Origin of the sequence: Frankia sp. ACN1ag (assembly GCF_001414035.1) — a bacterium.
Classification (GTDB): domain Bacteria; phylum Actinomycetota; class Actinomycetes; order Frankiales; family Frankiaceae; genus Frankia; species Frankia torreyi.
Map to the genome: position 1 here is coordinate 1 of NZ_LJPA01000041.1, position 57671 is coordinate 57671.

The following is a 57671-nucleotide window of genomic DNA, read 5'->3' on the forward strand; positions in this document are numbered from 1 at the left end:
CTGTTCCCGCTGCCTGCGCCCGACCGTGGCCCAGATGTCGCCGCTGGTCTCGGCGAACCGCTTGGCGACCAGCCGCAGCGTCTCACCCGAGACACCCAGCCGTGCCGCGATCACCTCGACAGGATCAACCTCGCCGGTCGAGGTGTCCAACGCGAGCAGCACCTGCGCCCGCCTGATCATCGAGGCCGGATGCACACCCGTGGTGGTGACCCGAACCAACGCTTCACGATCGGCCGCGGTCAAGGTGACCGGCCGCTTCTTCTGTGACGGCATGACTTGTCCTGACCGGCAGAGGGGACGAGGAAGATCTGCCAACACCAGCCTGCCACACCCCAGAACTAAACAGCGACGGTCTACTAGCATGAGCCCACCGACCCGGCGGCGAAACGGGTCACCCGCCACGCCCCGTCCTGGTGAAGCTTCACCTCGGCTGTGATCCGCCGGCGGCCCCCGGCCGATCCCGCGACCAGCTGCCCGTCATCCGGCTGCCCCGGAGCAGAGTGGTACTTCAGCCAGTTCGAGTCGTCCCCACAGTCCGTGAGCAGCACAGTCGTCGGAGCGGCAGGAGGATCAGCCGAGGTCGCCGCCGGGTGATTCACCGACTGGNCCCGGGAGACGACCTTGTTGAAATGATCGGCATACAGCGTGCCCGTGATCACTCGGAGCGCCGAGCCCGAGGCATAGCGGGGCAGCTCAGGAGCTTGCCAGTCCGAGGTGTGGCTGGCGGCAGCGGTCGCACGCCACATCCCCAGGTACGCATCCACCGCCTCGCCGCGAGCAAGATCCGCAGGCGACGTTGGTGACGGCGTGCTCGCCNTCTGCGTGGGCGAACGGACAGCGCCGCTGGTGGCAGCCGGACCGGGCATCGAACCCTCATCCGAGCTGCAAGAGACGAGTGCCAAGGCGACCGCTACAAGCAGCAGTCCGCTGGCCAGCCCTCCGGGCCGCCCGCTACCGGCTGGTCTGCACCGAGGAGCCACCGCTTCACCTCGCACCACTCAGCGCTCGTCCGTCACGATCCCACTGCGGGCCGTACCTCCAGCCTGCCCCACCAGATCGGCCCAGACCCGTACCAACTTCACAGTCGGAACGGCCGTCCAGTGCGATTTGACTCGCTCCTACCAGGACATTTCTAGTCATTAAGAATTAGATACCTTCTTCATAAGGACTATTTACTGCTGGGCTAGAGCGTGAGTGAGCGTCCGCCCTTCTTCGATAGTTAGCCCTCGAAGCGGCCCGGCGAGAGCTCGCACCGTGATCTCGCCACGGTGGTATCCCGCTCCTGTGGACCCGGCGTCGAACGGTCAGGGGACTTTGATCATGGTGGGCTCAGCGTCGCTGTGGGAGAGCCGCGGCGAGATCAGGGATGCCGGCGACGAGCAGGCGGTGCATCGCCGAGCCGGGAAGACGGTTGAGTGGCTGCATGGGCTCGGCGAAGTATTCGGCGTCGTCGAAGACAGGTTCCCCGCCCGGGCGGCGGGCGAACTGGACGCGGCCGTAGTCGATGCCGTCCTCGGCGTCGTAACTCATCCAGCTGATTGTCTCAGTTTCCCCCAGCTGCAAGGGGGCGGTATGCAGGGGCCGGGCCTGGATGGTGTCCCCGTCGTCGTACCAGACCTGGGCGACCGCGAAGACCCATCGGTGGGTGGCGTTGGCCTGGGCTTGGGCGGCGGCGCGGATCTCGAACTCCAGGCTCGTCGCCCAGCTGATCAGATAGTCGTAGTCGCTAAGGATCAGCGTCCGCTCGCCGTGCAGGCCCACGATGGCCGGATAGTCACCCGCGAGGATGGCCCGCTGCACGCGGGAGGTGATGCCCTCGACCAGGTCCGCGGTTTCGCTGTTCATAGTCCAGCCCTTCCTTCCAGGTTTCCTCGGCGAGCCCGATGGCTGGCCAGCGTGGCCGGAGTTGGCCTTTCACTTCTGGTACGGCGAGGGCGCCGGCCCGACCGTCCGCCGCCGACGCAGCGACCACCCCGGCCCTGGGACGGCGGAGGTGATGCGGTGCCGGTTCTTTGCCTTCGCCCTGATACGGCGCCTGCGGCAGGCGAAGCGTCCGGCTACCGCCCAGAGCGCGGGCCGGACTCGCACCATCGGATGGCAGGGCGCAGAAACGCGACATGCACCCCGTGCCGAGGTCGAGCGGGACGCTGCCATGGCTGCTGTCCGCCCGCTACCTCTCATGCGTCAGGTAGGCCGGCCCGGCGTCCGTGGCTGCGCAGGAACTCTTGCGACTCCGGCTGTGGTAGCCGAGCCAGACGAGGCAGCAGATGTTTCTCTCGCCTTCGTCCCTGATTCGGCGGCTACGACGTCCGGACTGTCCACCGCCGGGCGCGCCGGTTGGGCGGAACTCGTCCGGGTGCGCCCGTCGACGGTCCGGACGCCGCTGCTCGAGCATCGCCGCCCGCAGGGGCGGTAGCCGTCATCCGACCGCGGCCAGCACGTCGGCCCCGGCCGACTCCGCCGGGCCGAGATCGACAATGGCGACGCCGTCCGGTCCGACGGCCTCCGTCGGACCGGATCCCGGGGATCGCCGGCCTGTTCAAGTTGGCCCGCGACGGCCAGTAAGGCGGGCACAGCAAAGACCCCGGCATGGCGACCCATGCCGGGTGTTTTCTGGCGTGACGATCTTGCGATGAAGTCTTCATTCAACTTTCATGGGATCATGCCGCCTCCGCTACGCAAGATCGAGCCGTCACGTCTGGCTGCCCGGCGAGTCGAGCTGGGGCTGACCCGTGCCGCGTTAGCGGACCGGGTCGGGGTGTCAGCCCGGATGATTTTTTTCTATGAGGAGGGCCGGCATAGCCCGACACCGGCGCGCATCGAGCGGTTGGCATCGGCACTGGGGTGCGGTGTGGATGCGCTGACGGGCTCGGAGCGGGGGCGGGAGACGTTGGTGGATCTGCGGTACGCAGCCGGGCTGACCTTGGAGCGCCTGGCTGAGCTCCTCTGTGCTGCTCCGGCCGGCCGCGAGCTGTGCGTGTCCGCTGCCAAGCTCTCAGCGCTGGAGACCGGTCGCCCGGTGCGGGGGCGTCGCTGGCGGGACCCCGATGCAACGGGTCAGCTCCTTGGGCCGTTGGCCAAGGCGTATGGAGTGCCTGTGCGGATGGCGTTGGACGCATGGATGCGAACGCGGGTTGACGAGCCTGCGCCCCTGCTGGGCACTGGCCGGGATCGGGCTCCGTCGCAGGCGGCGCTGGCCGCGTGGGAGTCGCTGAACGAGCGCCAGCAGATCTATCTGGGGGAGATCATGCGGGACGACCGCATGACGGAGGCCGAGATGTGGATGCGGCGGGTCCAGCGGCTGCCTGTGCCGCGCCCCGCCGAGTGGCGCAAGCTGCCGTTGGCGTTGAAGGCCGCGCCGGCGGTGGTCGGCTACACCCGCCTGCAAGAACGTCTTCGCATGCGGGATGTGCACGACCCCGGAGCGGGTCCGACCGTGCATGCACTCCAGCGACGCGGGCTCCTGGTCGTCACAGAAGATCGGATCGAGCATCCGACTGCCGGCGAGGTCGACCGGGTACTCGTCGAAATCACTCGACGAGGCCGCGCGGCGGCGCGCGCGGGTCTCGGCGAGCCGCGCGAGCCCGACCCTGCGGCGCATCTGCTGTCGGAATGGCTGTGGGGGGTTTTGGCTCGGGTGGCCGCCGCTGGGCCGGCCGGCCTGGACGATGACGCGCTGGCGGGCAGGTCGCTGTTCTTCATCGGGGTGGGCTACCAGGGCAGGACCGGGGGTCGGCCGAGCCGCGGCTTCGTGGACTCGGTTCCTGTGATGGCGCCCGGCGGTACGCACGTCGCCGAGTACCGCTGGCGGCTGACCGAGCTGGGACGACGGCACGTGCAGGAGTACCTCGACATCTACCAGCAGATGTACCCGCACGTGCCTGTCTCGGGTCTCGACTGGCTTGCCGGCAACCGGCCTTAAAGGTTCGTGCCGTCGAACGCCGGCATTCTTGTCGGAGGTGCCGTCTATCCTCTGGATCTGTGACGATCACCACGGACGACACCGTCCGGACGTTCGATGACGTTAGGGTACGATCCCTTGTCCTGAGGGCAGCTCTACGTGCAGCGAAGGCGATGACCACGCCGGGGCTGGAGCCCCGGCAGCGCCTGGCGACCTTGATGGAATGCCACGGCATGATGCTGGCCGCCCGCGGCCCGGTCAGCCCGCTCCCATTCGCGGAGTTCCGCGGTGCGCTCAGGGGAGACCTGGCCGGTCTCGTCCCGCCCGGGGTCAACCCACTGGACCTTGCCGGAATGCTGGTCGTCGACGACGACGGCCAAGTCACCGAGGACGCCTTCGACCTCGACCTCGAGCAGCGGATGCTGCTGGACACCGTCCGCAAGCTTGACCGCGCGGCAGGCGTGGTCACGGACCGGCAGCTTCGCGAGGAGATTGACCAGGAGACGGCCTACATGTTGCTGCGCCGTCAGGGCGACCAGGGTGTATATGTCGCCGGCCGGTCAGACTTGATCCGACATCCCGCCGGCCCGGTCGACGACCTGTGCGAGCTTCGGCTCCCACCGTTGATCGTCGACTTCTATCAGGACATCCCCTTCGGTTCCGTCTTTCGCGGCTGGTGGTTCCCCTGTCCGGTCTGTGCCTGGCCGATGCGACTGACCGTCCGGAAGAAAGCCGGCGGCTCCGTAGGTGCGGCCCGCTGCTGGCACGGCGCCCACGCCGACATGGGCGCGTCCTACCTGTTCCGACTGCCGGTGGACGCAAGCCCGCCCGAGCTGTTGCCCGAACCGTCCCCTCCACGTCCCGGCCCGCGGGAGGCCGTCCTCTACCCGGACCTCACGGGCGTCCCGCAGGCCGTCCCAGCCGCAGGTCACAAGGCGCTTGTCCGAGGAATCTGGCGGTACACCACCGTTCCCGGGATTCCTGAACTCGCGCTGCACGACCGGCTGGCAGAGCGCGGGCTGACCGTGGAGCTGTGGCCGGCGCTGGACGCCTACGACCTGCTGGTCGAAGCCGGCCCCAAGCGTGGCCGGAAGGAGCAGCTCAAGGTCGACGTCAAGGACTACACCTCAGCGACGACGCTCGCAGAGCTCATCCACGCGCAGGAAGGCGACCGAGGCGGCGCGGGCTGGCTGGTCGTCCCGGACCACCGGGCCGGCCAGGTGCCGCTGCTGTCCGGAGTGTGCGCGAAGTACGGCATGCAGGTAGCGACCGCGTCCGAGTTCGGGGAGCTGGTCTGTGAGAAGTCCGGGGTGAGCTGGGCATGAGCGAGACTCCGGTGAAGCAGACAGCGATCTTCGCGGCGTTGGCACTGGCCGCCCGGTACTTCCCGAAGACGATCGAGGGCGACACCCGCGGNGCCGCGCCGTTCGCCCAAGCAGCGTTCCTGCTGTCAGGGAAATACCCTGCATGGGACCGGTGGAAGTGCCTGCCTCATGAGGAGAAGCAGCGGATCACCCGCGTCCTCTCGATCGCTCCGGCTGAGCTCGCTGATCCGCGTGCCTTCACCGTCGCGGCCCGCTCCCTTCTCACCTCGACCGACTCCGCAGATGCTGAGAGCGCGGCGCCGTTGCTGCCGTTCGAGCTCGTCGGAGAGAACCCGTTCACCGCCGACGCCGCGTTCCCCCGCGTCGGTGGGGACCTGTTCGGCTACGTCGACCGGCAGATCGCCCGTTACCACCGGCCGACCGCCCGCCCCAAGCCTCCCGAGTTCGCCGGCCCCGGAGTCTGGTCGACCGGGGAGATCTTCGTCAAGGACTTCGGCCAGGTCCACGGTCGACTCACGATCCCGACCTATCCCCAGTTCACCGAACCGCTCGGCCACGATCAGCTCCCGCACGCCACGACCGCCCCGTATCTCGCCGACCTACGGATCCCCACGGCAGAGCTGCTTGAGCTGGCCGAGCGGATCGACGACCGGTCGGACGAGGACCGACGGTTCCTGCATCGCACGCTCTCGCAGCTGTTCGACGCGCTGCAAAGCAGTGACACCGTGTCGCCGGCCGAGGCGTTGAGGCTCACCGCCGGCGGCCTGGAGATCTTCAACGCGCCGACCGGGACAGGCAAAAGCGTCCTGGTTCGCGTCATGGCCTCCTGGTTCGCCGTCCACGGTCTGCGCCTCGCCGTCGTCCTGCCGGACATCAAGGCCTGCCTGGCCATGACCTGGAACGTGCGCGGCGACCTAGCCCATCTGCACGCCATCGGCGTCCTCGACGAGCCAGCGACCTGCGCGCACCTGATGTCACCGCGCGGGATGCACGACCGCGCGCTCAAGCACGCCTCCCTTCTCACCGAGGATCCCGACGCCCCCGGCGATTGGGGCGAGCGCGCCGAACGCGACGTGGACCCGCTGGCCTACGGCTGCGCGCAGCGGACATTCCTGGAGGCGACCGGGGACTACCCGCCGGGCCGGGAGCCGTGCCTGTCGCTGCACCGCCAGGGTGTCGGCTCGGCTGCCTGCCCGTGGATCCCCACGTGCGGGAAGTTCGCGCCGGTGTACGAGGCGTGCGCCGCGAGTGTCGTCGTCATGAACCACTTCGTGTTCACGTCCGGGAACCTGCACATCGGCGTGAACCTCGACGGTCGGCCGGTACGCCGCCTGACCGCGGCCGAGTTCGCGTTGCGTACCTGCCACGCGGTGCTGGTCGACGAGGTCGACCAGTTCCAGTCCCGCGCCCTCGAAGCGTCCGCCAGCGAGGTCGTCCTGCACTCCCGTCGCCACTGGTCAGCGACCCCGCAGGAGATCGACACCGATGCGAAGCGGCTGCGCATCGACGACGAGCACGACCTGCTGTCCCCCGTCAGCCATGTCCGGCTGATGGCCGAGTTCCTGCTGCTGTCGATCTGCCGGAACGCGCTCAGCCTGCACGCCAGCGAGGACGCCCGCGCCCAGCAGCGGATCCCCGACCAGACGAGCACACGCTGGCATCTGGCCCGCAGCCGCGACCGCACACTGATCGGCTTGCTGTGGCCGGACGTGGACGTCACCCCGGGCGCAGACGTCCCGCCGGAGCTGTTCGCGCACCTCAACGCACTCATGCCCACCCGGTTCCAACGCTCTGACCCGCTGCGCGGACAGCTGGTCCCGAAGGGCCCCGACTGGCATGAGATCCGGTCGGCGCTCAGCGCGCTGATCTCGCCCCGCGGCGAGGACCTCCTCGACGAGGTGAAGCTCGAACTTCACACCCTCCTCGAGGACGCCGTGAAGGACACGCACCAGCGCACCCAGGCGATCAACCTCCTGGTCATCCGCACCGCGATGGCCGAGTTGGACGAGGCGCTGTCGCTCCTGCAGGACAAGGCTCAGAACTTCCGATCGGCCGGCCTGCGCTCGGCCCAGAAGATCCTCGACAACCTGCACAGCAGCGCCGTCTCCGCAGCGTTTCCCCGCGGCATGCTGGGACGAGCGATCACCGGCTACCGAGTGACCGGCCTCGACGACAAAGAGAAGAACGCCGCCCTGTCGGCCCAGACCCTCGCCGGCGACCCACACTGCTACGCGGCGGAGCTCGGCGGCATCGTCTCCCTCGTCCTGGCGGGCATGGAACGCCCGGTGATGGGCCTGTCGGCGACCGCCTACTTCCCCCAGGCCGTTCGTGAGCACCTCCATGCCCCGGTTCGCTGGTGGATGACCGACGCACAGGCCAACTCCATCCGGGCCAAGCGGCACCGCATCGAGTACAGCGAGGGCCACCCGCTGTACGGCGAAGCCATCAAGATCTCCGGAACGCATCCCAGCCGGAAGAAGGACGCCGTCATCGAGCTGGGTACCAGCCTCTACGACCAGCACATCCACCCCGAGCTCGAGCGCACCGCTCGCAAGGACCCCGACCGGGCCCATGTGCTGGTCGTCGCCAACTCTTACGAACAGTGCGCCTGGCTCGCCCGGGGGATCTCCCAGGCCGGCAAATACAGCCGCGGGCTGTGCGTCGCGGTCCGGGAGGAAGACCGGCACAGCGCCCACGCCGACCTGCCCCGGGAGAACATCGCGACCCGGCTGACAGCGGAGCAGTTCGAGGACTTCCCGCAGTACGGCAACGTCCTCGTCGTACCTCTGCAGATCGTCGCCCGCGGGTTGAACATCGTGGTCGGCACCCGCTCCGCGGTCCGCTCGGTCTACCTGTGCGTCCGCCCGCTCGCGCTACTCGGCGAGCCCGCCGAAATGTACGGCAGCATCAACGCCGCCGGCCTACGGGCGCTGCCCCCAGGAGGGAGCGCCGACCCCGCCCAAGCGCTCGCGGAGGCCCGCACAGCCGCCTGGGAACGGCTTTCCCTGCTGCTACGGACCGCACCCCAATTCACCGCGATGCACAAGCCGCTCCAGGAAGAAATCGTCGCGGGCGTCATCGTCGACCTCATCCAGCTCGCCGGCCGCGCCCGGCGCGGCGGCGGCGACGCCGTCCTGCACTTCGTCGACTACGCCTTCCACGAGGACACCTGGAGTTCCGACCTGGAGACCATCCTGCGCCGCATCCACTCCCAGTGGACCCCCGAGGTGCGGACACGGATGAACGACCTCTACGGCGAAGCGCTCAACGCCTTCCTCGACTACGCCGGCATCCACCCCAACACGCCGTGACACCCCAGAGAAGAGGAACCGTGACCCCGCCCGCACCCGGCAAATACCTCAACACGCTCGCGTTCCGCTGCACCCCCGCCCTCGTCGCGGACGCCGCCGTCTACATCCGGCACCTCGACGAGGAGACCTGGAAACTCTGGGACGACCTCGACCGCCAGTGCAAGCAGCGATACCGCAACGACTCCGCCCAGGCCCCCTACTCCATCGCTACCCTCGTACTCGGCATCCTCAGCGGCGGCTACGTCCACTTCGCCCCGGACAGGCGGGCGCCCTTCCTCGCGTCACGAGAGCCCCTCGACAGCCGGATCCTGCGCAGGGTCTTCACCCTCACCCACGGACTCGCTCTCGGCGACAAGATCGACGCCATCGATCTCACCACCCCGCCGGAGCTCGCGAAACGAATCGCCGACCTACGCGAGGAGCACTACCTGCTCGCCGACCACCTCACGCCCACGCCCGGCCGCCAACCCAACTCCCCCGGCTGGGTGTACCGGACGGTCACCTGGGACCTCGCGCGACGGCTCGCCGCCAAACCGTGGGCGATCTCCGACAGCAAGGAGATCACGCTTCAGCCCGACACCACCGGCGGACTCATCGCCCTTGATGACCCCTGGGTAAATGACCAAGGCGGTAGATTCGCGCTTTCTCGCACGAGGCTGGCCCTCAAGACCCTTCCGAACATCACCAGCCCCCTCCTCCTGCTCACGTCACGAGTCACCCACATCGCCGACTCGCTGATCTTCTCCAAGACCGCGCTCGCGAAGCAGCCAGGGATCGGGCGCCCCGTGCTGGAACTGGACCTCGACGGCCGCGGCGGGGCCCGCACCGTCAACCGGCTCGCCCTCGACGCGCTTGGCCGTCTGGACATGGACTACTCCATCCTGCGCACCATGGCCGAACGTTCCACCCGCGAACAGCAACTCCTCGCTCAGGCCAGAGCCGAAAACAGACCCGCGCGGTTCCCCCGAGACAGTCCCGGGCAGGTGTGGCCCGTCCGCGCAAAGAGCGCTTCGTTCCCCATAGGTGTCGGCACCGGAATGCACCATCTGCGCCGCCTGCGCGATCACGCGTCTCTGGTTTTCGCCGACGCTGCCGAACCGCTGGAACTGCTTGAGGTGCGCATGCAGTTCCCCCACCGGCCGACAGACCCGGAGCGGATCTCCGCACGGGAGCGGGCCCGCCGGAAGGAGGAACGCGCGAGCAACGGTCGCAGCGGCCCTCTGGCCGAGCCAGGAAACGCCTTCCCATCCCCGGAGGCCATCGTCGCCTCCGTCAAGGCAGCCGGCTTCGACACACTGCGCATCGCCTGCCTCTGGTACCGCGACGAAACCCGTCTACGGATGCTCGACACCCTTCGCAGAGTCTTCGCGCTCGACCACGTGGCCCTCGACCCCCAAGACGACCAGGAACTCGAGCTCCACCCGGGCACGATCAGCGCCGTCTTCCAGCAGGCAGGCGAGTTCCTCCGACCTGGCCGCGCCGCCGGCCGCGAAGAAGCACTACGCAAAGACCGGTTCGCACTGGAGTCTCGGGACGGCGTTCTCATCGGTGCCTGGTGCGAGACCGAAATGCCGACCGCGGAAGACGCCACGGACACCGACGCCGGCGATCTGGACGCGAAGCACCAGACCAGAAGCATCCTCGCCGCCCTCGGCGTACCCACCCAGTACCTACTTGGCTCGGACGACAACGGGGTGATCCACCCCAAGGAAGGCAAAGACCATCCCGCCGAGTGGGCGCTGCTCGACCTCTACCGCTCCCTCGGCATCATCGACGACCGCATCGCGAACGCGCTGAAGCCACCCTCGACCGGCTACCCGGTCGACCGCGTCGCTCACGTCGGTATCCACGTCCGCCAGCAGAACCGCCGCAAGGGCGAGCGAGGCCGACCGAAGGTCGTCATCACCGCGTCGGCCCTCGTCCCGCCCGCCGACCCGGTCGGCACCTGGACTCTCATCGGCTGGAGCTCCACCCGGCCTGAATGGCAGCCCTACCGTGCCGCCCAAACCGCGTTCCACGCCACCTCCTACCCGGAAGGAACAGACACCAGGACCTACCGGCAGCGGTGGGACGAGGCCGCGGACATCGTCGAGCGCGCGCTGCAAGACCTCGCCAACGAACTCGACGGGATCCCCTACGCCGTCACGGTCGACGAAATGGCCTCCCGGCGCATGTGGCACGGCCTCCAGAACATCCACCAAGGTGCCTCCGCCGAGACCCGCACGAGCCGCTACTGGCTACCCGGGAGCACCCTGCACCGAGATGACCGGCCCCAAGCGGTCATCCGCGTGAACATCAAGGACGACGAGGTGCCGTCCCCGGTCAGCACCACCCGTGTCTCCAAGGACCTCGACAGCCAGCCGACCGATGGCGAAACCGCCACCACCCTCTACCAGGTCACCACCGACTTCGGTACACCGGTCTGGATTCTCTGCAACGTGCCCCGTAGCTACGACGGCGCGGGCGCCGGCCGCCTCGGCGCCAAATACACCCGCTGGGACGCTCGCCGCTCCGTCTGGTCAGACAACAAGGCAGAACGACGCAAAGGAGAGATGTCCCAGAACTGGTACTCCATGACCGCAACAGAGATCTACCCGCTGACCTACAAGGACACCGTCCCCGCGGACGCCCTCGCAATCGCGACCGCGAAACTCTGTCACCAGACGATCTCCTGGTCCGACCGTATCCGCCACCCCGTACCACTACACGCCGCGAAGCAGATGGACCTCGACCACCCGCAGTATCGCCGAACCGTCCAGACGGACGGGAAGGAGCCCACAAGCCCCGCCGATGCCTAAGATCTTCCCTGGTGAAGGCAGCCGCAGTGAAGATCGGGTCGTCAGGCGGCCTCGACGCCGGCAATTTCGGCGCCAAGGCCGCCGGCGCCGCCTGACCTGAAAAGCAGGCAAGTTGGACGAGAAGTCGAGAGGCTCAGCCGCTGTCAGGTGACCGTTGACTAACCTTGATCGATATCAAATATCCGACTCGCCAGCCCGTCAGTAGTTCTTCTTGACGTAGTCGTAGGTCTTGTCGAAGAGCACTCCGGTGACCGGTAGGCTGAAGTCCTTGAGTGTGGAGCGGATGGCTCTGCGCACCTCCCGGTCGCCGCGGTCGGAGCTGGTCCAGCCGGTGTAGGAGACCTCAAGGACGATCTGGTCGATCCGGAAGACGAGGTTGGGGACGATCTTGTGCAGCCCGGCGGGGGTGTTCTGCTCGACGATCTGTGTGAGCGCCCCGATCTTCGGGTTATAGAGACGCTCGTCTTTGGTGAGCGTTCCTTCCTCGGCTGCGCGGTCGGCGGCGACGACGTCGTGGGCGATCTGCAGCGCGTCCTCGAGGAACTGCAGGGACTCCTCGACCGAGGAGATGGCGCGCTGTCGCAGCTTCTCGATCCGCTCGGCGAGGCTCTTGTACGCGGTTGAGTCGGTGTCCTGGCCGAGACGGCGCTTGAGTCGGGCTTCGATGGAGTCGAGGATCTCGTCCACGATCTGTCCGGGAGCCTTTGGGCCGGGCAGGGGCGGTGGTACCTGGAGCGACTCGGCAATCTTCTTGATCAGGGCGATTCCGGCCGCGTCCAGGGTGACGTTCCGAGAAGCCAGCGGCTTGACCAAGATGTCGTCCATGTATGCGTGGATCAGCGCCTCGGTCTTCGCGCCGAGCTTGGCCCACAGCAGCCCCTTATCGAGTCCCTTGGGCTGGATCGACGTGTACAGCTTCGCCAGCCACAGATACGTGGCCCGGAACGGCGCCAACATCGGGTTGGGGTCGANGAACTCCCAGATCCGCTGCACCGCGGTGAACGTCTCCACGAACGTCGTTCGTGCCTCGGAGTCGGCCGGGATCCGCTCGTGTGCCTCGGCGAGCGAGACGAACGACGCATCGCTGGTGTCGATCCCGTCGAAGAGCGCGGTCAGTACGGTCATGTCGATCATGAACCGCCCGACCAGGCTGGCCACATCGTGCACGGTCGGCTTCTCGGGCTCGGTCCCGTCCTTCGCCTTGGGACCGAGTAGCGCGTCGCCTATGGCCTTGGCCAGGCCGATGTAGTCGACGACCCGGCCGTACTCCTTGCGTTGCCCGGTCAGCGGGTTCTTCCATGGCCGGTTGGGCCGGGTGATGGTCTGGAACAGGTTGGCCGCCTTGAGCGGCTTGTCGAGGTAGAGCACGCCCTCGATCGGCGCGTTGAAGCCGGTCATCCACTTCGCGGTGACGACCACGAATGACAGAGGGTCGTCGACCTTCGTGAAGCGCCGCTTGAGCCTCTCCTCGGCCTCGTCGGAGAGCAGATACTTCTTGTACCTCGACGGGGTGCTCTTGGAGTTGTCCACGTGCATCACCACGCCGACCTCACGCACGGCACTCGAGCCGTCCGGTAGCGTCATCGCTGCGGCGCGGTGTTCCAGTTCGGCCTGGATCGCGGTCGCGTACGCCACGACCAGCTCCTGGTTGTAGGCCACGACCTGCGCCTTCTGCCCGAGCGGAGCGACGTAGGTGAGATAGTGGTCGACGATGTCGGCGCAGACCGAAGCGACCCGCTCGGGGTTCTTCAGGATGGTGGCGATGTGGCTGGCCTTGCCGGAGAGGAACTCCTTGGCGTCGTCGTCGAGCCCTTCGTCGTCGGCGAGCTCGTCGAACGCTTCGTCGAGTTGCTCCTTGCTCAGCTCGAACTTCACCGCCCGGCCTTCGACGATGACGGGCTTGGTGAACCCGTCGGCGATCGAGTGCTCCATCGTGTACCGCGACAGCACCAGGTCGGGGTCCTCGGGGTTGCCGAAGAGCTTGAACGTGTCCCGCTCACCGGCTTTGACTGCGGTGCCGGTCATCCCGAAGAACGTCGCGTTCGGCACCGCCTCCCGCCACGCGTCGCCGAGCTTGCCTTCCTGGGACCGGTGGGCCTCGTCGACCAGTACGATGATGTTGGATCGGTCGGTGAGGAAACCGGCCTCGGCGAACTTGTGCGGCGTGGTCACCACTACCCGCGGCCCGCGCTTCTTCAGCACGGTCCACAGCGACTGCTTGGTCTTCGGCACCTCCAGGGTCGGCATCCCGGCGGTACGGAACATCTCCGCGGTCTGCCGCACCAGGTCCTTACGGTCCGCGATCACGATCACCGTCGGCGCCCCGGCCCGCTCATCGCGCAGCAGCCGTGAGGCGGTGAACGCCATCAGTTCGGTCTTGCCCGATCCCTGGTGATGCCACACCAGCCCGCCGCCACCCTGCTCGTTCCTGGAACCGGCGAGCACCTTGTCATGAATCGCGACCGCGGCCTCGACCTGCGGATAGCGAGGCAGGAACTTCACATCCTGCTCCGAGGCATCCCGGGCATGCCGGTACATCGCGAAGTCCCGCAGGATCGCCAGCACCATCCCCGGCGTCAGCAGCGTACGGGCGTCCCGCTCAACCCGCGCAGGCCCGGATAGATTCGGGTCACCACCGGTCTCGCCCCACGGCGCCCAGAACTCGCTCTCAGGATCCGGCTCGGCGCGCACCGGCGCCATCCGTAACTCAAGTCCCTCGGTCGCCACATTGAACACGTTCGGCGCGAAGAACTGCGGATACTCCACCTCGTAGACGTCATAGAGGTCCTTCGCCGCGTTGAACCACGACACCGTCTGCTTCACCGGCGTCTTGGTCTCCACCACCACGAGCGGGAACCCGTTGACGTAGTAGACGACGTCGAACCGACGCGCCTCGCGCCCACCCTTGATCGTCACCTCATCGGCCACAACCAGCCGATTGGTCTCCGGATCATCGAAGTCGATGAACCTCCGCGGCACATACTTCCCAGCCACGGTTACGAACGGCTGCTGCCCCCTCAAGATCACCGTCACCGCCTCGTTGGCGGCCACGAGGCCGTTGGCGGCGTCCAGCATCGCCCGGTTGACCTCGACGATCACGATGTCGATCGACTCCTCCTCGTCGACCAGATCCGGGTTGTGCCGGAGCAGCGCCTCGCGCACCCACGACTCGACTATTACTTCGTGCTCATCACGCGGCAGATCGGCGCCGGGCACGTGTTCCCACCCGGCATCCTCGGCCCAGGACAGCAGAGCGGCCTGGATCGTCGAAGCCTCGCTCCAGCCCATGCCCTATGCGACCTCTTCCACGAGCGAGTCATATGTCACCGGGATCTCGATCTCCTGGGCGATGAGCGCTGACAAGAGCGCAGCGCGGAACGCTCTCATCTGCAAGATTTCCGCANGAACGGAGGAAAGTCCAGCAGCGATGGCGTCCAGTTCCGCTGCGATCCTCGTCTGGTCTTCGATGGCGGGAAGAGCTACCGGAACGTCCAGGACGCGCACGGCGGTGATGTGCTTGATGTTGGTCCCGCTCGAGATGCCGAGGAACGTCCCGGACTCGAACGCCCACTGGCACCAGTGATGCGTGTACCCACTCGTGGACACACCTTCGATGCTACGGAAACGGAGGAGGGTCTTCTGGAAGCAGACGACGCCCGACAGTTCCTCGTTCCAGACGGCGGTGAAGCCGACGGCCTTCGGGCTCGCGCTTCCCTCGGACACCAGCACGTCACCACGCCGAAGTGCAAACTTCTCCTGCTCAGCGGGAGTAAAGTTCATCTGCTTGATATCGGCCAGGTCGAGCGACCCCTCGCCCACATTCGCTGAGCGCAGATAGTTCGTCATGTACGGGCCGGTTGCATGCTGAGGCGCCCGCTGGCGACCCATCAACACCGAGAACGCGTCACGCACCGGCACGCTTCGAACGTCTGAACGCTCAAAGCGCTCGGCGCGGCGGGCAGTCAGCAGGCCTCGGAGACTGCTCGCCTCGTCTTCGAGGTGTGCCAGTTGTGTATCCACCGAAGCGAGCAGGTCGACGATCCGCCGCTGCTCGGCAAGCGGCGGCAGCGGGATCTGCCACGCCTCAAAGTCGGCTTCCTTCCAGCGCGCACGTCCCTCCGACCCTGCCCGCGTGCGGTTGATCGCCGCTCTCACGGATTCCTGCTGGAAGTAAAGCAGAAGGAAGGGAGCGAGCAGGCGCGACGGATCAGTGATGTAGAGCGGGAACTCGTTCGTGGCGAGAGCCCCGTCGAGATCGGAGGACACAACATCGAACGCGCCGTTCTGCGTGTCGATCCGGTTGAACACGAAGTCACCCACGTGCGCCTGGAAGAGCGACTTGGCCTTCACGGTCTCGGTCGTGACGGCCCCGCGGTCGTAGGCACCCTTGCCGTACCAGCGGACGCCCATGGTCCGGTACTCGATGCCGGGCTGCAGGGTCACTCGATCCTTACGCTGAGTCGCGACCGAGCCTGCGGGAACCCGCTCCCAGTCAACCACCCGCCACCCCGAAGGCGGTCAGGTCGATCCCGGCGGCGGCAAGCCGCTCCAACATGGCTTCCTCGGCAACGATGCGCTGCTCGCGGGCGTCGGCATACGCGACCAGCGCAGTGCCGAGGTCGACGGCCTCGTCGGCGGGCTTGGCGATGTAGCGGCCGATGTTGAGGTCGAATCTGTTGGTCTTGATCTCGTCGAAGTCGGCGACGTGGACGTACGCGCTGAGGTCGGGGCCATCGAGGGCGAGGCCGGCGCGGTACGCCTCTGTGAGGGCCTTGATGCCGTCGTACGACAGGGTGTTCTGGTTCTTGGCCTTGGTGAACCGTTCGGAGCCGTCGATGAAGACGACCTTGTCCTTGCGGCCGGCGGGCTTCTGGTGGCGGAAGACCAGGAGGCAGGCCGGGATTGTCGTGGAGTAGAAGAGGTTCGGCGGGAGGCCGATGACGGCTTCGAGGAGGTCGCGCTCGACCAGGGACTGGCGGATCCTGGCCTCGGCGCCGCTGCGGAAGAGGACGCCGTGGGGCATGACGACGCCGACGCGGCCGGTCCCGGGCTTCATCGAGGCGACCATGTGCTGGACGAAGGCGAAGTCGCCGTTCTTCGCCGGCGGTACGCCGCCGACGGCGCGCGGGTCAGAGGCCCACTGGTCAGCGCCCCAGCTCTCCAGGGAGAACGGCGGATTGGCGATGACCACGTCGAACTGGGTCAGCGCGCCCGAGGGCTGCTTGAACAGCGGCTTGCGCAGGGTGTCCCCGCGCTTGATCTCGAAGTCCTCGATCTCGTGGAGGAAGAGGTTCATCTTCGCGATCGCCGATGTGGTCAGGTTGACCTCCTGCCCGTACAGGCGCAGGGTGCGGTGGTCCTGGCCGGACTCGCGCACCTGGTTGATGGTGGCCACCAGCATGCCGCCGGAGCCGCAGGCGGGGTCGTAAATCGACTCGCCGGGCTCGGGCCGCAGGATGGCGACGAGGAGGTTGACCACCTCGCGCGGGGTGAAGAACTCGCCGGCCTTCTGGCCGGAGACGTCGGCGAACTTCTTGAGCAGGTACTCATAGCCGGCGCCGAGCAGGTCGTGGCTGACCGTGGACGGGTCGAGCGGGATGTCGTCGAACGCCTTCACCAGCCCACGAAGAGCCGAGGGCGGCAGCCGCTCCTCGTTGCCCCAGGAAGCGTCGCCGAAGATCCGGGCGAGGGCCCTGGGGTTGGCCTGCTCGATGCGCTGGAACGCCCTCGCGACCGCGTCGCCGAGGTTGACCTGGGTCTTGGTGACCACCGACCACCGGGTGTTCCTCGGGAGCTTGAAGCGGTGGAAGTCGGCTTCGACCTCGTTGGTCAGCTCCTCGCCATACTCGTCGACCGCCTGCCTGTGTTCGTAGTCCCAGGTGTCGCTGATCCACTTCCAGAACAGCATCGGGAACACGTACGTCTTGTAGTCGGCCGCGTCGACGGGGCCGCGGAGTGCGTTAGCGGCAGCCCACAGCCGCGACTCAAGGTCGGTCTGTGTGATCACAGGCGGATGGGATCCTTCGTCGTGATGGCCGTGCTCCGATCATGCTGGACGCGTTGCATAGTGGGCGGGAGGATCACGTAACCAATCGGCCGATCGAACTTGTCGACCTTGTCCCGATCGTCGGACGATGTCGCGCGAAGCCCGGCTACGCACTCATGAATCGTGACCGCCACCGTGCCAGTCTGCCGCAGGCACCGGCGCGCTCCTACGACCGCCCAGCAGGATCGGTGGGCTCGCAGCCACCGCCGACCTCCGTTCCCTCACCGCTGCCGCACGTGCCAGCCGGGGGACACGCCCAGCTGGCACGGCGGCCGGCGGGAGGTGAGCGGGGGTCAGGCTGCGAGCTGTCGGCCGTCGAGGCTGGTGGGCGGCATCGCTTGGGATGGGTGGAGGCGGTTGGGCTTCTCGGGCAGTGGATCGTTCACGGGCATGGGGCCGCCGGGGCCTTGGTAGGGCCAGAGGGCGACCAGCTGGCCGAGCGTGTACCGGCCGGTGCCGGGCTGGTTCATGGGGAGCCAGCGGGGAAGGGTGGCGTCGAGGTGCTGGTCGGGTTCGGCGAGGTCCGCGGCCGTGGTCGCGAGCGGCACCAGCCGGGGGTCGATGTTCCGGAACGCTCCGGCGAGGACCTCGCGGATTCGGGCTTCACGTCGGAGGGTCGTGGTCCAGATCAGGACCGGCGTCAGGATGTTCGTTTCTCGCGCGAGCCGTTGGTAGGCATCGAGCTTGAAGGTGAGACGGCGTAGCTGTTCGGTCCCGAAGTCCAGCTCAAGGAACCACTCGACCTCTTCCCCGCGCTGCTCCCACCGGCCGTATGCGTCCGGGCGCACGACGTCCCCGAACGAGGCCGCGCACCACTCCTCCGACCTCCAGACGGTCAGCCGGCCGCGGGTCTCGGGCTGGCGGGCGTGGTAAACGAGCCGGGTGAACATGCCGTTGACCGCAACCCGGTGCGCCAGGTGCAGGGAGTGGGCGATGCCCATGGCCCGGTCATGCTGGTAGCCGATCTTCTTCGGGTCCAGGCCGTCCTCGTGCGCGAGGACGGCAGCGCCGGCGACGTCGAGGACGTAGTGCATGGGCGACAGGCCGCTGACGGCCAGGGGCTGGAAGCGGTCGAGGACCCGCCAGCGGTAGAGCTCCAGCAGGCGGATGTTCGCCGACCGGCGCGTGGTCCAGCCGAGTTCGACGATCTGGTGGGTCGTCAACACCCGGTGCTCGTGGATCACCCGGACGATCCACCGGTCGCGAGGGGTGAGGTGGCGGGCCAGCCACAGCTGGTGCTCACCGCTGGACACGACACGGGTGGAGGGCCGGGCGTAGGTGCGGCGGCCGAGATAGGTCTGCTGCGGAGGATTTGTGATCATACGGAGACGTCTCCCAAGGGGTCGTCGAGCGGGCAGCGGTAGCCGAGGGACGGGCAAACGGGCAGAACGGCGCGCCTGTCCGGAGGCGAGCGAGCTGCCGCGCCCACCCCCGGACAGGGCACCCGCCAGCACTGGGGATGCACGCTGGATCCGCCCGTCGGGGCGGGATCGGTCATCCGACCGCGGCCAGCACACCCGTCCCGGCCGGCTCAGCCGGACCGAGATCAACCATGTCGACGTTGTCCGGGCCGACCGTTGTCGACGGCTCGTCCGCTGGCCGGTCATCGGCATCCGACGCGGTCGCGGCCGGGCCGACCTCCGGCGGGTCGACGGTGGGGGCGTGTTCCTCCAACACCCGGTGCGCCTCAGCGCGCAGCTGCGCGACCAACGCCCGCGCCCGCTTCGAGCCGACCTTCAGCCGCTTGCGCAGCTCGTCGGAGGAGATTGGGCGGCGGTGTTCCTCCCAGTAGCGGGCGTCCTCGCGCCGCGCCCGGTCCAACAGCGAGCCGTCGAGGACCGCGGCCTTCGGCCGGTCGGGCGTGCGTTGCGCAGGAACCACCCCTGACTCGGCCCGGGAGCTCTCATCATCGGGAGGCGCAGCCACGGCCGCGGGCACCGCTGCCCCGCCGGCCTGTGCTGGCTGGGGCGCGGACGGAGGAAGGGCAGCGTCCGGCGCTCCCGGGTGGACGGCAGCGGGGTGGCGCAACGCGCGCAGCAGCCCTGGGCCCACCTCCGACCAGCCGATCAGCAGAGCGGGGCCGACCGCGTCGAACGCGGCCTTCCCGTAGTCACCCGCGATCACCGGCTCGGCGATGTTCAACGCAAGCGTCACCACGCTGGAGAACACCAGCAGGCGACGGGCCGGACGCAGCAACTCGGCCGGTGCGCCCTGCAGCGCCAACTTCCGCGTCCCCAGCAACAGCCCCACCACGGACAGGTCGACCGCCGGCGCCACCAGCGGCGCGACCCAGATCGGAATCCCGAGGCGCAGCCCGAGCTGGAGCACATTGCCGAACCCGAAGGCGAACGTCAGGCCGACCACCACAACCATGATCACTGTCACGAGCGTGACCGTCGCGTCCGGCCCCTGCTGCGGCCGTCCCACGGCAGACGGCCAGTCAGCCACGATGGCGCCGTCGGCGGCCATCACGCGTTCCCCATCGTCAGCGNCCGCATGCCCGCCGGATGAGAACCGCTACTCGGGGTGATAAGTGCAGGTAGACGGGCCGACACGACCAGGTTGGACTTGGCCGACGCCTGCGTGGATGCTGTCCGACCCTCCCCGGGGGCACGCGCGGCCTTCTATGCTTGTCGCCCTTGGGGCGCCTTTGGCTTTGCCCGTGATGTTTGCCGGGGGGCCGAGCCCCCCCGAACCCCCCCACAATGCGGCCGTTTTTGCTCGTCGCCCTTCGGGCGACTTCGGGTGGGTCCGCGGTGATTGGCGGGGACGGTGAGGCCCGTCGAGTGTCTCTCATCACATGACAATCTGCGTGGTGTTCCATCTGGGCTGGGTTGATCTTGGTGGCGTGTGGGGACCTGGTGTCTGTTCGGTTATCGCCTGGGGTTAGAGGGCGGCTCGTTCGTTTTCGATGGTCTGTGCTTCGGCATGCGGATCGAGGTCGGGGTGTGCGGGTGCGGCCCGGTTCAGCACGGTCAACGCCTGGTAGGTCTGGCCTGCCGATGCGCCGGTCAGGGCCTGTTCGGCGAGGTCGGGGTTGCCGGTGGGGCCGGTGAGGTGGCGGGCGAGGAAGTGTTCGGCGAGCCGGTCCGGGCTGATCCCGGCCCAGAACTGTCCGGTCTGCCTGCTTGGACGTGGTGTGCCCGGCCGGCCCAGTCGACTGCGGGATCGAGGTCGCCGAGCCGGCGGGCGAACCTCCCGGCCGCGTCGGTGAACAGGGTGGTCCGGTCGGGGCCGGTGGCTTCCACCGGTGGCGCCGGTGGCTTCCACCGGTGGCAGGGAGATGGTCTGGCCGTTCTCGGCGAGGTCGTGCTGGCGGGTGAGGTCGTCCCACCAGTCCCCGCCGCCGCGGGCGACCAGCAGCAGCCGTACCGGGGTGCGGCTGGTGCGGGTACCCAGGGTCTTGAGGAGGGTGTTGGTGAGGCTGGCGTGGGTTTCGGCGTAGTCCACGACCAGCAGCACCGGCCGTGTTGACCCGGCGAGCCGTCCAGCAAGGTGTGCCCCCTCCGGGTCGACGAGACCCGCGAGCCAGCCCGCCTCGCGCAGACGGGCGGTCAGGGCGCGGGCGAAACGGGTCTTGCCCTGCCCACCCGGGCCGACGAGGAGCCGCACCGCGCTGTCCGCCTCGCCCGCGCACCAGTCGGTGAACTCGGCGAGCAGGGATTCCCGGCCGTGCAGGTCGACGATCTCCGCGTCCGCGCGGAGCAACTGCGCCGGCGTGCGGGGCACCGTGACCGTGGGTGGGGTGAGGAGGCCGGCGAGTTCGACGGACTCCCAGCCCACCGGCCCGCCGTCGTCCGCGATCAGATTCCGGAAGGTGGGATCGTCCAACAGCCGCCGCACCGGCACCGCGGTCAGCCGGCCCTCCCCGAACCCGGGGGTGTCGACCACGATCACGGCGGTGGCCAGCCACACCGGCCCGGGGCCGGTGGGGTCGGCGCAGGCGAACAGCACCGCCCCGGACATCCCCGACCAGGGCAACGGCTCCGCATCCCCGGCCGGGGCCAACGGCGGATGATCCTCGATGTTGATGTCGTGGCGGTCGGTGACCAGCCCGCCCAGGGGGTTCACCTGCCCGGCGAGGTGGTTGGTCTCCCGGGCTCCGTCGTCGCCGCGCAGCACCCGGGGGAAGCCGACCGCCTCACCGGCGATGCCACCGGCACGGCCGGTGAGCGCGCCCCAGCGCAGCCGGTCCACCCGCGGGGGTGCCCAGGCCGGATCGTCGATGCGGATCAGTGCCGCGTCGGGTCTGGTGCCGTCGGCTCCGTCCCAGCGGTCAGGCCAGACGACCCCACCCGCGTGCGCCCGTCGGCCCGCACCGTGCGGATCTCCACGACCTGCCCCGGTGGCACCGGACCCGCCGTGCCAGCGCCCGTTCCCATGCGGATGGTCGGGTTATTCGTCGTCGGCGATCAGCGGAGACCGGCCCGTCGCCGGATCCACCGGCTGCAGGCGGACGGTGAGCCGATGCGTGGAGGTCGAGGACTTCTCCCCGGATGCGCCGATCGACACCACCCCGATCCGCACACCCCCGTCCGCCTTGCCGCCGGTCCGGACCTCGATGCCCAGTTCCAGCTCCACCGGTTCCACCGAGAACCGGATGGGAGCATCCGCTCCCGCGACCATCGCCGCGATCAACTCCGCCCGCACCGCGCCGATCGCGTCCGCCAACCCCACCCACGGCCCGTCCACCATGATCCCCCGATCAGCAGCACCACCGGATAGTGCCCACGGTAACCGGAGATATCCGGTTTACCGGCGCATGCACACCTCGCCCCGACCCCACCGGACAGCTCCTGTGATCGCGGGTACCTACAGGCTATGGGGCGGTTGGGATAAGATACGCACAGGTCGAGCTGAGTGTGCTCCACGGCGACGCACTGGAATACCACTCCGATCTGCTTGCTCTGAAGCACGCACAGAAGTTGTACGGTGTCGACCTGGCCGTGGCCACGGCCGCGCGCATAGATTCCCTCGCCCTTCCACAGATCGGCGAGGAACTGGTGGTTCGACGCCCGATCGGGGTCGGCGCCAAGAACCTTCTGTTCGTCGGCGCCCAGTCCTCGCCGAGGCTTGGCTACGAAGAGATCCGCCGCTTCTCGCAGTCCGTACTCACTGCTGCGGCCAAGCTGACTCCTGCGGTGCGAGAGATCTGCCTGACTCTGCACGGTGTCGGCTTCGGCCTCGACGAGGTCGAAGCCTTCGAGTCCGAGGTCGCCGGAGTCATCGAGGCAATCGACACGGGGCGTCACCCGTCCGATCTCCGCGCGATCACCTTCATCGAGAGAGACGAGGGTTGAGCACGGAGAATGCGACGGTGCCTGAAGTCCCTCATCAGCGGCACCCTCCTCGAGGAGAGGTCGCAGACGCCGAGAAGAGTCGATCGCGTCGGCTACGACTCGGCGAAACGGTCGCACGCCTTCGTCGCCATGCCCTACACCGAGCCCTTCGGCGACATACTCAACTATGGAATCGCGCCTTCCATACGCTCGGTTGGCCTGCTCTGCGAGCGGATGGACGGACTTTCGTTCACCGGCGACGTCCTGGAGTACATGAAGGAGAAAATACGCACGGCCAGACTCGTGGTCGCAGACCTCAGTGACGCAAACCCGAACGTCTACCTAGAAGTCGGCTACGCCTGGGGGCGGGATGTTCCGTGCATACTGCTCTGCAATCGCAGTACCCCAATCGAGTTCGACGTCCAGGGTCATCGTTGCCTCTTCTACGGCTCGATCATGGAGCTGGAGAAGGAGTTGACCATCGAGCTGAGACGCCTCTTCGGGTGACGGACTCCGCCGCGAGTCACCGAAGCCGGGTCTGCGGCCGGATGTCGGAATTGTGTCAGTGCCGGGTCCACGGCGCGAGTCCGATGCGAGACTGCGGCGACGTGCTGACCGGCCCACGTCCGGCAGGCGCGGACAGGCGGGCGCCGGTTCGCGTGGGTGAACGCGGTGATGAAGGAGCGGGCAGGGATGCGGGTGGACTGGGAGCTGCGGGCCTGCGCGCGCAAGGGCCACGTCACCTTTCGGCCTGACGAACCCGAGCTGGCCGCGCGGCTGACCGCCCGGACCGCCGTCGGGGTGAGCTGGCGATGCCTGCGCTGCGGGGACTTCGTCGTCGGTGAGCCGGTGCTCGGCGGGCCGGCGCAGGACGCGCCGGTGCTGCTGCGCGGGCGGGCCCTGCGGGACGCCACGGTGCTGCGACTGCTGGCCGCGGAGCGCCTGGTGCGGGCGCTGCTGATGGTTCTCGTCGGCTACGCCATCCTGCGCTTTCGCCAGTCCGAGGAGGCCGTGCAGCGGCTGTTCGACCGGGCGGTGCCCGCGGCGCGGCCGCTCGCCGACGTCCTGCATCTCGACCTGAACCACTCCCCGACGATCGAGCACCTGCACCACCTGCTCTACACCCGGCCGAAGACGCTGCTGCTGGTGGCGGTGCTGCTGTTCGGCTACGCGGCGGTACAGATCGTCGAGGCGGTCGGGCTGTGGCTGCTCAAGCGCTGGGGCGAGTACTTCGCGGTCGTGGCGACCTCGGCGTTCCTGCCGCTGGAGATCTACGAGCTCACCGAGCGCATCACGGTGCTGCGGATCGGCGCCCTCGTCCTCAACCTCGGTGCGGTGGCCTATCTGGTCGCCAGCAAGCGGCTGTTCGGGGTCCGCGGCGGGGTGAAGGCCTTCGAGGCGGAGCGGCACGCCGAGTCCCTGCTCGAGGTCGAACAGGCCGCCCGCGCCGAAGCCCACCCGGCCCCCGGCCGCGACAGCACCCACCCCGACGGCACCCACCACGACAGCACCCGCCGCGACAGCACCGACCACGCCGGTACCGACCACGACAGCATCAACCACGCCGGCAGGGAGATCCGGCGAGGGTAGCGCTGCTGACCTACTCGACGCGGCCCCGCGGCGGGGTCGTGCGCNCCCTGGCGGGCACCGAGGCACCCGCCGGCCTCGGCGCCTCCGCCCAGGACGTTCAGCCGTGTTCGCCCGGTCCAGGGTTCGGATTGAAGCTGTCGTGCCAGACGGCCTTCGCCCCGCTGTCACCGATCCGGTAGATCTGCACCACCGAGCCGACGGCGACCACCACGCTCAGAACCGCGAGCGCGATCACCACCACCAGCCCGCTGGGGCGCGCGGCGGCGTGCGTCCCGCCGCCGCCGGACCCGCCGTCGGTGGACCCACCGACCTCGGCCCGCCGGCCCCACCACCAGACCGCCGCCGCCAGGACGAACAGCCCGATCGCCCAGGGCAGCAGTCCGTCGCCGAGCTCGGTGTGCCGGCGGACCAACGGGTCCGATGGGACCCGCGCCTCGAGCCATTCCCCGGCGTGGGTCGTCAGCGGCACGCTCACCAACGCGACCAGGGCGACCGACGGCGTGAGCACGCCGAGCCGGCGCCGGGCGGCGGGCCAGACGGCCGACAGCACGACCAGCAGCGCGGCGAGCGGCACGAGCACGACGACGACGTGTACGAGCAGCGCATGCGCTGGCAGGCCATTGATCTGCGTTGGTCCCACCGTGACTCCCATCCGGGGCGGCGCCGCGCGGGGGCGACGCATCATCATCTATCTCTGTAGTACTACAGGGATAGTAATACTACCGGTGTCGTAAGACGCGGTTAGACTTCAGCCATGCGTGGCAAGGGGCCTGGGCGGCGGGTGGCCGGGGAGCTGGAGTCCGCCGTCCTCGCCGTGCTGTGGGAGGCCGACGGGCCACTCACCCCGAGCCAGACCCAGGAGGCCCTGATCCGGGACGGTCACGAGCTCGCCTACACGAGCATCGCGACGACGCTCGCCCGGCTGCACGGCAAGGGCATGCTGGAACGGACAGTCGCCGGCCGTGGTCACGCCTACACCCCCACGGCGGCCGCGGCCCGGCAGCTCGCTGACCGCATGCGCGGGCTGCTCGGGGACGGCCGGGGCCGGGCCGAGGTCCTCAGCCACTTCGTCGCCGGGCTCACGGCCGACGACGAGGCCACCCTCCTCGCGTTGCTTGCCGCCGCCGAGGACGACGAGCCTTCGACGGGCGGCGGCTCGGTACCCGTCGCGGGCGAGCTACCGGGCTCACGGCCATGAGCCCGGCCTCCTGCGGGTCGGCGCGTGCCAGCCGGCCGTCCGCGCGACAGGACGGGCCGCTGGGCGACCGGTGGTACCGGTGAGGTACATGGTCTGGGTTCCCCTGGTCGTCAACATCGTGGTCGCGATGTGCGCACCGGCGCTCGCCCGCCGGCTGCCCTACCGGGTGAAGCCGGCGGCGCTGACCGCCGGTGCGGTGATCGCGGCGGCCGGCTGGGTGTGGTCCCTGACGTTGCTGGCGGTGAGCTTCGTCGATCGGATGCCGGCGCTCGCGCATCGGCTCGGTGCGACCGTCGGCGCACCGCCAGCCGAGCTCCCGCCGTCCTCGGCGGGCGCGGCGGCCGTTCTGGCCGTCGGAGCCACTGCCGGCATGTTGCTGGCCGCGGCCACGCGCATCGGCCGGGATCTGATCAGGGCGGAGCGGCTGGTCCGCCGGCTACCGCCCGGGCGGGTCCACGTCGTCCCGCTAGGCCAGCCCGACGCCTGCGCGATCGGTGGCGTCACCGGGGGGCGGGTCGTCATCACCGCAGGCATGATCGACTGCCTGGACAGCGCCGAGCAGGACGCCGTCCTGGCCCACGAGCATGCCCATCTCGCCGGGGGACATCACTGGCTACGGATGATCGTCGCCTGTTGCGCGGCGGTGGATCCGCTGCTCAGACGCCTGCCCGGTCTCGTCGNGAATGCCTGCGAGCGGTGGGCCGACGAGCACGCGGCCCGCGCGACGGGGCAGCGTCGCGTCCTCGCCCGGGCGCTCGGGAAGGTCTCGCTGGCGACGCTGCGCGAGGCCCAGCGCCACGGACCGGGCGCCGCGGGAGAACCCCGGTCGACGCCCACCACCTGCGGCTTCGACCACAGCGGCGTCGCCGAACGGATGACGGCGCTGCTCGACGGATCATCCGGCGCCACCCGGGTGCCCGCGACGGTCCTGCTGGCGACCAGCGCGCTCGCGGCCATCATGATCGGCTCGGCGGTACACGCCGGCACGGACTACCTCGCGTTGCTCCGCTAGCCGCCGTAAGCCGGTCGCCGGGCATCAGCGCGGGCCGTGGCGGGCGGCACGGGTCGGTTGGCCGCCCCCGGTTCCGGGCGCGGCCGACCACCACCGCCACCGCCACCGCCACCGCCGGGCACCGTCTCCCGCAGCGTCCGGTAGACCTCGCCGAACTCACGGACCGCCCGCACGGAGCGGTACCCGCCGAGCCGGCGGGCCAGCATGCGCAACCGCTCGGCGGTGCGCGCGGAGTTCACCCGGGCGTCGAGCCGGGCGGCGCGCAGGGCCCGCTCGCAGGCCCGCTCGACGTCGCCCTGTTGCAGGTGGACCTCGGCGAACCACGTCTCGTACAGCGAGATCTCGCGGGCGCGCAACGGGTCGTAGCCGGTCAGGCCGTGCCGCAGCCGATCCTCGGCCCGATCGGGGCGGCGCAGCTCGGTCCAGCACCTGCCGGCCATCACGTCGATCTCGCGGGCGTCCAGCCAGTAGACCCATTCGGGGTCCGCGGCCGGATCGGTGCGGTCGTAGAGCCGCTCCACGACGGCGAGCGTCTGCTCGCAGGCCCGCCGTTCCCCGGCCCGGGCGTGCGCCCAGGCAAGCCTGTCGGCGAGCAACGCCCGGGTGGTCGCCGATGCCGAGCGCCCGACCCCGGCACAGGCGGTCTGCGCGAGCAGCACCCCCTGCCGGGGATCGGCGTGGTTGACCGTCTGGTAGGCCTGGGTGGAGATCAGGTTCGCGGCCAGCGCGGTGTCCCCGCCGGCGTGCGCGGCCCGGATCCCGCCGGTGAGGAAGCGCCCCGCCGCCCCGTGCCGCCCGGCGTCGGCGGCGATCCACCCGGCGAGCTGGCAGAGCTGGGCCACCGACGACAGCAGCCGGCGACCGACCGCAGCGTCGTAGATCGCCTCGCGCAGCATCGTCACGGTGCCGAGGAGTTCCCGTTCGACCAGACCGACGAGGTCGCGCCCACCGACGTAATCGTCCAGCCGGCGGAACTGCCCGACCCGTCCCTCCACCTTCTCCGCCAGGGCCGCGCCGACATGCCGCCCGGCGGCGAGCTCCACGACCTGGGGCGGTTCCAGCAGCAGCCACTCGTGGGCGAGGCGAACGGAGTCCCACTCGTCGGCCTGCGCCGGCTGGGTCGCTGCGGCGGCGGCGGGCGCGGGGACCGGGCGTGCTCGCGCCGGCCCGGCGCTGCGGGCCGCCGGCACCACGATCGGCGCGCCGGGCACCGTGACCCGACCTCCCGCCGCCGGCGACGGTGTGCCCGCCGCGGCGCCCGAGGCCGCGGGCCACGGTCGCGCGGACCCCGCACCCTGCACTGCGGCGGCCAGGTAGGCGGCCAGCAGCTCACTGCTGCGCCGCGTCCACGCCCCGGGGAGACCCGCCGACCCTGACGGCCCGCCGCCAGTCGATCCCGGCGGTACCGAACCAGCCGATGCCGCCCGGCCTGATCCGGGACCTGGACCGGGACCTGACCCAGGACCTGACCCGGGCCGAGCCGACCCGGGCGGCTGCGAGCGGCGGCCCGCCAGGCCCACGAGCCCCGACCAGGCCGCGTCCATCTCCGCGTCCATCTCCGCGTCCGCGGCCACCGCCCGCGGCCCGGACCCGCCGGTGTGCCCACCGGCGACGGACTCCCCCGGCAGCGGTAGCCGGAACCCCAGCTCGGGCTCCGTGACGCCGAACAACTGGCAGTAGGAGCGCCGATAGGCGACCCCGGGAAAAACCTTGCCGAGTTCGTGGCGGCGAATCATTTCCGCGGTCGCCGCCGGCGGGGNGAATCCGCTTTTTTCCGGCAGCCCGCGCAGCCGCCCGGCGAGACCGTCCTGGGTCAGGCCGTGCGCCTCACGAAAGCGTCGGAGAATGTTCGGCATCCATCCCGGATGCCTATCGACCGACACATCGACTCCGTTCTCTCGCCACCGCCGCACCCCGAGATCAGGATAGTCAGTGGGATGAGACGAACGGGCAGAATTACCGGAACAGGAACCGGTGCATCCTCGATGTCCCTTTCCTGTCCGGTCGTGGGCCTGTCCGGTCGTGGGCCTGTCCGGTCGTGGGCCTGTCCGGTCGATTGCCTCCCCGATGCTCTGGTCAGGCCGCCCGGGGTGCGGTGAACTCGTGGTCACGCGGCCGCGGCCGGATGGACGGGAGGTCCCCGGCCGTGGGGCCGCACTCCGGGTGCCGGTCGGCAACGAGTTGCCCCCTCGAAGACCGGCACCCAGGCCGGTTCCGGGTGGGCGTCCACGGGCCACGCCGGCCCACCCGGAGCCGGCCGCTCGCCGCCGGCACCCGTCCCGCACACCGCCGGTGACCGCCTGCACGCCGAGTTCGGCCGGCCGGCCCAGGTCGTCGAGAATCCTTTCGACCCGCTCCCCGTTCGGTCCGACGTCGAAGGAACAGGTCGTGGTCTTCCGGATTTCGCGGTAATCCCGACCCTCGGCCTCGCAGTGCGTCCGCAGGATGTCGAGCTTTCGCGGCAGCTCCGGGCCGGGAAAGAGATTGCCAGCCTGGGCGTAACGGGCCACCAGCCGCAGCGTCTTCCGTTCGCCGCCGCCGCCGATCAGGATGGGCGGATGCGGCCGGGTCAGCACCTGCGGCGAGTTGAGCGGCCGGGCCAGCCGATAGTACCGACCGATGGTGCCGGCCGGAATAGGGGCTTTCGTCGTCGCTCCACCTCCGCAGGCAGATCTCGAGGGTCTCCGCGAGGCGTTCGAAGCGTTCGGCCAGTGGCGGGAACGGCGGGCCGCGGGCCGCGGCCCGCTGTCTCCGCCTCGGACCAGGCCGCCCCGATGCCGAGCCAGGCCCGACCGCCGGAGAGGGCGTCGAGCGTGTTGACGATCTTGACGAGGACCCCGGCCCTGTGGCGAGGTGAAGTCGTCGGTGACGATAGACCTCCCATCCGTACACGGAGAGTCGCTCGTAGAACGGTATCCCCGCCGTACACGCCCACCAGACCCAACATCACAACAGGCATCTCGCGACGGACTTCCACCCGTAATGCCAGGAAACCCGGATGTACGACAATCCAGGCATGTTCCGTCCGGTAGCCGCCAGGACGGCCGTCTGGTGCCCGGGTGGCGGGGCCTCCGGGGTGTCCGTACCCTTTTGCGCGAAGGTGGTGGCATCCCTCCGCCCACCCCACAGATGGTCACATACCGTGACCATCGATCGGAGTCCGGGGCGCAGCCCGGGGCGGCGGGGGCGGCCACGCGGCCCGGTCCGCGCCCGGCGGTCGGCTCGCCGGACGGCTCGCCGCGGCGGACGGTCGACCGGCTCACGCACGCCGACCGCGCCGGGCCGCAACCGGGGGCCCGGCTCGCGGGCCCGCACGCAGCATCCGGCGGGGGGATGACCGGTTGACCACATCGCCACCTCCCCCACGCAGGTTCCGCCTGATCCGGTTCGCCCAGCTACTGCTCATCCTCGCCACGCTCGCCCTGTCCGTCGCCTCGTTCGTGGACATGCCACGCTTCGGCCACGAGGCCCGGTCGCTGAGCTATGGCGTCGCCATCGGCTCCGGCCTGATCTGCGTGTCCCGGGCCGTCCTCGTCCGCGGCGAGCGCACCCCCTGGGCACTGCTCGGCGCCGGGCTCATCAGCTACGGCTGCGGGACGATCTACCACAACGTCGCCGTGGACGGGCGGGGCGACGACATCCAGCCCTCGCTGGCGGATCTCGCCTGGCTGCTGTTCTACCCGGCCTGCTACGTCGCCGTGATCCTGCTGCTGCGCCGGCGGCTGGTCCGGCTGCACCGCAGTGTCTGGCTGGACGCGTTCGTCGGGCTGCTCGGCGTGGCCGCGCTGACCAGCGGCATCGGGGTGGCGATGGCGCGGGCCAACCCCGAGCACAGCGCGTGGACGATGACCGTCAACGTCATCTACCCGCTGGCGGACCTGCTGCTGATCCTGCTCGTCGTCACCGTGTTCGGGCTGCTGGGCTGGCGCCCGGGGCGGGTGTGGTGGCTGCTGGGCGCCGGCCTGGTGAGCTTCGCCCTGGCCGACTCGCTGCTGCTCGTGATCGTCACCGCCGGGCACACGCCGTCGAACGGGGTGCTGTCCAGCCTGTGGCTGCTTTCGGTGCTCATGCCGGCGCTGGCGTCCTGGCTGCGCCCGCGCTGGCAGCCGCCGGCGAAGATGTCCGGGTGGGGCGTGATCGCCGTGCCGCTGGTCCTCGCGACGGTCGCGCTGGGCCTGCTGGTGCTCGGCGCCGCGATCGACCTGCCGGCGGTCACCGTGGCGCTCGCGGCGGCGACGGTGCTGTCCGCCCTGGCCCGCGCGGCCTTCACCTTCATCGAGGTCCAGCAGCTCGCGGAAAGCAGGGTGCTGGCCCGCACCGACGACCTCACCGGCCTGGCCAACCGCCGTGGCTTCATCGAGCGGCTGACCCGGGCCGAGCAACGCACCACCGGACCGGACACCTTCGCCCTGCTGCTGCTCGACCTCGACCGGTTCAAGGAGATCAACGACTCGCTCGGCCACCAGGTCGGGGACGCGCTGCTGACCCAGGTCGGCACCCGCATCTCCGACGCCCTGCGCCCGGGTGACCTGCACGCCCGCCTCGGCGGTGACGAGTTCGCGGTGCTGCTCGAACACGCCGACGCCGACGCCGCCCGCCGGGTCGCCGACCGGGTGCTGACCGTGCTCGCCGATCCCTTCGACGTCGGGGGCGTGACGCTGCACGTGGGCGCGAGCATCGGGGCGGCCGTCTACCCGGACCATGCGCAGGACGCGCACACCCTGCTGCAGCGCGCCGACGTGGCGATGTACGCGGCGAAGTCGGGCCGCACCGGCGTGGAGTCCTACCGGCCGGGCGCCGACGTGAACAGCCTCGTCCGACTGGACATGATCGAGTCGCTGCGGNCCGCCCTCGGCACCGGCCAGTTGGAGGTGCACTACCAGGTCAAGGTCGATCTCGGCTCCGGGCGGACGGAGTCCGTCGAGGCCCTCGTCCGCTGGCGGCACCCGACCAGGGGCCTGCTCGGCCCGGAGGAGTTCGTCCCGCTGGCCGAGCAGGCCGGGTTCATGCGGATGCTCACGATCGAGGTGCTGCACACCGCCCTCGACCAGTGCCGGCGCTGGCACGCCGCCGGCCTCGAGGTCGCCGTGGCCGTCAACCTGTCCGCCTCCGACCTGCTCGACCGGGGCTTCCCCGCGCAGGTCAGCGGGATGCTCGCCGGCTTCGGCCTGAGCCCCGCAGTGCTGGAGCTGGAGATCACCGAGACGACGCTCATGCTCGACCGGGTGCGGTCGGCCACCGTGCTCGGGGAGCTGCGGGCGCTGGGCATCGGCATCGCCGTCGACGACTACGGCACCGGCTACTCGTCGCTGGCGCGGCTGCTCGAACTGCCCGTGAACGTACTCAAGCTCGACAAGTCGTTCATCCAGCGGGTGGCGGACGACAGCCGGGCCGAGGCGATCGTGCGATCCACCGTGGGCCTGGCGCACGCCCTCGACCTGCGGATCGTCGTCGAGGGGGTGGAGACCGCGGCGGCGGTGCGGATGCTGCGCGAGGTCGGTTGCGACCTCGCGCAGGGCTACTTCCTCGGCGAACCCGGCCCGTCCGAGCTGGTTACCGAACAACTCCGGCGACAGGCGGCGCTGGCTGGCACGATCGACCTGGAGACGGCGACGCGGGAGATGGCGACGCGGGAGACGACGGCGCAGGAGACGACGGCGCAGGAGACGACGACNCAGGAGACGACGACGCAGGAGACGACGACGCGGGAGGCGGTCGGGCTTGCGACGCCCCGCGAGGCGGGCGCCCGGGAGGCGGCTCGCGACCCCGTGGCCGACCGCGGGGCTCGCCGCACCGGCGGCCGCGCCCCGACGAGGGAGGGTGGCGTGCGCAACACTCCGGTGGCCCCCGGATCGACGCCGGCGGGCAGCCCGTGGCGGTGACCGCGGCGCCCCGCGCGGTGGGTCCCACCGTGTGGGACGGCTTCTCGCTCCTGCGCAGCCCCGGCCGGGCACCGGTCGCGGTCGGGGGCACGCTGGACCCGGCGACACTGGTCGGCGCCTACCGGGCGGGGGCGTTCCCGTGGCCCACCGGGGACGAACCGGAGGGCGCCGAGGCCGACGAGCCGGCGCCGGCCGGCGCGGGTGGTCTGCGTGACCTGTTGCGGGCCGCCGTCGCGGCCCGCCGGGTGCGGCATCTGTCCCCCGACCGTCCCGGCGGTTACGACCTGCCCTGGTGGAGCCCCGACCCGCGGGCGGTGATCCCCACCGGCGGGGTGCGGGTGAACCGCTCGCTGCGCAAGCGGCTGCGCAACTGCGGGTGGACGACGACCGTCGACGAGGCCTTCGTCGAGGTGGTCCGGGGCTGCCAGCGCGACGGCACGTCGGGCTGGATCACCGATGAGCTGATCGACGGCTACGCCCGGCTGCACGCCCTGGGATGGGCTCACAGCCTGGAGGTCTGGGACGGCGACGACCTCGTCGGCGGCGTCTACGGGGTCGGGATCGGCGGCGTGTTCGCCGGCGAGTCGATGTTCCACGCCCGCACCGACGCCTCGAAGGTCGCCCTCGCCGACTTCGACGCGCGTTTCGCCGCCGCCGGAGGCGTGCTGATGGACGTCCAGATGACGACGGACCACCTCGTCGACCTCGGCGCGCTGGAGATCCCTCGGGCCGACTACCTCGCGGTGCTGGCGCGGGTGCGCGACGCCGACATCCGGCTCGACCGCGACCGGCGGCCGGTCGCCCGCCTCGCGCCGCCCGCGGGCTGACCGGCCGCCAGTCGTCGGGTACCGGCGGCTCAGCCGGGATCGGGCGGGCCGCTCGCCGCCACCAGCGGGAAGCGGTCACCGGCCTCGCCGAGGACGGCGAGCAGGTGGTCGATCTCGTCGTCGGTGTTCGCGGCAGTGATCTGGATCCGCACCCCGACCTGGTCGCGGGGGACGACGGGGAAGGGCACCACCGACGCGAAGACCCCCCGCTCGTACAGGAAGCGGCCCAGCGGGTCGGCGTTGTCCGCATCCAGCAGCGGGATCTCGACGATCGGGAATCCGCTGGTGTTGAGCGTGCCCAGGCCCAGCCCGCGCAGCCCGTCGAGGAACCGGCTGGTCAGCCGGTGCAACCGGGCCCGCAGCGCCTCCCCGCGCCGCTCGTTGACCCGCAGGCCGACCAGGCCCGTCGCCAGCGACGCGACCGGCGACGGGCCGGAGAAGATGTACGGCCCGGCCGCGGACTTCAGGTACTCCTTCACCTCCGTCGGGCAGGCGACGAACGCGAGCAGCGACGAGTACGCCTTGGAGAACCCGCCGACGAGCACCAGGTTGTCGTAGCCGGCGCCGAGATGGCGCACGATGCCGTTGCCGCGGCTGCCGTACGGGCTCGACTCGTCGGGGCCGCGCTCCCCGACAACGCCGAAACCGTGCGCGTCGTCGACGTAGAGCAGCGCGTCGTGGGCACGCGCGAGCGGGAGGAGCTCGTCAAGCGGCGGCCCGTTGCCCGTCATGCTGTGCACCCCGTCGACGCAGATCACCCGGGGATGGGGGGCCGCGCGCAACAGCCGGTCCAGCCGGTCGAGCCGGTCCTCCCGGAACCGCGCGACGGTCCCGCCGCGGCTGGCGACCATCGCGGCCCCGTCGTGGGCGGTCTGGTGGGCGTGGAGCTCGACGAACAGCGCGCCCCGGCCGACCAGCGCCGGCAGCACCGAATGTTGGATATGGGTGATGGTCGGCAGCAGCAGCGCGTCCTCGGCGCCGAGCAGCTCCGCGAGCATGCGCTCGATGTCGTCGTAGGGGCGCGGGCTGGCAATCAACCGTGACCAGCTCGGATGCGTACCCCACAGGTCCAGGTACGCCGGAACCGCCTCGATGATCTCCCGATCGAGATCTAGCCCCAGATAGTTACAGGAGGCGAAATCGGTGAGCCAGTGGTCACCGATCCGTATCCGGCGGCCGTCGATCTCGTCGACCGTCGCGTCGTAAAAGGGAGCCTGCCGGCGCATGCGGTCGAGTTCCGTGCGGATACCCAGCGGCCGGTCGAGGACGTGCCGCCAGGCCGGCGAGAATGCACTCGGCGCAGGTGGCAGGGGTCGGCCCAGGGTTTCAAAGGTCTGGGACATCCGGCCCGCTACCTGGCCGGTCGAGGGCTCGGGGGGATCACGCGACCTGGCCTGATGATCGCGGATAGCACAGAATGTCGCGGGGATCCGAGTTTTCGGAAATTCATCGGATCCGACTTGGTGGTCGGGCGCGCCACTACCATCACCCATCCTTGGGTTCACCGGGAACGCACGTCGCCGGGTCAGGGAACGAGGAGAAACCAACGGAAAAAAGGAACGTGGGGCAGGTAAACGATAAACCTCCCGACCCGTCGATTCCACACATCGCGCGCGAGCTGGGCAAACGCATAGCGAGATCCTCCGTCCACCGCACCCGACGCCCGCGCGGCGATACACCGGGGACGGCGCATCCCGCCTCGCCCGACCGAGCCAACCCCGCAGGAGGGCTTGCGCCCGCTCCCGCCGACCCCACCGGAGATGCCCTCCCACTCCCCGTCAGGCCCCACCGGGGATGCCCTCCCGCCCCTGCACAGGCCCGCCGGACCCCGACCCGCGAGGCATCGACCGACCCTCGCCCGGGGCCGGCTGCCCCCCGCGGCCGGAGTGTTATCGTCCCCGCCATGTCTGACACGGCGGCATCCGCGGCGACTTCCGCCGAGCCCACGACGGCGACAGCGGGGCCCTCCGACCCGGACGGCGAGGCGCCCCTCGTGCGCACGCTGCCGTACTCCGGCTGGGGCCTTAGCCGGTCGAAGACCCTCTTCCTCGCCCACCGCAAGGAGCCCGTCGACCCGGCGGGGTTCTACTCGCTGATCGCCGCGGACTCCGTCCGCCAGCTCATGCGGTACACCTCGCTGACCGGCCAGCTCGTGCTGGACGTCGGCGGCGGTCCGGGCTACTTCCGTTCGGCGTTCCTCGACGCCGGCGCCCGCTACGTCTGGGTCGAGCCGGACGTCTCGGAGATGGAGGCCGGGGGCATCGAGGTCCCCGGCCGAGTCCGGGGCAGCGCGCTGGACCTGCCGTTCCTGTCCGGCAGCGTCGACCTGTGCTACACGTCCAACGTCCTGGAGCACGTCCCCGACCCGTGGCGGATGTGCTCGGAACTGGTCCGGGTCACCCGCCCCGGCGGGCTGATCTTCCTCAGCTACACCAACTGGCTGTCGCCCTGGGGCGGCCATGAGACGGCGCCATGGCACNACCTCGGTGGTGACCGGGCAGCGGCCCGCTTCGAGCGCCGCAAGGGGCAGGCGCCGAAGAACATCTACGGCCGGACACTGTTCCCGGTGTCGGTCGCCGACACGCTGTCCTGGGCACGCCGCCGCGCCGACGTCGAGATCCTCGACGCGATGCCGCGTTACCTGCCGGACTGGGCGAAGGTGATCCTGAAGGTGCCCGGGGCCCGCGAGATCGTCACCTGGAACCTCGCGATGGTGCTACGCAAGCGCTGAGACCGTCGCGAGCGGCCCCAGCGCAGCGGTCCCCTGGCCCCGCTCGCGGTGGCGGCGACCCCGCCCCCGAGACGAGGCGGTGTGCCGGGCAGCGGCGCCACCTGTCTCCTCCACAGGGATAAATCGGACGCCAAGCCCGGTGGAAGAACCATGAAGGCGTTCGCCCACGCATCCCCTCGGGGACGTGCGGTCAGACGAGCCTGAGCTGCTGGCCCGCCGACGGCCGGCGGGCCCGCCGACGCGCGCCCGCGGCCTCGCCCGTCGACAGCAGGGCCGGGCCGATGTCGGCGAGGAACGGCGAGGGCCGGGTCTCCGCGTCCGTGCCGGCGCGGCGGCGCGCCGCGGAGGTCAGGATCAGCTGGTGGCGCGCCCGGGTGACGCCGACGAAGAACAGCCGCCGCTCCTCGGCCTCGGCAAGCAGCGCCGCCGCGGCCGGGTCGACCTCCCCGCCCGGGTCGACCTCCCCGCCCGGCGTCGCCTCGCCGGTGGCCGCGCAGGCGCGGCCGGCGGGGCCGAAGCGCATCGGCAGCAGCCCGTCCTCACAGCCGACGATGAAGACCAGACCGAACTCCAGGCCCTTGCTCGCATGCAGGGTGAGCAGGCTGACGCGGTCCGCCCGCGGGTCGAGCCCGTCGACCTCGCTGGCCATCGTGACCGACGTGAGGAAGCCGTCCAGGTCGGTCCCGGCGGCGGCCGCGGCGGGCGAGAGCAGCTCCACGGCCAGCCGCAGCTCGGCCTCGGTGGGCACCCGTCCGCCGGGGAAGCCCACGAACCCCGCCGGCAGCGACGCGCCCAGTTCGGTGCCGAGCGCGGCCGCCAGGTCGACCGCCTGCGCCGCCGCGTCACGCAGCAGCCCCGACACCGCCCGCACACCCACCGCACCGGCCGCCCTCGCCGCACCGGTCACCCTCGCCGCACCGGTCACCCTCGCCGCACCGGCCGCCCTCGCCGCACCGGCCGCCCTCGCCGCACCCACCGCACCGGCTGCTCCGGTCGCACCGGCCGGGCGCAACAGGGCCAGCAGGGCGGCGACGGCCGGGGCGTCGGCCAGCGGCAGATGCGAACGGCGTTGGAAGGGGAATCCCCGCTTCGCCAGCGCCTCCATGATCGGTTCCGCCTGGCGGGCGGTCCGGTAGAGCACCGCGATGTCCGCGAACGACAGGGCCGCCTCCACCGACCCGTCCACCCCGGAGTCGAGTGCGTGGAAGGAGGTCCCGCCGAGTGCGGCGTCGATGGTGTCGACGACCGCGATGGCCTCCTCGGCCTCGCTGCGGTAGCGCCGCAGCAGCACCGGGCCGTCCCCCTCGGCGCCCCGCACCGCGGTCAGCGCCCGGCCCGGTACCAGGCTCGCCGGGGCGATCACGTCGAGGGCCGCCCGCACGATCGTGCGCGTCGACCGGTAGCCGCGGGTGAGCGCGACCGTGCCCGCGCCCGGGTAGTCCTGCTCGAACCGCAGGAAGAAGCCGACATCGGCGCCGCGGAAGCTGTAGATCGCCTGGTCCGGGTCGCCGATCACGCACAGGTTCGCCGCCGGCGGGCACAGCAGTCCCAGCAGTCGGTACTGGAGCTCGTCGGTGTCCTGGTACTCGTCGACCCAGACATGGCGCCAGCGGTCGCGGTAGTGCTCGACCAGCTCCGGTGCCAAGCGCAACAGGGTCAGCGGCAGCGCGATCAGGTCGNCGAGGTCGACCATGTCCCGTTCCCGCAGTTCGGCGTCGTAGCGGGCAAGGACGCCGACCAGGTCATGGTCGCGCTGGGCCTGGCCGAGCGCCCGCAGCCGCTTGAGCTCGGCGATCCCGGCCGACACCCGGCGCCGGACGCGGGAGTCGCCCTCGCCGTGCAGCGCGGCGTCGAGCAGCTCCGCCCGCACGGCGTCGTCGGCGACCTGGACCTGCGCCCCGCGCGCCAGCCGCTCGTGCTGCTCGCGGACGATCGTCAGCCCCAGGCCGTGGAACGTCGTCGCGAGCACCCGGCGGGCCCGTTCGCCCAGCATGGCGTCGAGCCGCTCGGCGAGCTCCCCCGCCGCCCGCCGGGTGAACGTCACCGCCAGGCACTGCTCGGCGGGCACGTCGCGCTCGGCGACCCGGTGGGCGATCGCGTGCACCAGCGTGCGGGTCTTGCCGGTTCCGGGGCCGGCGAGGACGAGCAAGGGGCCGGCCGGATGCGCCGCCGCCCGCCGCTGGTCCGGGTCCAGCCCGTCGAGCACGGACGGTTCCGCACCCGCTCCCCATTCCGCCGACTCGGCCACACCCACCGGCTCGACCGGACCCGCCGGTTCCGCGGAACCGACCGACGTGACCGCAGGCGCCCCCGCGGCGACGGCACGGTCAGCCGGCGATCCCTCCCCCACCGCGGCGAGCGCCTCGTCGAGCGTCGGGCCGCCGTCGGCGACATCCGTGCCGCCCGCCGCAGCCGCCTCGACGGCAAGTGCGCTGTGCCGGCCCCGCTGGCCGCGTCCCGCCTGCCGCGAGATCCGGCCGCCGCGCCCGGCCGCGTCCGGCTCGGCGGGGGCGCTCGGGGCGAAGTCGAACAGGGTGCCGCCGTCGCCGGCGAGCTCCCGCGACTCGAACAGCCGGATGACGCCGTACTCGCCGTCGAAGCCGGCCTGGCGGATCACCTCGCCGCGCCGCAGCCGGGAGATCGCCTCGACCAGTTCGGCCGAGCCCACCTCGGCGATCGCCGACACCGGGACGTCGCCGAGGATGCCGAGCTCCGGGCCGAGCCGGGACACCAGCGAGGTGACCTGGCCCGCGACCGCCTTGCTCTTCGGCCCCACCCCAAGGATCTCCCCGACGACCTCCGGCAGCGGCACCAGCGAGGTGACCGCGGCGGCTGTCGCGGGACGCACGCCGGCCCCGCGATCGGACAGCGCCTCCACCCGGTTGAGCACGCCCACGGTCAGCAGTCCGCCGCAGGTCGGGCAGCGCCCGCCGACCTCGCGGGTCTGCTCCGGGGTCAGGCAGACCCCGCACTTGCGGTGCCCGTCGAGGTGGTACTTGCCCTCCTCGGGAAAGAACTCGACCGTCCCGGCGAACCCGTCCCCGCCGCGCAGCGCCGCCTCGATGGCGAAGTAGTCCAGCTCGCAGGTGAAGGCCGTCGCCTCGCGGCCGAGCATGGGCGGCGAGTGGGCGTCGGAGTTGCTCACCAGGCGGTAGCGGTCGAGGCCGGAGATCCGCCAGAACATCTCCGGGTCGGCGGACAGCCCCGTCTCCAGGGCGAAGATCTCGTCGGCGAGGTCGACGTAGCAGTCCTCGACGGCGTCGAAGCCGGACTTGGAACCCAGGACGGCGAACCACGGCGTCCACACGTGCGCTGGCACGAGGTAGCAGCCCGGCCCGCCGGCCAGGGTGATCTCCAGCAGGTCGCGGGAGTCCAGGCCGAGGATGGGCCGCCCGTCCGCGGCCAGGTTGCCGATGCGGGCGAGCGCCGCGGTGATGGCTCCGGCGGCTTCCCGGGTCGGCGCGTAGAGCAGGTGATGGACCTTGCGGGTCCGATCGCCCCGCTTGTAGATCGTGGAGATCTCGCTGGAGATCATGAAACGGGTCACTGTCCGACAGGAGGCCGGCAGCGTGCGCAGCACCTCCCGTTCCAGATCCGGCCGCAGCCGGAACAGGCCGGGCTCGGCCGGCACGAGTTTCTCGGCGAGCTCCTGCGACCACGCGGGGTGGGTGAAGTCTCCGGTGCCGACGACGGCGATGCCCTTGCGCGCCGCCCACCAGGCCAGGTGCTCCAGGTCGCAGTCGCGGCTGCAGGCCCGGGAGTAGCGGGAGTGGATGTGCAAATCAGCATAGAACCGTGACCTCACGGATGCGTATGTTGTCGCATCCGCGCGCGGCGACCGGCGGCGGCACGCCGAAGGTGCGGCCCCGAGCGTCGACCGGCCAACGGCAGGCATACGCCGAGGCCACGGCCGATCCATGGCCGCCAGCCGCCGGCAGGTCGCGGGGTGGCCGGCGTGGACGTGCCACCCGGCCCGCCGCCCGCCGGGGACAACCGTCATTATTCGTCGTGGCGGAGCCCTGATCGCGGCGGCGCGGAGGGGTACGGGAACGGGAGGGACGGCGGATGGCACCCTATGGGCGGCGCCTCCTGCCCGCCGCCGGCGCGGGGCAAGCGCGGCGGGTGATCCGGTGACGGCGCGCTACACCGACGCCGAGCAGCGGGCGGCGCTGGCCGACCGCTGCCATCGGCTGGTGCGCTTCCTGCACGAGGTCGCGCTGGCCCGCTCCACGCGGGTGCGGACCGTCGAGGAGCACCCGCTCACCGTCTGGCTCGCCGACATCCCGGCCGGCGTCGCCCTGTCGGAACACGCCGGCGCCGGCGAGGTCCTGCTGACCGCCCCCGCCGCCGCCGCGCTGCCCCCGCCCCCACCGCTCCCGCCGCTCCTCGCCGGTCGGATCCGCCTGCCCGACGCGGCCCTGGCCGACCCCGACCGCCCCCCGGTGTGGCCGAGCGCGGGCGCAAACGCCGACGCTGCGGCCGGTTCCGACCCGGCGGGCCCGGAGGACGACCGGCTGGAGGCCGCCTACCGCGACTGGCTGCCCGGCTGGCGGATCTGGGCGACGCGCGCGCGCGCCGACGCCGAGCGCCGCGCCCTGCACAACACGCTGCACGCCGTCGCCGCCCGGGTGGCCCAGGAGGGCGACGCGCTGGAGCTGGTGCTGGCCACCGGCCTGCTTACCTGGACGCCACCCGGCGGCCCGCTCATCCGCGAGCACCTGCTGTCCACCCGGGTGAGCTGCGAGATCGACCCGGTCAGCTCGGACATCCGGGTGCGGGTGCCGGCGGGTGGCGCCACCCGACTGGGCGATGGCCCGCTGCTCGACGGCCTTCCCGGTTTCCGCCGGGAACGGACCAACCACCTGCACGAACGCCTGCACAACCGGCCGCCGGTCCCGCTCGGCGCGGACGACCCGCGGCTGCTGCGGGACTGGTTGACCCTGGCCCTGGACGTGCCGGTGGACGGCTTCGAGCCGCAGGACGCGCCGCCACCACCACCGGACGGCACGACCCGCCCCCGCGTGACCTTCGCCCCCGCGCTCGTGCTGCGCGTGCGTGACCAGGCCTCGCTGCTGACCTACTACGAGCGGATGCTGGCGGCGTTGCGCGGCGACGGGCCGCCGCCGCTGGGCCTGGTCCAGCTCGTCGCGACCCTGGACGCCGACGACCGGCTCGCCTGGCTCGACGCCGAGGGCGCGACGAGCGGCGCCGAACTCGGCGCCGACCCGCTGCTGCCGCTGCCGGCCAGCCCCGAGCAGGCCCGGGTGCTCGAACGGCTGCGCCACGACAACGGCGTCGTCGTCGAGGGTCCGCCAGGCACCGGCAAGACCCACACGATCGCGAACCTGATCTCCGCTCTGCTCGCCGAGGGTCAACGGGTCCTCGTCACCAGTCAGAAGGCGCAGGCCCTGCGGGTGCTGCGGGAGAAGCTTCCGCCCGAGCTGCAGCGGCTGTGCGTGTCGCTCACCGACGTCGAGGAGGCGTCCGGCCCCGCTGGCGTCTCCGCGGTGGACGTCGGCGCGATGGACGTCGGCGCGATGGACGGGGTGGGCTCGCCCGAACTCGCCGCGAGCGTCAGCGCGTTGGCCGCGGAGAAGGCGGTCTACCATCCCGAGGCGCTCGACCGCCGGATCGAGCAGGCCGCGCGGCGGCGGGCCGAGGCGCTGCGTGCCCGGGCCGAGCTCGCCGAGCGGGCCCGCGGCGCGCGGGCCGCCGAGCTCGCCGTGCATCCGGACAGCGAGGTCGGCGCCGCGGGATGGGGGGGAACCCGGGCCAGCATCGCCGCCCGGGTTCGCGACGGTGGCGGGACTTACGGCTGGTTGCCGCTGCCCGTGCCGCCCGCGCGGACCGGCGACGAGCAGCCCGCGCCGCTGACGGACGCCGAGGCGGTGGAGCTGTACGCCCTGCTGCGCGCCGCCGACGACGACCCGGCCTCGGACGTCCCGATCGGTGCGGTACCGCCGGTCCTGGCCGCGGCGCGCTTCGCCGCACTGGTGACCGCGGACCGCGCGGCCCGGCAGGCGGCCGAGGCGGCCCGGGCCGGGGTCACCGCCACCGCCCGCGCCCTCCTGGACGAGATCGCCACGGCCGGCCCCGGACCGTCGCCGACCGACCCACTGCGGGCCGCAGTGACCGCGCTTGTCCGCGCTCTCGACGACCTGGCCGCGCACGGCGCCCGCGGACCGGACCGGGACTGGATCCCCGCCGCCCTCGACGATGCCCTCGCCGGGCGAGACCGCCTGCTCTGGGCCAAGGTGAGCGCCGCCGCGCCGCTCATCGCGCAGGCGGCCCGCCACGTCGACGACCTCGGCCTGCACGCCGTGGTGCTGCCCTTCACCGACGCCGCCCCCACGGATCCGGCCCGCGCCGCGGACGACGGCGACGGCGACGGCGACGGCGACGGCGACGGCGAGCCCAGCAGCGGCGAACCCGGCAGCGCCGAGCGGGGCAGCGCCGAGCGGGGCAGCGCCGAGCTCGATCCCGCCGCCCTGCTCCCTCGCGCCGAGGCGCTGCGGGCCCATCTGAACGGCGGCGCCGAGCTCCGGCGTCGCTTCAAGCCGAAGGTCCAGCGGGAGGCCGACGCGCTGCTGCGCCAGGTGACCGTCGACGGGGTCGCGCCGACAACCCCGGAACTGCTCGACGTCGTGCTGACCCGCCTGCGGGCGGAGCTCGCCGTCGAGGCGGCCGGTCGCGGCTGGACCCTGGTGGGCCGCCCGCCGCGGCCCGGTGATCCGCTCGAGGTCCGACTGTCCCGGCTGGTCGAGGGACAGCAGGCCATCGAGGGAATCGACGCCGTCGTGGCCGCGCGGGACCGGGTCGTGGCCCTCGCCGCCACGGCGGCGCCCGGGCAGCCGGTCACGATCGACTCCGCCGCGGACGCGCGGGATCTGGCCGCGGCGATGGCCGCGCTCGCAACGATGGCGGCCGCGGCCGAGGCCGACCGGGCGCTGGCCGACCTCGCCGACGAGTACGACCGGCTCGCCGCCGCCCCGGACGCCCCCACCACGCTGGCCGCCGAGCTCGGCGCCGTGGCCGCCGCCACCCGGACCCGCGACGCCGACGCCTACGCCACCGCCCGCGCCGAGCTCGACGCCGCGGTGACCCGGGGGCAGGCCGCCGCCCGGCGCGCCGCGCTGCTCCGCCGGCTGCGGGCGGCCCATCCCGCGTTGGCGGATCTCCTGACCGCCGCCACGATCGACGGATCCGCCCGACCCGACGGCGGCCCGGGCGGCGCGCGAGGGCGCGAGGACGGCGGTGATGATCCGTGGCCGGCCCGGCTGGCGTCGTTCTCGGCCGCCTGGGCCTGGGCCGTCGCGGCAAGCTGGCTGGCCCGAGCCGCCCGTCCCGACGTCCCTGCCGGCTCCCCGGGTTCCGTAGGCGCTCCCGGCGGCGAGCCCCGCGGCGACGGCGTTCCCGACGGTGCGACCACGGCGTCGCCCGTCGACCTGGACGCCCAGCTCGACGCGGCCGAGGATGTCCTCGCCGCGGCCACCGCGGAACTGGCCGGGGCGAAGGCCTGGAAGCACTGCCTGGAACGGATGGGCGCCGAGCAGTCAGCCGCGCTGCGCGCCTACGCCGACACCGTCGCCGCCGGCGGCACGCTGGCCGGTCGGCACGCCGAGCGCTACCGGCAGGCCGCCCGGGAGGCGATGGAGATCGCCCAGACGGCGGTGCCGGCCTGGGTGATGCCGATCCGGGAGGTGCTGTCGACCATCCCCGCGGTCCGCGACAGCTTCGACGTCGTCATCGTCGACGAGGGCAGCCAGGCCGGGCTCGACAGCCTGTTCCTGCTGTGGCTGGCGCCCCGCGTGATCGTCGTCGGCGACGACCGCCAGTGCACCCCGCCGGTCGACCCGGCGCAGGAGCTCGACCCGGTCCTCGACCGGCTCGACGCCCTGCTGCCGGACGTGCCGGCCTGGCTGCGCGTCGGTTTCACCCCGCGGTCCAGCCTGTTCAGCCTGCTGCGGACCCGCTTCGGCGAGGTGATCCGGCTACGGGAGCACTTCCGCTGCATGCCCGAGATCATCGAGTGGTCGTCGGCGATGTTCTACCGGGACGCGCCGCTGCTGCCGCTGCGCCAGTTCGGCGCGGACCGGCTGACGCCGCTGGTCGCGCGGTTCGTCCCGCACGGGTTCACCACTGCCACCCCGGCGGGACCGCGCAACCCGGCCGAGGCCGAGGCGCTCGTCGCGCAGGTCCTGGCCTGCGCCGAGGACCCGCGTTACACCGGGCTCAGCTTCGGGGTCGTGGTCACCCAGGGCACCGCGCAGGCCACGCTGATCCGCGACCAGCTCGCCGAGCGGATGTCGGCCGCCGAGCACCTGCGCCGCCGGTTGCGGGTGGGCACGCCGGCCGACTTCCAGGGCGACGAACGCGACGTCGTGTTCCTGTCGCTGGTCGTCGCGCCGGGCGACCAGCCGGTCCCGCTGACCCGCCTGGAGTACCAGCGACGGTTCAACGTCGCGGCCTCCCGGGCACGCGACCAGGTCTGGCTGTTCCACTCGGTGTCGCCGGCCGACCTCGACCACCAGGATCTGCGCCACAGCTACCTCAGCTACGTGCTGTCGGCGGCGCGCCCGGTCGCGCCGCTGCCCGGCCTGGCGCCGCCGCTCGCCGAGGTTGCCACGGACCGTCCCCATCCGGCCTTCGGTTCGCTGTTCGAGCAGCGGGTGTTCCGCCACCTCGCCGGCCGCGGCTACCTCGTCACGCCCCAGGTGGAGGTCAACGGCCGGCGGGTCGACCTGGTCGTGGCGGGCGGGCGGGCCCGGCTCGCGGTCGAGTGCGACGGCGACGTCGGCCCCGGGCCGGCGGAGATCGCCCGCGAGTTCGACCGTGAACGGGAGCTGCGCCGGGCGGGGTGGCGGTTCTGGCGGGTCCGCCAGTCCGACTTCGAGCTCGACCCCGAGGCGGCGCTGGCCTCGCTGTGGCCGCGGCTGGCCGCCGCCGGGATCGCCCCGGCCCCGGTCGAGCGGGCCGGCCGCGACGATGAAGGAACGCCGGGCGGCCCGGCCGCCGCCCGCGGACCGGTCCGCGCCGGCGCGGACGAACTGCTGCACCGTTGGCGCCCGATCGCGCTCTCGGAGCTGGAGGGCCTCGACGACGCGCCGGCGCCGACCGAGCGGCGCGATCCGGCGGGTGCCCGGCGCTCTCCGGGTACCGGCGCCTCGACCGACTGACTCATCGGCCCGGCGGTCGGCCCCGCCGGTCGGCCGGCCCCGGGCGCGTCGTCCCGGCCCGGGGGGATCGGGGCGCACCTGCCTGCTGCGGCTCGACCCCGCCGGGCTCGCCGGCAGGCCGCTCGCCGCCTACCGGTTGCGCAGACCCGTCCGCCACGCCGACCGGCTCGGGGGCGCGCTCGGAGCCGTCGCCGCCCACGTCCCCCTCGCCGCCCACGTCCCCCTCGCCGCCCACGTCCGCCACGCCGCCCACGTCCCCCTCGCCGGCAACGTCCCCCTCGCCGGCAACGTCCTGCACGCCGCCCACGTCCCCCTCGCCGGCAACGTCCTGCACGCCGGCAGCCTCCTCCACGCCGGCGGCGCCGACGATGCGGGCGAACGGCGGCCGGTGCAACCGGGGCTTCGCCGCCGTCGGCTCCGTGAAGTCCGCCCGGTGGATGCGGCAGAACGCGGTCTGGGCCCCGGGCCCGATCCGGCACACCCCGATGTCCGCCGCCGCCGACAGGTAGGCCAGTGCCTCCGCGCGTTCGAGCCCGACCCGGCTCTGCAGGAACAGCACCGCCGAACGGGTCGCGCGGCGGATCGCCTCGGTCAGGTCGGCGTCGAGACCCACGGTGACCCACACGGTGTCGGTCTCGACGAACGGCTCACGCAGCGCGCCCAGGGCGGCGCGGGCGGCCGCCTCCCGCAGCGCCGTCAGGCGCAGCGTCGCGCGCAGCGGGCCCTCCAGGGCCGTCGCGCCGATCTTCCCGTCCCCGACGGCGTAATGCGGGTCGCCGACGGCGAACAGCGCGCCGGCGACCTGGACGGGCAGGTAGAGCCGGGCGCCGGTGCCGAGATCGCGGCAGTCCAGAGCGCCGCCGTGCAGGCCGACCGAGGTGGAGGGAATGACCTCGGTGGTACTGTCCACCGCGACCGCCATGACGCCCAGGAACGGAGCCAGCGGGAAGCGGGCTCGTCCGCCGCTCGTGCTCGTCAGCGAGCCGAAGAGGCGACCGCGGCGGCGTTCGACGGCGCAGAAGGTGGTGACGGTGCGAAAGCGCTGCCAGTGCCGCGCGTCGGCGTCCGGCTCGGGCGGGCTGCCCTCCGGAAACTCCCCGGCGAGCAGGCCGGCGCCATGGCGGGAGGAGATGATCCCGTACCGGGCCCGCGGGTGCAGCGACAGGACGTCGACGCGCAGCACGTCACCGGGCTGGGCACCACGGATGAGCACCGGCCCGGTCACGATGTGCGGGGCGTCCACGCCGAACCGGTGCGGCAGGCCGGAGGCGGCGATGGCCCGGGCGTCGGCGAGGACCTCCGATGCCGGCACGCCGAGGTCGGCGAGGAAGGCGTCGGGGTCACGGCCCTGGTCGCCGAGGATCCCCTCCGGGCTGACCGTGTCGAAGGTGACCGCGGCGCCGGAGTCGACGCTGAGCACGGGCCTGGTCAGTGCGTTGGGCAGCTCGCCCCATGTGACGGTCTCGGGGGTGGAGGGCAGATAGTGCTTTCCCTCGATCTTGCCCCGGCCTGGCTGCAGCGCCACAGGCGGGCCTACCAGGCCCGATGCCGGCCGGGCGGGCTCCCGCCGTGACGAGCCTGGACGCGCGGGCGACCGGCCCCCGGAGTCCCGGTGGGCCGGACGCGACATGCAGAAGGACAGGGCTGGTCATGCACGCGCGTCAGATTTTCAGTGGCACATGACGAAAAGGTGACGTGGATGTTGCGATCACGGTCATTCCGTCGGGAGGGGGTGCTGGGCCGGTGAGTGGGAGGTCCAGGGGCGTGCGGAGGCGGTCGGGCAGGCGGCACCGGCGCTTCGGTGCCACCCTCCGCGGCGCCCGGTCGTTGCGCGGCGCCGGCGCGCCGTGACCGCGACGCTGCGGGATCTCGGCGAGTTCGAGCTGATCCGCGCGATCACCGCCCGTTTCGCCCGCGGCCGGGACGTCCTCGTCGGCCCGGGCGACGACGCCGCGGTGCTGGCCGCGCCGGACGCCCGGGTGGTCGTCACCACCGACCTGCTGCTGGAGGGCCGCCACTTCCGGCGGGACTGGTCGTCGGGCCTGGACGTCGGGCACAAGGCCGCGGCGCAGAACCTCGCGGACGTGGCGGCGATGGGCGCCCGACCGACCGGGCTGTTCGTCGGCTTCGCCGCGCCCGGTGATCTCACCGTCGACTGGGCCCTGGCGCTGGCCGACGGGCTCGCCGCCGAGTGCGCCCGGGCCGGGGCCACCGTCGCCGGCGGCGACATCAGCTCCGCCGACTCCATCATGCTGGGGGTGACCGCTCTCGGTGATCTCGAGGGCCGGGCGCCGGTGCTGCGCTCGGGGGCCCGACCGGGCGACGTGGTCGTGCTCGCCGGCTCCCTCGGGCGGGCCGAGGCGGGCCTGGCCCTGCTCACCGCGGGCCTGGGCCAGGGCGCGGACGCCGGCTGGGCGGGGCTGGTCACGGCGCACCGGCGGCCCCGGCCGCCCTACCCGCTCGGCCCGGCGCTCGCCGCGGCGGGCGCGCACGCGATGTGCGACGTCTCGGACGGCCTGGTCCAGGACCTCGGCCACATCGCCGCCGCCTCGGGGATGCGAATCGATCTCGACCTGGCCGGCCTGACCGCCCTGGCCGGCGGTGCTCCGCTGCGCTCGGCCGCCGCCGAGCTGGGGGCGGACCCGCTGGACTGGGTGCTCACCGGCGGCGAGGACCACGCGCTCGTCGCCTGCCTGCCTCCGTCCGCGGCCATCCCCGGGGGCTGTGAACGGATCGGGCTGGTGCTGCCCGGAACGGGCGTGACCCTGGCCGGGCAGCCGACCGCCGGCCGAGGAGGATGGAATCACTTCAGGTGACCGAGGGCTCGGCGGCGTAACCGCCCGGCCGGCCACCGCATCTTGGCGGACGGTCTCGCCGGGCGGGCAGGAGGCCACCTCGGTGCAGGTGAGCAGGTCCGAACAGCAGATATCGCCCCGGCGATCCGCCGGGGCGAGCTGCATTATCCGAACCACGTAGACGCCGGCCCGCCAGGTCGCCTCACGGGCGTAGGTCGCTCGAAGCGACTTTTATTGGGTCCGGGGGCCATGATGCGGGCCGGCGACACTTAGCTTAACGGATGGACCGCCCCGGGTGTTCCCCGCGCGGGAAACCGGACGAACGGCCCGCATCGGGTAGGGGCCACCAAGGCCGGGCGAGTCACCCTCCGCTGCCGACCGCCCACGCACATACCGGCCACGTGGGCGGCAGGGCGGCATCGAACCGGCACGCACCGTGCCTATGACCCGACCGGGCAGGCCCGCCCCTGCCCTGGGTGTCCAGAGCGGGTAGCCTGAGCAGACGGTGGCAGAAGGGCCTTTCGGAGGCCGTGAAGTGAGACCGTGGATAGAGGCGAATGGCCCCGTGACAGCACCGACGGTTCCTGCGTCAGGACCTGACTTCGGACCCAATGAATGGCTGGTCTTCGAGATCTACCAGCAGTTTCTCGAAGATCCACAAAGCGTGTCGCCGGAGTGGCAGGAGTTCCTCTCCGACTACCGGCCGACCGCGCCGCCGGCCGGCCCCGGCGCGGATGCACCCGCCGCGGAGGTGGCACCAAGCGGGATCTCACCCGACGGTGAGGTCTCCCACACGGCGCCGTCTGCGGCGAAGCCTACCCCGCCCGCGGCTCCGGCGTCCGTGCCTACTCCGGCCCCGCCCGCGAAGCCCGTCGCGGCGGCGCCCGCGAAGCCCGCCACGCCCGCACCCTCCGCGCCTGCGAAGCCGGCAGCCGCCAAGCCCGTCGCGGCCGCCAAGCAGCCGGCACCCGCCCCCGCCGGCGCGGAGGGCTCGGCCACCACGCCGCTGCGCGGCGCGGCCGCCCGCGTGGTCAGCAACATGGAGACGTCGCTGCACGTCCCGACCGCCACGTCGGTGCGGGCGTTCCCGGCGAAGCTGCTCGCGGACAACCGCATCGTCATCAACCGGCACCTGGCCCGCTCCAGCGGCGGCAAGGTGTCGTTCACGCACATCATCGGCTACGCGATGGTCAAGGCGCTGGCCAGCAACCCGGCCATGAACGCCTCCTACGCCGAGGTCGGCGGCAAGCCGGCGCTCGTCCAGCCGGAGCACGTCAACCTCGGGCTGGCCATCGACCTGGTGACCCCGAAGGGCCGCCAGCTCGTCGTCGCCGCGGTGAAGAAGGCCGACACGCTGGACTTCAGCCAGTTCTGGGTCGCCTACGAGGACCTGGTCCGCCGCGCTCGGTCCAACAAGCTGACCACCGACGACTTCACCGGCGTCACCATCAGCCTGACCAACCCCGGCGGCATCGGCACGGTGCACTCGGTGCCCCGGCTGATGGAGGGCCAGGGCACGATCATCGGCGTCGGCGCGATGGAGTACCCGGCCGAGTTCTCCGGCGCCGCGGCCAACACGCTGGCCCGGCTCGCGATCTCCAAGACGATCACGCTGACCAGCACGTACGACCACCGCATCATCCAGGGCGCCCAGTCCGGCGAGTACCTGCGCCGGATGCACCAGCTCCTGCTGGGCGAGGACGGCTTCTACGACGAGATCTTCCAGTCGCTGCGGGTGCCGTACGAACCCATCCGCTGGGTCGCGGACATGCCCGTGGTGCACGAGGGCGACCTCGACCACAACGCCCGGGTGCTGGAGCTGATCCACGCCTACCGGGTGCGCGGTCACCTGATGGCCGACACCAACCCGCTCGAGTTCGCCATCCGCAGCCACCCCGACCTGGACATCATCAGCCACGGGCTGACGCTGTGGGACCTCGACCGGGAGTTCGCCGTCGGNGGGTTCGCGAGCCAGCGGACGATGTCGCTGCGCGACGTGCTCGGCGTCCTGCGCGACTCGTACTGCCGCCGGGTCGGCATCGAGTACATGCACATCCAGGAGCCCGACGAGCGGGCCTGGATCCAGGCCCGGGTCGAGCGGTCCGCGGAGCGTCCGGACCCGGCCGAGCAGTTGCACGTGCTGGAGCGCCTCGGCGCCGCGGAGGCGTTCGAGTCCTTCCTGCAGACGAAGTACGTCGGCCAGCGCCGCTTCTCGCTGGAGGGCGCCGAGTCGACGATCCCGACGCTCGACGAGGTGCTGGAGCGCTCCGCCGACGCCGGCATCGACGAGGTCGTCATCGGCATGGCCCACCGCGGCCGGCTGAACGTGCTCGCCAACATCGTCGGCAAGTCCTACCGGCAGATCTTCGCCGAGTTCGAGGGTCACCTCGACCCGCAGACGGCGCACGGCTCCGGCGACGTGAAGTACCACCTGGGCGCGGAGGGCGTGTACACCGGCCGCGAGGGGCGCAAGGTGCCCGTCTCGGTCGTGGCGAACCCGTCGCACCTGGAGGCCGTCGACCCGGTCACCGAGGGCGTCGTCCGGGCAAAGCAGGACATCCTGGACAAGGGCACGGCCGGCTTCACCGTCCTGCCGATCCTCGTCCACGGTGACGCCGCGTTCGCCGGGCAGGGGGTCGTCGCCGAGACGCTGAACCTCTCCCAGCTGCGCGGCTACCGCACCGGCGGCACCATCCACCTGGTCATCAACAACCAGGTCGGGTTCACCACCTCGCCGGAGTCGAGCCGGTCCTCGGTGTACGCCACCGACGTCGCTCGGATGGTGCAGGCCCCGATCTTCCACGTCAACGGGGACGACCCCGAGGCGTGCGTGCGGGTGGCGGCGCTGGCCTTCCAGTACCGCCAGGCGTTCAACAAGGACGTCGTCATCGACCTGCTCTGCTACCGCCGGCGCGGCCACAACGAGATGGACGAGCCGTCGTTCACCCAGCCGTTGATGTACGACACCATCGCCAGCAAGCGCTCGGTGCGCAAGCTCTACACCGAGGCGCTGATCGGCCGCGGGGACATCACCCGCGACGAGGCCGAGCAGGCGATGAAGTCCTACCGCGCCGAGCTGGAGAAGGCGTTCGCGCAGACCCGGGACACCACCCCGTCGGGCACCGCGCCGCAGCCGCGGATCGTCACCACCCCGGAGGAGGCGGCCGCGGCCGCCGCGGTCAGCACCGCGGTCTCCGCCGAGGCCGTCAAGAAGGTCGTCGAGACGCAGGTCAACCTGCCCGACGGCTTCACCGTCCACCCCCGGCTGCGCCCCCAGATCGAGCGGCGCACCCAGATGGTCGAGACCGACGCGATCGACTGGGCGCTCGCCGAGACCCTGGCGTTCGGCACGCTCATCCTCGACGGCCGGTCGGTCCGCCTGACCGGGCAGGACAGCCGCCGTGGCACCTTCGGCCAGCGGCACGCCGTGCTGGTCGACCGGCACAGCGCCGAGGACCACACCCCGCTGCGGACGCTGCGGTACGGCGTCGACGGGACCGAGAACAACGAGGGCGTCGGCACCTTCTACGTCTACGACTCGCTGCTCAGCGAGTTCGCGGCGATGGGATTCGAGTACGGCTACGCGGTCGCCCGGCCGGACATGCTGGTGCTCTGGGAGGCCCAGTTCGGCGACTTCGCCAACGGCGCCCAGTCGATCATCGACGAGTTCATCAGCGCGGGCGAGGCGAAGTGGGGCCAGCGCTCGGCGCTGGCGCTGCTGCTCCCGCACGGCTACGAGGGCCAGGGGCCGGACCACTCCTCCGCCCGCATCGAGCGGTTCCTGTCGCTGTGCGCGGACAACAACATGACGGTCTCGGCGCCGTCCTCCCCCGCCAGTTACTTCCACCTCCTGCGCCGGCAGACCCTCTCGCCGGTGCGGCGCCCGCTGGTCGTCTTCACGCCCAAGTCGATGCTCCGGCTCAAGGCCGCCACCTCGACGGTGGCGGAACTGACCGAGGGTGGCTGGCAGCCGGTGATCCCCGACGACTTCGTCACCGACCCGTCGACGGTCCGCCGGGTGCTGCTCTCGGCCGGCAAGGTCTACTACGACCTGGCCGCCGCCCGGGGCAGGCACGACGACGCCGAGCGGTTCGCGCTGCTGCGGGTCGAGCAGCTCTACCCGACTCCCGGGCCGGAGCTGGCGAAGGCACTCGAGCGCTACCCGAACCTCACCGACGTCGTCTGGGTGCAGGAGGAGCCGGCGAACCAGGGCGCCTACCCGCACATGGCGCTCAACCTCGGCGAGTTCCTGCCCGGCGGGATCCGCCTGCGCCGGATCTCCCGGCGGGCGGCGGCGGCCCCGGCGTCGGGTTCGTCGCGGGTGCACGAGCGCGAGCAGCAGGCCCTCGTCGAGGCCGCGTTCGAGGACTGAGCGACCGGGCACGCACCGACAGATCGACGAGGATGACGGACGGTCCCGGCTCTGCCGGGGCCGTCCTGTCCGCTGATCCGGCCGGACGGCGGGACCCGAGACGCCGCCGGGAACGACGGGAGCGGGGATGTACTTCACCGACCGAGGCATCGAGGAGCTCGCCGACCGCCGCGGCGCGGAGACGGTGACCTACGAGGGACTCGCCGACTCGCTGCGGGCGTTCGTCGACGTCCACCCGGAGTTCGAAGAAGCCGTCGAACGCCTTGCCACCTGGCTGGCCCGCCCCGACGACGACGCCGACCTCTGAGCCGGCCGGGCGCTCAGGGCGTGAGCACCAGCTTGCCGAAGACATCCCCGTCGGCGAGCTGCTCGAACGCCGCGCGCGCCGCGGACAGCGGGCGTACCTCCTGCACCGGCGGGCGGATGCCGGTGCGCTCCAGGAAGGCGAGCAGATCGACGAGCTCCTCCCGGCTGCCCATCGTGGAGCCCACCACGGACAACTGCAGGAAGAAGATCCGGGTGAGCTCGGCCGGCGGATTCGGGCCGCTGGTCGCGCCGGAGACGACGATGCGCCCGCCGGGCCGCAGGGACCTGACCGAATGGCTCCAGGTGGCCGCACCGACGGTCTCGATGACGGCGTCGACCCGCTTCGGCAGCCGGGCGCCGGACTCGAACACCCCGTCGGCACCGAGGGCAGTGGCCCGCGCCCGCTTGCCGGTGTCCCGGGAGGTCACGAAGACGGTGTGCCCCGCGGCCTTGCCGATCAGCAGGGCGGCGGTCGCCACCCCGCCGCCGGCTCCCTGGACGAGCAGCGTCCCGCCGCCGCCCGCGGGCAGGCCGGCCCGGGACACCACCATCCGGTAGGCGGTGAGCCAGGCCGTCGGCAGGCACGCCGCTTCCTCCCACGTCAGCCCGGCGGGCTTCGGCACGAGGTTGCGCCGGGGCACCGCGACCCGCTCGGCGAGGGTGCCCGGATGCAGCTCGGACAGTAGGGTTCGCCGCGGGTCCAGCGTCTCGTCGCCGGCCCCCGCAGCCGGATCACCGATCACCGCATGCACGACGACCTCCTCCCCCTCGGCGGTCACCCCGGCGGCGTCACAGCCGAGGATCATCGGGAGACGGTCGGCCGGCAGACCCACTCCACGCAGACTGAAGAGGTCGTGATGGTTCAGCGAGGCGGCCCGCACCGTGACGGTGGCCCACTCCTCCGGCGGCGCGGGCTCAGGCTGCTCGCCGATGGACAGACCATCGAGAGGGGCATCGGGATGCAGGGAGATCGCGGCGGCTGCGAGCACCCCACGAACCTACGGCCGCCCGGCCGCGGGCGCGAGCAACTCAAGGCGGCCGCAAGGGGGATGCCGAGGCCATTTCCGACGAACAGGGATCATCCGCCCCGGGCCGCGCGTCCCACGGTCCGTTGTGCTGAACTCATCGCCGTGGGTACGACAAGCGTGGACGGTGCGGTGAACAAACCGTGGTGACCCGGGACGACCCGTCAGAGACGCCCCCTCGGCGCGGGGCGCACCGGCGGCTGAGCTTTCGCCGCCGGAGCATCATCCCGATCCCGGAGGCACCCGCCACGGTCATGGTCGACGGCACGCCGGTCATCACCGTCATGTCGGCGGACTTCGTCTGCTGCTCCTACAAGGGCTGCGGGACGCTGCGCCCGCTCGACGACGCCGTCGAGCACCGGCCGTGCCAGGGGTGCGGTCGAGTCTGAGGCCGCCCGCCTGCGGGCCCGGGAACCCCGCAGGCGGCTACCTGCGGGGTTCCCGACCGTCGTGGACCTTCCTCAGCGCCGGGCGACCCCGTCGGCCCGGGCGGCCGCGGCGACAGCCGCCGAGACGGCCGGGGCCACCCGGGGGTCGAACACGCTCGGGATGATGAGGTCCTCGGCCAGCTCGTCGGCGATCACGTCGGCGAGCGCCGTGGCGGCGGCGAGCTTCATGCCCTCCGTCACCCGGCTGGCCCGCACGTCGAGCGCACCGCGGAACACGCCGGGGAACGCCAGCACGTTGTTGATCTGATTGGGGTAGTCGCTGCGCCCGGTGGCGACGATGCGGGCGTACTTGTGGGCGATCGCGGGCTCCACCTCGGGGTCCGGGTTCGCCATCGCGAAGATGATCGCCTCGGGCGCCATGGTGGCGACCGCCTCCTCCGGCACCTGCCCGGAGGACAGGCCGAGGAACACGTCGGCGCCGCGCAGCGCGTCGGTGATCGAACCGGTCAGGCCTGCGGAGTTGGTCTCGGCGGCGAGCGCGGCCTTCACCGGGGTGAGGGCGTCGCGGCCGGGGTAGATGATGCCACGGCTGTCACCGACCGCGATGTCGCCGATGCCGGCGGCCAGCAGGATGCGGGTCACCGCCACTCCGGCCGCACCCGCGCCGGACACCACGGCACGCAGGTCGCCGAGGGTGCGCCCGGTCAGCTTGGCGGCGTTCTCCAGCGCGGCCAGGGCGACGATCGCGGTGCCGTGCTGGTCGTCGTGGAAGACCGGGATGTCGACGCGGTCCTGCAGGAGGCGCTCGATCGCGAAGCACCGCGGCGCCGAGATGTCCTCGAGGTTGATCCCGCCGAAGCTCGGCGCGAGCCGGACGACGGTCTCGACGATCTCCTCGACGTCGGTGCAGGCGAGCGCGAGCGGGACGGCGTCGACGCCGCCGAAGTGCTTGAACAGGGCCGCCTTGCCCTCCATGACCGGCAGGGAACCCAGGGGGCCGATGTCACCGAGGCCGAGCACGGCGGTTCCGTCGGTGACGACTGCGACGGTGTTGGACCGCCAGGTGTAGTCGTCGGCGAGTGCCGGCGTCTCGGCGATCGCCGTGCACACCCGCGCGACCCCGGGAGTGTAGGCCAGCGAGAGGTCCTCGCGGTTCTCCAGGGGGACGGTGAGCGCGATGCCGATCTTACCGCCGCGGTGCAGGGCGAAGGCGGGATCGTCGTCGGACGGGCGCGGGCTGACCCCGGCCAGTTCCGACGCGGCGGTGGAGTCGAGGGTCGAGTGGTCAGTGGTTGCGGTCACGGAGATTGCTCCTCGGACATGCCGCCGGTGGCCCCGTGGGCGATCGTGGTACCACCTGGGCGGCGCTACAAGACGCCCGCCCTCCGTGCGTGCCGTGTCCGCGGGAGGGCGGGCCTGAGCGGCCCCACTCCACGATGTTTGGTGATCGTGAAGCGGGACGAGCGCCCGGGGGTTGCCCGGGGTTACTTCCAATATCGCACGCCGACCCGGTCGGGCTCTCGCCGAAGGTTCGCCCACGGTGAACCTCGGACGAACCCCATCGCAACGCAAACGAAACATGTCGACACGGAGCGGGTGCGCGAGCGTAGCGGAGACGTCACATGATCAGGGTTTGGTGCACTCGGACACCGCCCACATCACATAACGCTCCACCCGAATCCTGGAGGTCATCAGTGCACAGCGGCGTTTTTCGTCATGGTGCGAGGATATCTGCCCTGGTCATGAGCCTCGCGCTGCTGACGATCGTGGCGGGCTGTGGCGATGACAACTCCAACACCACGGCCACGTCGGCGACGACAACCGCCACCGACCACGTCATCGCAGGTCAACTACCCCAAAGCAGCCGCGACAAGGGGACGCTCACGGTCGCCACCGACCCGTCCTACGCACCGAACGAGTTCTTCGACACGGACGGAAAAACCATCATCGGAATGGATATCGACCTGGCCCGCGCGCTCGGCGGTGTCCTGGGTCTCAAGGTCCAGCCCACGCAGGTGGTCTTCGACTCGATCCTGCCCGGTCTCGCCTCCGGCCGATATGACGTCGGTATGTCGTCCTTCACCGACACCAAAGAGCGCCAGAAGCAGGTCGACTTCGTGACCTACTACTCCGCGGGCACCTCCTTCATGACCCGCGGCCAGGGTGGGGTGGAGATCGCCACGCTGGCCGACCTGTGCGGGCGCACGGTGGCGGTGGAGACCGGCACCACCCAGCAGACCGACGCCGGCGACCAGAGCGGCCGGTGCACGGCGGCGGGCAGGCCCAAGGTCACCGTGCAGAACTATGACGACCAGAACGGCGCCAACCTGGCCCTCACCGCGGGCCGCGCCGAGGTGTCGATGGCGGACTCGCCGGTCGCCGACTACCAGGCGAAGCTGTCCGGCGGAAAGATCAGGATTGTGGGGAAGCCCTACGGGACCGCGCCCTACGGCATCGCCGTGCCGAAGAACTCGGGCCTGGCCGCTGCGCTGCGCGCCGCCATGGCAAAGCTGATCGACGACGGCGCCTACGCGAAGATCCTCGACCGGTGGGGGGTCCGGGACGGGGCCATCAGTGCCCCGCGGATCAACGGCGCGACCGGATGACGACCGCGGACGCCTCGCCGCCCCCGCGCGGCGCCACCACCCCCGCCACCGACCCCACCCCTGCCGCCGATCCCGCCCTCGCCACCGATCCCGCGCCGGCGCCGGCGGCCGGCGCCGCGCCCGGGACGGGGGTCGGGGTGGACGTCGACGCCGTGCCGCTACGCCATCCCGGCCGGTGGGCGGCCGGCGTGGCCATCGGCGTCCTCGCCGCGATGGGGGTGCACTCCCTCGTCACCAACCGGAATTTCCAGTGGGGCACCGTCGGCGACTACCTGTTCGCCGAGCCGGTGCTCCGCGGCCTGTGGGCCACCGTCTACCTGACGGTCATCGCGATGGCGATCGGGATCGTCGGCGGAATCGTGCTGGCCATCCTGCGGATGTCGCCGAACCCGGTCGTGGCCGGCGCCGCCTGGCTGTACATCTGGTTCTTCCGGGGCACACCGCTGCTGGTGCAGATCCTGTTCTGGAGCTTCATCGGCGCGCTGTACCCCCGGCTTTCGCTCGGAATACCGTTCGGGCCGAGCTTCGTCTCCGGCGACGCCAACCACATCGTGCCGCTGTTCGCCGCGGCGGTGCTCGGGCTCGGCCTCAACGAGGCCGCCTACATGGCCGAGATCGTGCGCGCCGGCATCAACGGCGTCGATGCGGGCCAGACCGAGGCGGCGTCCGCGCTCGGCATGTCCCGGGCGCTGACGCTGCGGCGCATCGTGCTGCCGCAGGCCATGCGGACGATCATTCCACCCACCGGCAACGAGACCATCTCGATGCTCAAGACGACCTCCCTGGTGAGCGTGATCTCCTACAACGAGCTGCTCAACGCCACTCGACTCATCTACGCCCGCAACTTCCAGACAATCCCGCTGTTGATCGTGGCGGCGCTGTGGTACCTCGCACTGACCTCGGTGCTCACGGTCGGGCAGCACCAGCTCGAGCGCCGCTTCGCCCGCGGAACCCTGGCCCGCGTCGGGGAGCGCCGGTGAGCGGCACCGCGGTGCCGATGGTCCGCGCCGAGCGGGTGCGCAAGTCGTTCGGCCAGCACGTCGCCCTTCGGGAGGTCTCCCTGACCGTGGTCCCCGGCGAGGTGACCTGCCTGATCGGGCCA

30 protein-coding genes and 7 pseudogenes (1 of these 37 running past the window's edge) are annotated in these 57671 nt (G+C 71.5%); 22 read left to right on the plus strand and 15 right to left on the minus strand.

Features of this window, described 5'->3' with window-relative positions; translation table 11 throughout:
- Positions 1 to 273, minus strand: a pseudogene (locus UK82_RS26485) (helix-turn-helix domain-containing protein); the annotation flags it as partial.
- A gap of 1056 nt (positions 274 to 1329) precedes the next feature.
- Positions 1330 to 1845 carry a hypothetical protein gene (locus UK82_RS26495; protein WP_055410003.1) on the minus strand — a complete coding sequence of 172 codons (516 nt, stop codon included), beginning with the start codon at positions 1843 to 1845 and terminating at the stop codon, positions 1330 to 1332.
- A gap of 754 nt (positions 1846 to 2599) precedes the next feature.
- Between UK82_RS26495 and UK82_RS26500 the strand changes: the two genes are divergently transcribed.
- The 3 genes from UK82_RS26500 to UK82_RS33800 all read left to right on the plus strand — a co-directional run bounded on the left by UK82_RS26500 (position 2600) and on the right by UK82_RS33800 (position 11335).
- Positions 2600 to 3922, plus strand: a complete 1323-nt coding sequence (locus UK82_RS26500; RefSeq protein ID WP_201784249.1) for a helix-turn-helix domain-containing protein — start codon at positions 2600 to 2602, stop codon at positions 3920 to 3922.
- A 152-nt stretch (positions 3923 to 4074) separates the two neighbouring features.
- The gene (locus UK82_RS26505) at positions 4075 to 5226 is read left to right on the plus strand and encodes a hypothetical protein (protein ID WP_161849173.1); all 1152 of its coding nucleotides are present in this window, start codon (positions 4075 to 4077) and stop codon (positions 5224 to 5226) included.
- Between the two features lie 3331 nt (positions 5227 to 8557).
- Entirely contained in the window at positions 8558 to 11335 is a 2778-nt protein-coding gene (locus UK82_RS33800; RefSeq protein WP_161849174.1) for an RNaseH domain-containing protein, read from the plus strand.
- A 972-nt stretch (positions 11336 to 12307) separates the two neighbouring features.
- On the opposite strand, the pseudogene UK82_RS26520 reads toward UK82_RS33800, so the two are convergent.
- From UK82_RS26520 to UK82_RS26550, 6 genes and pseudogenes are all read right to left on the minus strand, one after another.
- Positions 12308 to 14623, minus strand: a pseudogene (locus UK82_RS26520) (type I restriction endonuclease subunit R); the annotation flags it as partial.
- A gap of 116 nt (positions 14624 to 14739) precedes the next feature.
- A pseudogene (locus UK82_RS43425) lies at positions 14740 to 15745 on the minus strand (restriction endonuclease subunit S); the annotation flags it as partial.
- Between the two features lie 82 nt (positions 15746 to 15827).
- On the minus strand, positions 15828 to 17342 hold the full coding sequence (locus tag UK82_RS26530; protein ID WP_055410014.1) for a class I SAM-dependent DNA methyltransferase: 1515 nt from the start codon (positions 17340 to 17342) through the stop codon (positions 15828 to 15830).
- Between the two features lie 332 nt (positions 17343 to 17674).
- The gene (locus UK82_RS26535; RefSeq protein WP_055410016.1) at positions 17675 to 18703 is read right to left on the minus strand and encodes a replication-relaxation family protein; all 1029 of its coding nucleotides are present in this window, start codon (positions 18701 to 18703) and stop codon (positions 17675 to 17677) included.
- Between the two features lie 1564 nt (positions 18704 to 20267).
- Positions 20268 to 21578 carry a hypothetical protein gene (locus tag UK82_RS26545; RefSeq protein ID WP_055410020.1) on the minus strand — a complete coding sequence of 437 codons (1311 nt, stop codon included), beginning with the start codon at positions 21576 to 21578 and terminating at the stop codon, positions 20268 to 20270.
- A gap of 198 nt (positions 21579 to 21776) precedes the next feature.
- Positions 21777 to 22076: a trypco2 family protein gene (locus tag UK82_RS26550; RefSeq protein WP_044885372.1), complete on the minus strand. Its 300-nt coding sequence runs from the start codon at positions 22074 to 22076 to the stop codon at positions 21777 to 21779.
- Between the two features lie 167 nt (positions 22077 to 22243).
- Here UK82_RS26550 and UK82_RS26555 point away from each other — a divergent pair, with 167 nt between their 5' ends.
- The 3 genes from UK82_RS26555 (at position 22244) to UK82_RS26565 (ending at position 24250) form a co-directional block, all read left to right on the plus strand.
- Positions 22244 to 22681: a hypothetical protein gene (locus UK82_RS26555; RefSeq protein ID WP_044885371.1), complete on the plus strand. Its 438-nt coding sequence runs from the start codon at positions 22244 to 22246 to the stop codon at positions 22679 to 22681.
- A 9-nt stretch (positions 22682 to 22690) separates the two neighbouring features.
- On the plus strand, positions 22691 to 23167 hold the full coding sequence (locus UK82_RS26560) for a hypothetical protein (RefSeq protein WP_055410022.1): 477 nt from the start codon (positions 22691 to 22693) through the stop codon (positions 23165 to 23167).
- Between the two features lie 168 nt (positions 23168 to 23335).
- A complete protein-coding gene (locus UK82_RS26565; RefSeq protein WP_236706475.1) occupies positions 23336 to 24250 on the plus strand; it encodes a DUF2127 domain-containing protein in 915 nt (304 codons plus the stop codon).
- Positions 24251 to 24347: 97 nt separating this feature from the next.
- Here UK82_RS26565 and UK82_RS26570 read toward each other — a convergent pair whose 3' ends face one another.
- Positions 24348 to 24890, minus strand: a complete 543-nt coding sequence (locus tag UK82_RS26570) for a DUF2231 domain-containing protein (protein ID WP_173667357.1) — start codon at positions 24888 to 24890, stop codon at positions 24348 to 24350.
- A 114-nt stretch (positions 24891 to 25004) separates the two neighbouring features.
- On the opposite strand from UK82_RS26570, the gene UK82_RS26575 reads away from it, so the two are divergent.
- The 5 genes and pseudogenes from UK82_RS26575 (at position 25005) to aat (ending at position 33169) form a co-directional block, all read left to right on the plus strand.
- Positions 25005 to 25448, plus strand: a complete 444-nt coding sequence (locus UK82_RS26575) for a BlaI/MecI/CopY family transcriptional regulator (protein ID WP_063897576.1) — start codon at positions 25005 to 25007, stop codon at positions 25446 to 25448.
- A 370-nt stretch (positions 25449 to 25818) separates the two neighbouring features.
- The coding region (locus UK82_RS43430) for a M48 family metalloprotease (protein ID WP_396230654.1) at positions 25819 to 26128 on the plus strand (310 nt) is incomplete at its 3' end.
- Positions 26129 to 29801: 3673 nt separating this feature from the next.
- Positions 29802 to 31304 (plus strand): GGDEF domain-containing protein (locus UK82_RS40355; RefSeq protein WP_236706476.1); only part of this gene is annotated, 1503 nt, incomplete at its 3' end.
- 1 nt (position 31305) lies between these two features.
- Positions 31306 to 32134, plus strand: a pseudogene (locus UK82_RS40360) (EAL domain-containing protein); the annotation flags it as partial.
- Between the two features lie 198 nt (positions 32135 to 32332).
- Complete coding sequence (gene aat, locus UK82_RS26600) at positions 32333 to 33169, plus strand: leucyl/phenylalanyl-tRNA--protein transferase (protein ID WP_055410031.1); 837 nt, start codon at positions 32333 to 32335, stop codon at positions 33167 to 33169.
- A gap of 29 nt (positions 33170 to 33198) precedes the next feature.
- On the opposite strand, the gene UK82_RS26605 is transcribed toward aat, so the two are convergent.
- Positions 33199 to 34512, minus strand: coding sequence for a pyridoxal phosphate-dependent aminotransferase family protein (locus UK82_RS26605; RefSeq protein ID WP_044885365.1), 1314 nt, complete (start codon positions 34510 to 34512; stop codon positions 33199 to 33201).
- Between the two features lie 650 nt (positions 34513 to 35162).
- On the opposite strand from UK82_RS26605, the gene UK82_RS26610 reads away from it, so the two are divergent.
- The coding region (locus tag UK82_RS26610; RefSeq protein WP_236706481.1) for a class I SAM-dependent methyltransferase at positions 35163 to 35648 on the plus strand (486 nt) is incomplete at its 3' end.
- 1 nt (position 35649) lies between these two features.
- Positions 35650 to 35900, plus strand: a pseudogene (locus UK82_RS40365) (methyltransferase type 11); the annotation flags it as partial.
- 190 nt (positions 35901 to 36090) lie between these two features.
- On the opposite strand, the gene UK82_RS40370 reads toward UK82_RS40365, so the two are convergent.
- Positions 36091 to 37579: ATP-dependent helicase (locus UK82_RS40370; protein WP_236706477.1), on the minus strand; the 1489-nt coding region annotated here is incomplete at its 5' end.
- 1 nt (position 37580) lies between these two features.
- Positions 37581 to 39705: pseudogene (locus UK82_RS40375) on the minus strand (UvrD-helicase domain-containing protein); the annotation flags it as partial.
- Positions 39706 to 40030: 325 nt separating this feature from the next.
- Here UK82_RS40375 and UK82_RS26620 point away from each other — a divergent pair.
- On the plus strand, positions 40031 to 45076 hold the full coding sequence (locus UK82_RS26620) for an AAA domain-containing protein (RefSeq protein ID WP_055410037.1): 5046 nt from the start codon (positions 40031 to 40033) through the stop codon (positions 45074 to 45076).
- A 1-nt stretch (position 45077) separates the two neighbouring features.
- Here UK82_RS26620 and UK82_RS26625 read toward each other — a convergent pair whose 3' ends face one another.
- A complete protein-coding gene (locus tag UK82_RS26625; RefSeq protein ID WP_055410039.1) occupies positions 45078 to 46601 on the minus strand; it encodes an acetamidase/formamidase family protein in 1524 nt (507 codons plus the stop codon).
- A gap of 322 nt (positions 46602 to 46923) precedes the next feature.
- Between UK82_RS26625 and UK82_RS26630 the strand changes: the two genes are divergently transcribed.
- From UK82_RS26630 to UK82_RS26640, 4 genes and pseudogenes are all read left to right on the plus strand, one after another.
- Entirely contained in the window at positions 46924 to 47892 is a 969-nt protein-coding gene (locus tag UK82_RS26630; RefSeq protein ID WP_044885361.1) for a thiamine-phosphate kinase, read from the plus strand.
- Positions 47893 to 48436: 544 nt separating this feature from the next.
- On the plus strand, positions 48437 to 49830 hold a 1394-nt coding region (locus UK82_RS40380), incomplete at its 3' end, for a 2-oxo acid dehydrogenase subunit E2 (protein ID WP_236706478.1).
- 1 nt (position 49831) lies between these two features.
- Positions 49832 to 52243: pseudogene (locus UK82_RS40385) on the plus strand (multifunctional oxoglutarate decarboxylase/oxoglutarate dehydrogenase thiamine pyrophosphate-binding subunit/dihydrolipoyllysine-residue succinyltransferase subunit); the annotation flags it as partial.
- Between the two features lie 127 nt (positions 52244 to 52370).
- Positions 52371 to 52550, plus strand: a complete 180-nt coding sequence (locus UK82_RS26640; protein WP_009742177.1) for a DUF6104 family protein — start codon at positions 52371 to 52373, stop codon at positions 52548 to 52550.
- Positions 52551 to 52563: 13 nt separating this feature from the next.
- Here UK82_RS26640 and UK82_RS26645 read toward each other — a convergent pair whose 3' ends face one another.
- Positions 52564 to 53538 carry a zinc-binding dehydrogenase gene (locus UK82_RS26645; RefSeq protein WP_044885359.1) on the minus strand — a complete coding sequence of 325 codons (975 nt, stop codon included), beginning with the start codon at positions 53536 to 53538 and terminating at the stop codon, positions 52564 to 52566.
- Between the two features lie 182 nt (positions 53539 to 53720).
- Between UK82_RS26645 and UK82_RS26650 the strand changes: the two genes are divergently transcribed.
- Positions 53721 to 53963 (plus strand): hypothetical protein, encoded by a 243-nt coding sequence (locus UK82_RS26650; RefSeq protein ID WP_236706479.1) that lies wholly within the window; start codon positions 53721 to 53723, stop codon positions 53961 to 53963.
- A 72-nt stretch (positions 53964 to 54035) separates the two neighbouring features.
- On the opposite strand, the gene UK82_RS26655 is transcribed toward UK82_RS26650, so the two are convergent.
- Entirely contained in the window at positions 54036 to 55214 is a 1179-nt protein-coding gene (locus tag UK82_RS26655; protein WP_236706482.1) for an NADP-dependent malic enzyme, read from the minus strand.
- Positions 55215 to 55705: 491 nt separating this feature from the next.
- On the opposite strand from UK82_RS26655, the gene UK82_RS26660 reads away from it, so the two are divergent.
- The 3 genes in view from UK82_RS26660 to UK82_RS26670 are tightly spaced (at most 17 nt apart) and all read left to right on the plus strand, a layout consistent with a single transcriptional unit that may run on beyond the window.
- On the plus strand, positions 55706 to 56569 hold the full coding sequence (locus tag UK82_RS26660) for an ABC transporter substrate-binding protein (protein WP_063897577.1): 864 nt from the start codon (positions 55706 to 55708) through the stop codon (positions 56567 to 56569).
- The gene (locus UK82_RS26665) at positions 56566 to 57549 is read left to right on the plus strand and encodes an amino acid ABC transporter permease (RefSeq protein ID WP_083507380.1); all 984 of its coding nucleotides are present in this window, start codon (positions 56566 to 56568) and stop codon (positions 57547 to 57549) included. Before UK82_RS26660 ends, UK82_RS26665 begins: the two co-directional genes overlap by 4 nt.
- Before the next feature lie 17 nt (positions 57550 to 57566).
- Positions 57567 to 57671, plus strand: the 5' end (the start) of a protein-coding gene (locus tag UK82_RS26670; protein ID WP_082121893.1) for an amino acid ABC transporter ATP-binding protein. Its footprint extends 648 nt past the window's final position; 105 of the gene's 753 nt are visible here — the first part of the coding sequence; the start codon lies at positions 57567 to 57569; the stop codon falls past the right edge of the window.

What these genes read in the sequence shown, in the direction of transcription:
- UK82_RS26665 (WP_083507380.1), top strand. Translation starts at nt 56,566, where the DNA reads ATGACGACCGCGGACGCCTCGCCGCCCCCGCGCGGCGCCACCACCCCC.
- UK82_RS26500 (WP_201784249.1), top strand. Translation starts at nt 2,600, where the DNA reads ATGCCGGGTGTTTTCTGGCGTGACGATCTTGCGATGAAGTCTTCATTC.
- UK82_RS26495 (WP_055410003.1), bottom strand. Translation starts at nt 1,845, where the DNA reads ATGAACAGCGAAACCGCGGACCTGGTCGAGGGCATCACCTCCCGCGTG.
- UK82_RS26640 (WP_009742177.1), top strand. Translation starts at nt 52,371, where the DNA reads ATGTACTTCACCGACCGAGGCATCGAGGAGCTCGCCGACCGCCGCGGC.
- UK82_RS26550 (WP_044885372.1), bottom strand. Translation starts at nt 22,076, where the DNA reads ATGGTGGACGGGCCGTGGGTGGGGTTGGCGGACGCGATCGGCGCGGTG.
- UK82_RS26660 (WP_063897577.1), top strand. Translation starts at nt 55,706, where the DNA reads ATGAGCCTCGCGCTGCTGACGATCGTGGCGGGCTGTGGCGATGACAAC.
- UK82_RS26565 (WP_236706475.1), top strand. Translation starts at nt 23,336, where the DNA reads ATGAAGGAGCGGGCAGGGATGCGGGTGGACTGGGAGCTGCGGGCCTGC.
- UK82_RS26535 (WP_055410016.1), bottom strand. Translation starts at nt 18,703, where the DNA reads ATGATCACAAATCCTCCGCAGCAGACCTATCTCGGCCGCCGCACCTAC.
- UK82_RS26505 (WP_161849173.1), top strand. Translation starts at nt 4,075, where the DNA reads ATGACCACGCCGGGGCTGGAGCCCCGGCAGCGCCTGGCGACCTTGATG.
- UK82_RS26560 (WP_055410022.1), top strand. Translation starts at nt 22,691, where the DNA reads ATGCGACGGTGCCTGAAGTCCCTCATCAGCGGCACCCTCCTCGAGGAG.
- UK82_RS26605 (WP_044885365.1), bottom strand. Translation starts at nt 34,512, where the DNA reads ATGTCCCAGACCTTTGAAACCCTGGGCCGACCCCTGCCACCTGCGCCG.
- UK82_RS26575 (WP_063897576.1), top strand. Translation starts at nt 25,005, where the DNA reads ATGCGTGGCAAGGGGCCTGGGCGGCGGGTGGCCGGGGAGCTGGAGTCC.